This is a genomic window from Mitsuaria sp. RG (assembly GCF_028369275.1).
Taxonomy (GTDB): domain Bacteria; phylum Pseudomonadota; class Gammaproteobacteria; order Pseudomonadales; family Pseudomonadaceae; genus Aquipseudomonas; species Aquipseudomonas peradeniyensis.
On sequence record NZ_JAQMYQ010000003.1, the window covers coordinates 168,898 to 213,464 of the forward strand.

The following is a 44,567-nucleotide window of genomic DNA, read 5'->3' on the forward strand; positions in this document are numbered from 1 at the left end:
GAGGCGCGACTTCATGGAGGGGTACTACATGGCTAGGTGTCATTGAGACATTGCAGCGCGATGAAGGTTCGCATGGCTCGCTTGCCGTGCCGGCCTCTTCGCGGGTAAACCCGCTCCCACAGTGAGATGGGCCGGCCTGTGGGAGCAACTGTCTTGCTCAATTTTTAGAATCTGGCGCGATCCCTGTGGGAGCGGGTTTACCCGCGAAGAGGCCGGCATGGGCAACCCATCCTGTAGCGTTTTCCGTATACTGCCGCTTTCGATCACCTCAGGCAGATTCGCGGAGCGTCCATGTCCGGCAATACCTACGGCAAGCTGTTCACTGTCACCACCGCTGGCGAGAGCCATGGCCCGGCGTTGGTCGCCATTGTCGACGGCTGCCCGCCAGGCCTGGAAATCTCCCTCGCCGACCTGCAGCACGACCTCGATCGGCGCAAGCCCGGCACCAGCCGGCACACCACCCAGCGCCAGGAGCCGGATGAAGTGGAGATCCTCTCCGGCGTGTTCGAAGGGCGTACCACCGGCTGCTCGATCGGCCTCTTGATCCGCAACACCGACCAGAAGTCCAAGGACTATTCGGCGATCAAGGACCTGTTCCGCCCGGCCCACGCCGACTACACCTACCACCACAAGTACGGCATCCGCGACTACCGCGGCGGTGGCCGCAGCTCGGCGCGCGAGACCGCCATGCGCGTGGCGGCCGGCGCCATCGCCAAGAAGTACCTGGCCACCCAGGGCATCCGCGTGCGCGGCTACATGAGCCAGCTCGGCCCGATCGAGATCCCGTTCAAGACCTGGGACTCGGTCGAGCACAACGCCTTCTTCAGCCCCGACCCGGACAAGGTGCCGGAGCTCGAGGCCTACATGGACCAGCTGCGCCGCGACCAGGACTCGGTGGGGGCGAAGATCACCGTGGTCGCCGAAGGCGTGATGCCGGGCCTGGGCGAGCCGATCTTCGACCGCCTCGACGCCGAGCTTGCCCATGCGCTGATGAGCATCAACGCGGTCAAGGGCGTGGAAATCGGCGCCGGCTTTGCCAGCGTCGCCCAGCGTGGCACCGAGCACCGTGACGAACTGACCCCCGAGGGCTTCCTCAGCAACAATGCCGGCGGCATCCTCGGCGGTATCTCCTCGGGCCAGCCGATCGTCGCTCACCTGGCGCTCAAGCCGACCTCGAGCATCACCACCCCGGGCCGTTCGATCGACGTCGACGGCAACCCGGTCGAGGTGATCACCAAGGGCCGTCACGACCCGTGCGTCGGCATCCGCGCCACGCCGATCGCCGAGGCGATGATGGCCATCGCCTTGATGGACCACCTGCTGCGCCACCGGGCGCAGAATGCCGACGTGAAAGTGGGCACCCCGGTACTGGGCCAGCTCTGACTTAGCCAGGGTCGGCCTCTTCGCGGGTAAACCCGCTCCCACAGGGATCTCCAATGCTGCGAGATCCCTGTGGAAGCGGGTTTACCCGCGAAGAGGCCGGTGCAGGCTCACACAAGGCCCATCCCATGCCCCCGATCCCTTACTGGCGCCTCTCCAGCTTCTACCTCTTCTACTTCGCCCTGCTCGGCTCCACCGCGCCGTTCCTGGCCCTGTACTTCGACCACCTGGGCTTCTCCCCGGCACGCATCGGCGAGCTGGTGGCCATCCCCATGCTGATGCGCTGCGTCGCACCCAACCTGTGGGGCTGGCTGGGCGACCGCAGTGGCCAGCGCCTGCTGATCGTGCGTCTGGGCGCGCTGTCGACCCTGGCGACCTTTTCGCTGATCTTCTTCGGCAACAGCTATGCCTGGCTGGCGATGGTCATGGCCCTGCACGCGTTCTTCTGGCACGCGGTGCTGCCGCAGTTCGAGGTGATCACCCTGGCCCACCTGCATGGCCAGACCGCGCGCTACAGCCAGGTGCGACTGTGGGGCTCGATCGGCTTCATCCTCGCCGTGGTCGGTCTTGGGCGCCTGTTCGAATGGCTGAGCCTGGACATCTACCCGGTGGCACTGGTGGCGATCATGGCCGGGATCGTCGCCGCCAGCCTCTGGGTGCCCAACGCGCAACCGGTGGAACAGGCCGAGCGGCGCGGGGCAGGGGGCTTTCTCGCGCAGGTGCGGGCGCCCGGCGTGCTGGCCTTCTATGTGTGCGTGGCCCTCATGCAGCTCAGCCACGGGCCGTACTACACCTTCCTCACCCTGCACCTGGAGCACCTGGGCTACAGCCGTGGTGCCATCGGTCTGCTGTGGGCGCTGGGGGTGGTGGCCGAGGTGCTGGTGTTCATGGGCATGAGCCGGATTTTCGCCCGTTTTTCCGTGCGCAAGGTGCTGCTGGCGAGTTTCCTGCTGGCCGCCGTGCGCTGGCTGTTGCTGGGCAACCTGGCCGATATCCCGGCGGCGCTGGTGTTCGCCCAGGTGCTGCACGCGGCCACGTTCGGCTGTTTCCACGCCGCGGCCATTGCCTTTGTCGGGGCCAGTTTCGGCGCCCGTCAGCAGGGCCAGGGCCAGGCGCTGTACGCGGCGCTCTCGGGCACCGGCGGCGCGCTGGGCGCCTTGTACTCGGGTTACAGCTGGAAACTGCTGGGCCCGCACTTCACCTTTGGTATGGCCAGCGTCGCGGCACTCGCGGCAGCCGTTATCATAGCCTTCCGACTCAAAGACAGCAGGAACCACCCCTGATGAGCATCCTCAGCGTATTCGACCCGTCCAGCCCGGAACTGCCGCACAAGGTGCTGACCCACCACGACGACATTGCCGCGACCCTGGCTGAGCAGGGCGTGCGCTTCGGCCGCTGGCAGTCCGGTGCGCGCCTGCGTCCGGGCAGCAGCCAGGATGAGGTGGTCGCGGCGTGCCGTGGGCCGCTCGACCAGCTGATGACCGCCCATGGCAGCGTGGTGTTCGGCGTGCTCAGCCGCGATGGCGTCGACCCAAGCCAGGTCGACCTGCGCGACGAGCATGTGCATGAGGGCGAGGAAGTGTTCGCGCTGATCAGCGGGCGCGGGCAGGTCAGCCTGCGTTTGGGAGACGCGGTGTACGCCGTGTTGTGCGAGAAGGACGATGTGCTGGTGGTGCCCGCCGGTATACGGCGCTGGCTGGACCTGGGCGACACCCCGTTCTGCCTGGCCCTGCGCCTGTTCGCCAGCGAGCAGGCGGTGCAGCCGCGGTTCACCGGTGATGGAACAGCCCGGCAATTTGCCGGGCTCGACGAACTCTGAAAGGGTCGGGTCGCGCAATCAGCGGTAGGTCGGCAGTGCGAAGCGTTGCTGGCTCTGCAGCATCGAGATCACCGGCAGCTCGCTCGGCTGCCCGGCCAGGTCGCGGCGGATGGCGCTGATCGCCCAGGACAGTTGCTCGGCGCTGTGCAGCTGCGCATAGGTCAGCACGCGGCGGGTGACGATGCCGTCGCTGGCGCGCAGGGTCAGCAGGACACCGCCGTCCGGACGCGGCTGGGTGGTGACCTGGTAGGCGGCGAAGACCGAGGCGAATTTTTCCTGGATGAGGTCCATATCAACTCCTGACTGTTGTACTGGCAGACTTGAGTTGATGATTGCAGCGACCGTGCCAGCCTTTGCTCAAGTAAAAAACCTTTAAAATCAATTACTTAAATTTGTTTTTATAAGGTTGCGCATTGCAATCTGCACGCCCGTGCATTTTGCACAGTGCATTTTGCACGGTCATAGCCTGGCTCTCTGCCGCCGATAGAATCTGAACCTTGGACCGCTCGCCGCTGCCTGATGGACACTTGGGCCATTGCCAGATGCCAGGAGGTTCCCGATGTCCGATCACCAGCCCGCCACCATGACCGCCGAAGAAACCGCGGCCTTCGCCGAGGAGGTCTTCGAGCGCGCCCGCCGCGGCGACGCGAACATGCTCGGTCGCCTGCTCGACGGTGGCCTGCCCGCCGACCTGCGCAACCACAAGGGCGACACCTTGCTGATGCTGGCCAGTTACCACGGCCACCACGACGCCGTGCGAGTGCTGCTGGCCCATGGCGCCGACGCACTGATCGCCAATGACAACGGCCAGTTGCCCATGGCCGGCGCCGCTTTCAAGGGCGACCTGGCGATGATCCGCCTGCTGCTCGAGCACGGCGTGCCGGTGGATGCCGCCGCCGCGGACGGCCGCACCGCGCTGATGCTGGCGGCGATGTTCAACCGCCTGGAGATCATCGACTACCTGCTGGCCCAGGGGGCCGATCCGGCACGGCGTGACGCGGCCGGCGCCACCGCGCTGGCGGCCGCGCGGACCATGGGCGCGGTGGATGCCGCCGCACGCCTGGAGGCGAAGGCCGGCTAACCCTTCGGGGGCGTTTGCGGCTATCCTTGGCGCCTTTCACGCCAACCCGCAGGGCCCCCCATGAAAGACCAGTTGCTCGAACTCATCCGCCTCATCGGCGCCGGCTGCATGCGCGATGAGGAGATCGAGCGCATCGCCGCCGAGGCCGCCCAGGCCTACGCCGACCCCGCCGCCTTCCTCGCCGCCAACCCGGACATCAACTACGACGACAGCTTCCCGTTCCCGCTGGGCGAATGGGTGGTGGTCGGCAGCCTGCCCGATACCGTGCTGTTCCAGGCCGACAGCTACCAGGACCTGTTCCAGCAGATCAGCGACTCGTTCGACAAGAGCGTGCCGTTCACCCTCAAGTCCAAGCAGCTGGCGCGCACCGAGGCGCTGACCGCGCTCAACCGCATCCAGGTGCAGATGGGCGCGCTGAACAAGGAAGCCGGGGGCTACGTGCTGCTGAACTTCAGCCAGCTGCTCGATGACGAGCTGCAGATGGTGATGGTGGGGCAGAATGACCTGGCCCGTGTGCTGGAGTTGGGCGAGGCCGTAGGCATCAAGGTGGAGCCGGCGCTGGAGGCGCTGAAGGTGGCGGTGCACGTCTAAGCAACGATTCCCCCTGTAGGAGCGGCCTTGTGCCGCGAAAGGGCTGCGAAGCAGCCCCGGGATTTCAGCGTCAATACAATGATCGCGGGGCCGCTTTGCGGCCCTTTCGCGGCACAAGGCCGCTCCTACAGGGATTGCGCATTGGCCTTTCAGCCCAACGCGGTATCAAGAAACATCATCACCGCGAACCCGCCCATCAGCCCCAGCGTCGCCGCGGTCTGGTGCCCATTGCGATGGGTCTCCGGAATCACCTCGTGGGATACCACGAAGATCATCGCTCCCGCCGCCAGGCCCATGCTGATCGGGTAGGCCAGGGCGAAGCCGGTGGAAATGCCCAGGCCGATCACCGCGCCCAGCGGCTCCATCAGGCCCGAACCGATCGCCACCATCATCGCCTTGAAGTTCGACAGCCCCGTGGCGCGCAGGGCCAGGGCCACGGCCAGGCCTTCGGGGATGTCCTGGATGGCGATGGCGCTGGTCAGCGGCAGGCCGATGTTCATGTCGCCGTTGGCGAAGCTCACACCGATGGCCATGCCCTCGGGCAGGTTGTGCAGGGTGATGGCCAGCACGAACAGCCACACCCGGCTGACCCGCTCGGCCTGCGGGCCACAAGGGCCGGTGCTTTCATGCTCGTGCGGGGTGAAGCGGTCCAGGCCGAGCATCAGTAGCACCCCGAGGCCCATGCCCAGGACCACGGTGAAGGCCGCCGCCGGGCCGTTGCCGGTGATTTCGCGGGCGGCGTCCAGGCCCGGCAGGATCAGCGAGAACGAACTGGCGGCGAGCATCATGCCGGCGGCAAAGCCCAGCATCACATCCTGGGTGCGGGCGTTGACGTCGCGCAGGATCACCGCGAGCACCGCGCCCAGGGCGGTGGCGCCGAAGCCCGACAGCCCACCGAGCAGGGCCAGGTGCAGGTTGTCGGCGTGGTCACCGTTGACCGCGTTCCACAGGCTCGCCAGCAACAGCGCGGCGACGGCCAGCAGGCTCAGGGCCAGGCCGGCGCTGAGCCAGGGCGTGGCCAGGGCCTGTTGCCGCCAGGCGCTGAACATTGAGTCGGGGACGGCACTTTGGGTGTGGGCAGGGGGCATGCGAACCTCGGAGCAGTGAATGACAGCAGTCTATCCACTGACCCGTACGCCCGGCCAAGGATTCCCTTCTATCGAGGCCATAGCCAGCTATGCTCTGGGGCACACACACCGTGCGGGAGCGGCGCCATGGGGTCCACCTTCAACAGCCTGGTCGGTCTGATCATCCTGGCCCTGGATATCTGGGCCATTCTCAATGTGCTCAAGAGCGGCGCCGAGGTCGGCAGCAAGGTGCTGTGGATCCTGCTGATCCTGCTGCTGCCGGTGCTGGGGCTGATCATCTGGGCAATCGCCGGGCCGCGGGGCAATGTGCGGATCTGACTATGGGGACATGGCACCGGCTTTGCCTGTTGATTCAGTTGAGTCAACCGGAACGGCGTGGGAGCGGGCTTGCCCCGCGATGCGGTGTTGGGCACCGGCTTCGCCGGTGATCGCGGGGCAAGCCCGCTCCTACAGGTTATGTAAGCGATAGTTGCTCTCGACAAAATTTTCACACTCGATTTTTGAAAATCCGCGCCGCACAATGCGGCCTTGGTCTCACCTCGCCCTCGAGGGTCCGACCACCAGGCTGTTGGCGACTTCGCCTTCCCGCAAACCGCAATCCTAGGACCTCTCCATTCATGGCTAACACGGACGCCTTGAAGCAACAGGGCGTGCGAGGCTCGTTCTCGCCGACCCTGAAATCCCACCTGGCCTACACGTTGCTCAGTGGCCTGGTGATCATGCTGATGCTCAGCCTGGTGCGCCTGGCGCTGCTGGTCTACAACAGCGACATGATCGGCGACACGCCGAACTCGACCGTCGCCGAGGGCTTCCTCAACGGCCTGCGCTTCGACCTGCGGGTGGTGGTGTACATCAGCATCCCGTTGCTGCTGGCGCTGCTCAGCCCCTGGCTGATGGCCCGCCGTGGCTTCTTCCGCTTCTGGCTGACCATTGCCTCGAGCGTGGTGATGTTCCTCGGCCTGATGGAGATGGACTTCTACCGCGAGTTCCACCAGCGCCTGAATGGCCTGGTGTTCCAGTACATCAAGGAAGACCCCAAGACCGTCATGAGCATGCTCTGGTACGGTTTCCCGGTGGTCCGCTACCTGCTGGCCTGGCTGGTCGGCACCTGGCTGCTGAGCCTGCTGTTCAAGGGCATCGATCGCCTGACCCGTGGCGAGCAAAGCCTCCAGCCTGCCGGCAGCCGCAAGTTCGCGCCGTGGTATGGCCGCCTGGCCGTGTTCATGGTCGTGCTGCTGGTGGCTGTGGTCGCCGCCCGCGGCACCCTGCGCCAGGGCCCGCCGATGCGCTGGGGCGATGCCTTCACCACCGACTCGAACTTCGTCAACCAGCTGGGCCTGAACGGCACGCTGACCCTGATCGACGCCGCCAAGAGCCGCTTCGGCGAGGACCGCGCCAACATCTGGAAGCCGGTACTCGAGCAGCCGCTGGCCACCCAGACCGTGCGCGAGCAGCTGCTGACCGCCAACGACACCCTGGTCGATGCCGACGAGGCCGCGATCCGTCGCGACTTCGTGCCGCCCGTGGCGAACACGCTGCCGGTCAAGAACGTGGTGGTCATCCTCATGGAAAGCTTCGCCGGCCACTCGGTGGGCGCCCTGGGCAGTCCGAACAACATCACCCCGTACTTCGACAAGCTGGCCAAGGAAGGTCTGCTGTTCGACCGCTTCTTCTCCAACGGCACCCACACCCACCAGGGCATGTTCGCCACCATGGCCTGCTTCCCCAACCTGCCGGGCTTCGAGTACCTGATGCAGACCCCGGAAGGCGGCCACAAGCTGTCCGGCCTGCCGGCGCTGCTCAGTGCCCGCGACTATGACGATGTCTACGTCTACAACGGTGACTTCGCCTGGGACAACCAATCCGGGTTCTTCGGCAACCAGGGCATGACCACCTTCATCGGCCGCAACGACTTCGTCGACCCGGTGTTCTCCGACCCGACCTGGGGCGTGTCCGACCAGGACATGTTCAATCGCGGCAACGAAGAGCTGGCCAAGCACGACGGCAAGAAGCCGATCTACGCGCTGCTGCAGACCCTCTCCAACCACACGCCGTATGCCTTGCCCAAGGACCTGCCGGTGGAGAAGGTCACCGGCCAAGGGCGCCTGGACGAGCACCTGACCGCCATGCGCTATTCCGACTGGGCGCTGGGCCAGTTCTTCGAGAAGGCCCGCAAGGAGCCGTACTTCAAGGACACCCTGTTCGTCATCGTCGGCGACCATGGCTTCGGCAACCACCAGCAGGTCACCGAGCTGGACCTGGGCCGCTTCAACGTGCCGCTGTTGCTGATTGCCCCGGGCATCCAGGAGAAGTTCGGCGCGGTCAACCACACCGTGGGTACCCAGGTGGACATCGTGCCGACCATCATGGGCCGCCTGGGTGGCCAGGCCCGCCACCAGTGCTGGGGCCGCGACCTGCTCAACCTGCCTGAGGGCGACCAGGGCGTGGGCATGATCAAACCGTCGGGCAGCGAGCAGATCGTCGGCCTGGTGCAGGGCGATCGCATCCTCATCGAGTCCAAGGACATGACCCCGCGGATGTACCGTTACCAGCTGGGCCGTGAGTTCAAGGCCGAACTGATCGAAAGCCCCGACCAGCCGGAAATGCTCAAGAAGCTCGAGGCCTATATCCAGACCGCGACCAAGAGCCTGCTGGACAACACCGCCGGTGTCGTCCACGGCACGCCGAAGTAAGGCCGCCGCCTGCCCCATGAAGCCCGCCCTGAACCGGCGGGCTTTTTTCATGCGGTTTCATGTATGCGGCTGAACATTCATCCCTGCACCATGGTCAAGTGAGTACGCCGTTCCATTCACCGTTGCGCCAGCGAGGGCTGATCGATGAAAGCATGGGAAGTCAGCTTTGCAGACCAGAAAGGCGAGCCGCAAACGCTGTTGCTCAATGCCGAGCAGCGCCCCAGCGAGGAAGATGCCGCACGCGCCATCCGTTCGCGCCTGTTCCCGCTCATGGACGAACTGGACCTCAACGACTTCCAGGACCGCAGCTTTTCCCCCACGGCGCGCTGGCTCAAGGAACAGAGCGGCGTGACCATCACCACCATTCGCGAAGCGCCCTGAACCGGGTGTCTCTGGCGTAGCGCTGTCTCAGGCGCTACGCTCAAGTCAGGCGCCGGCCTTCTCTGCGGGCCGCCGCCGTTTTCATCGCGTCTTGCAATCCGCTCGTATTGTCAGGCATTCCTTGTGTGCCAGGCAGGTGCGTTGTGCACGGAAAGTCTATCCATTGCTTTGCAGGAGGACGTTTCATGAGCAGCCAGAACGACGACATCAGCAGCAGTGTCCTGCGCCAGATGAAAGCTGGCGGTTTCGATTTCACCCGCATCCATCCCATCGAGTTCTACGCCGTGTTTCCCAGCGAGGCAGGTGCCCGCCGGGCGGCGGGGCAGTTTCGTGGCGAATCGCTCAACGCCCAGGTAAGCGAACGCGACGACGGCGCCTGGCACCTGGAGTTGAGCAAGGTGATGTACGCCACCCATGGCGGTATCGGCGCCTTCGAACAGGCCTTTGAACAGGTCGTCTCGCCCTACGGCGGTGAAGTCGAGGGTTGGGGCGTCAAGCAGGAAAGGCCGATCGCCTAGGCCCGCAAGGGCATCAGTGCGCTTTGCGCCCCGCCATATGCTTCAGGTACGCCAGCACGGCATCGAGCGCCGGCTCATCCAGCACCTGGGTGGAAAACCCGGGCATCTTCGCCTGCGGCCACTGCCGCAGGCTCTGCGGGTCACGAATGTACTGGCGCAGGTAGGCCGGTTGAAAGTACTCGGTGGGGTTGTGCGGCAGGTTCAGGTCCGGGCCCAGGTGCGCGTCGCCGGCGCCATTGAGGCGATGACAGGCCAGGCAGTTCTGCTGGAACAGGGCAAAACCCTGGCGCACCGGGTCGTTCTCGGCCACGGCCGGGTCGGGCAGCAGGGCGGGGAAGCGCGTCTCGACCGGGGGCAGGCGGCGGATGCTGGCGATCTGATACGGCCATTGTTCCGGGCGAATACCGCTGGCCTGGGGTTGGGTCCATACCAGGTAGAACGGCCCGGCGCCTGGCTTGCCCTTGCTCAGCGCGGGCCAAGGGTGGCTGGGGTCTTCGATGGCCAGCCAGGCCTGCGCGGGGCCCGCCTGCAACAGCGGCCCGGCGGGCATCTCGGCGGCGAAGCCATCGAGGGCCACGGCCTGCAGGTGATCGCTCGGGTTCACGCCCTGCAGCAGCACCGCCAGGGGCACGGCGCGATAATGCAAGGTGCGCTTGTAGGCCACGTCCTGTTCGATGGTGATGTTTCGCGCCTGCGGATGGGCAAGTAGCTGTTCACTGCTCCAGCGCCGGCTGTCGCCGCCCAGTTCGAGGTTCAACTGCGCCGCCGACAATGTCGGGGCGAGCAGTAGGCAGAGCAGGGCAAGACACAGGCGCATGGACGATCTCCAACCATCAAGGTCGGCAGATTACCCACGCGTGCTCGGAAAAGGCCACCGCCGCGTTCAGCCGAACAGCCGGGTGAGGTTCGGCAGGATCAGCAACAGCGTCGTGGCGAAGAGTATGAGGCCGGCTTGGCGTACCTTGGATTGTCTGAACATGGCGGACCGCCTTCTTGTTGTTATTCCTGAATAACCCTTGGCTTCCTTGTCTAGCGTCGGGTCGATCGCAGCGGCGTGATGGCACGCCGTTCCTGCTTGCCGCGTATATCTGGATATACAACCAACAGTAGGGCCCGCGTCATCCCTGTTTCAGAACCCTTTGTTCTAACAATTTTCATGTCGATTCCTCATGGCATTAAGGCCACTGGCCACCCCGCTGGCACGCTCAGGCTAGACGAGTGCGCGGCAGGGGTTACCAAGGGTTACAGGGCCTACCGTTCGTCCGGACATCCTACTTGCTTGTACGGCCCTTTCGCGTCAGTCTCTACAGCAAATCCCACCCACATGTCGTTCAGGACTACCCCTATGTCGTTACGCATCTGCATCCTTGAAACCGATGTCCTGCGAGCGGAGTTGATCGCGCAGTACCAGGGCTACGGCAGGATGTTCGAGCAGCTGTTCTCGCGCCAGCCGATCGCGGCCGAATTCGATGTGTACAACGTGATGAACGGCGACTATCCCCCGGACGGCGAACGCTTCGATGCGTACCTGGTGACCGGCAGCAAGGCCGACTCGTTCGGCGACGATCCGTGGATCCAGACGCTCAAGGCCTACCTGCTCAAGCTCTACGAACGTGGCGAGAAGCTGTTGGGCGTGTGTTTCGGTCACCAGCTGCTGGCACTGACCCTCGGTGGCAAGGCCGAGCGCGCCGACAAAGGCTGGGGCGTGGGCGTTCACCGCTACAGCCTGGCGGCCCATGCGCCGTGGATGGACCCGCAGGTGTCCGAGCTGACCTTGTTGATCAGCCACCAGGACCAGGTCACCGAGCTGCCCGAAGGGGCCACGGTGATCGCCTCCAGTGACTTCTGCCCGAACGCCGCCTACCACATCCGTGACCAGGTGCTGTGCTTCCAGGGACACCCGGAGTTCGTCCATGACTACTCCCGGGCATTGCTCGACGCGCGACAGGCGTCGCTGGGTAATGAAGTCTATGAGAAGGCGGTGGCCAGCCTGGCCACCGAGCACCAGGGGGATCTGGTGGGCGAGTGGATGCTGCGTTTCGTCCAGCAGCCCGGCAGCCGCGCGATCTGAGATCCGCATCGACCTCAATCGCGGGTTCGCCCGCGATTGGCGTTACAGCCAGCCCGAACGCTTGAAGCTGTAATACAGCCCCGAACAGCCCAGGGCGATCACCCCCAGCACGCCGAAGTAACCGTAGCGCCATGCCAGCTCCGGCATGTTCTCGAAGTTCATCCCGTAGATTCCGGCGACCGCCGTGGGAAACGCCAGGATCGCCGCCCAGGCGGCGAACTTGCGCTGGGTGATGCTTTGCCGTGACGACTCCAGCAGCATGCCGATCTCGATGGTCTGGCTGGCGATGTCGCGGATCCCGGCCAGGTCTTCCATCTGCCGCGTGACATGGATTTGCACGTCGCGAAAGTACGGGCGCATGTTCTTGTCGATGAACGGGAAGCTCAGGCGCTGCAGTTCCTCGCTGATCTCCACCATCGGCGCCACGTAGCGGCGCAGGCGCAGGATGTCGCGGCGCAGGCTGTGCAGGCGCTGGATGTCCTCTTCCTTGAGCGAATTGCTCAGCACGCTCTGTTCCAGCTCCTCGATCTCGCCGTGGATCGCCTCGCTCACCGGCTGGTAGTTCTCGGTGACGAAATCCAGCAGGGCGTAGAGCACGAAGTCCTCGCCGTGCTCGAGCAGCAGCGGACGCGCCTCGCAGCGCTGGCGCACCAGGGCATAGGACTTCGAGTGACCGTTGCGGCAGGTGATGATGTAGCCGTTGCCGGCGAAGATATGGGTCTCGATGAACTCGAGCTTTCCCTCGTGGCGCACCGGCGAGTAGGTGACGATGAACAGCGCGTCGCCGAAGGTCTCAAGCTTGGGCCGGCTGTGTTTCTCCAGGGCGTCCTCGATGGCCAGCTCGTGCAGGCCGAACTGGCGCTGCAGGTTGGCCAGTTCCTCGGCGTTGGGCTCTTCCAGGCCGATCCAGACAAAGTGCCCGGGCTTGCGCGCCCATTCGGCGCCCTCGTCGAGGCTGATGTTGGTGACCTTCCTGCCGGCGCTGTACACCGCCGATGCGACGACTCGACCCATGGTTGTCCGCTTATCCGATTGAACACGCTACACAGCTTGGGCTGTGTCGCGGCACGGGGCAAGTCCGCACGCCGATCAGGGCGCGGTGAGCTCGCTTTCCATATGGTCGATGCAATGCTGCATCTGGCTGCGGCATTGCTCGATCAGCGCGGGCAGGTCCTGCTGGGTCAGGCCTGCGGTGGCGATGGGGGCCAGCGAGCGAATGACCACGGTGCGCTGGCGCCAGCTGTTCAGGCCCAGGCGCTGGGTGTAGCGGCTGACGCACACCGGCACGATGGGTACGCCGGCCTCGATGGCCATGTGGAAAGCGCCCTTCTTGAACGCCAGCAACTGCTCGCCGGGGTTGCGCGTGCCTTCGGGGAAGATCCAGATCGAGGTGTCGTCGCGCAGGGTCCGGGTGGTGGTCTGCATGGCCTTGCGCGCCTGGTAGGCGTTCTTGCGGTCGATCAGCACATTGCCGCCCAGCCAGAACAGCTGGCCGAACAGCGGGACCCAGCCCAGGCTCTTCTTGCCGATGGCCACGGTGCGGCGGGGCACCACCTGGCCGATGATGAACAGGTCGTAGTTGGATTGGTGGTTGGCGATGATCACGCAGCCGGGGGGCTGGTCCCACAGCGGGCCGACCTCGGCCTTGACCTTGATGCGCATGAGCCAGGCGGCCGGCACGCTGTACAGGCGGGCGAACAGGCGGCTGTTATCGGGGTTGAACGGACGCAGCAGGCCGATCACCAGACCGACGACACCCACGAGCAGGAAGTGCAGCGCCAACAGGAGCATGCGAAGCATATAAAGCATGGTACGACTCACACCGGACAGTCGCGGCGCAGTGTACGGATGTGCACTGTCAGGGGCAAACACTCGACAAATGTCAGGCAGGCCCTTGTAGGAGCGGGCTTGTCCCGCGAACACAAGCGACGCGGTGCGTGCCACCGGCTTCGCCGGTGTTCGCGGGACAAGCCCGCTCCTACAGAGAAGTAGACTCGGCAATCAGCCCAGGTGGTTCTGATCCGCCAGGATCGCCTCGTCCAGCGCCTCCAGCAGCGCCTTGCGCACTTTGAGCTTGGTGTTCTTGTGCGCCAGCATGTTCAGTTTCTTCATTTCGCGGGCCGCGGTCAGGGCGGTTTCCAGCAACTGCTCGGCAGGCACCACCTTGTCGAGGAAGCCGGCTTCACGGGCGCCCTGCGGATCGAATACCTCGGCATTGTTCACCGAGCGCTGGAAGGCCGCACGGCCCAGGCGGTCACGGGCCAGTTCGATACCGGCATGGTGCATGGTCATGCCGATCTGCACTTCGTTCAGGCAGATCTTGTAGGGGCCTTCGACCCCGATGCGGTAATCACCCGACAGCAGCAGGAAGGCGCCCTTGGCCACGGCATTGCCGGGGCAGGCGACGATCACCGGGAAGGGGTGCGACAGCAGGCGACGGGCCAGGGTGGAGCCGGCGGTGACCAGGCCGACGGCCTCCTTGGGGCCGGCGGTCATCACCTTGAGGTCGTAGCCGCCAGAGAGAATGCCCGGCTGGCCGGTGATGATCACCACCGCGCGCTCCTCGACGGCGCGGTCGAGCGCGGCATTAAAGGCTTTAATGACATCCGGGGAGATGGCGTTGACCTTGCCGTTGTTCAGGGTCAGGGTGGCGATGCCGTCTTCGGCGTGGTAGGTAATCAGCTCGCTCATGGCAGAGTCCTTTGGAGGGCGTGGCGGTGACGTTACCCAGCGGCACCGGCCAGGTAAAGCGCCAAGACTGACTGGTCAGTCAGCGGCGGGAGCTTGTGCCTTGTGCCATCGGGGCAGGGGCGCGGGGAGTGGGAAAAGCGCTGGGCACAATGGCAGCATTGCCCTGATTGCCCCGGTATTTCGGTCGATTGGCTTAAGCGCATGAAAATTCTGAAAAAAATGCTTGCCAAAGGAAAAGGCTTCTACTAAATTAGCGCGCCTCGACAGGCTGAATAGCTTGAAGAGAAAACGGTGAAGTGTCCGAGTGGTCGAAGGAGCACGCCTGGAAAGTGTGTATACGAGAAATCGTATCAAGGGTTCAAATCCCTTCTTCACCGCCACATTCTACGAGAAGCCCCCGAATCGAAAGGTTCGGGGGCTTTTTGTTTGTCTCGCGTTTTTGTTGAAGCCCTGATCGCGGGGCAAGCCCGCTCCCTTTGGCGTGGGAGCGGGCTTGCCCCGCGATGGCGCTGTCAGAAACTGACGGAAGCCGACAGCCGTGCCGTGCGCGGCGCCCCCTGGAACAGGTAGTTGTCGCCCAGGTAGTCGCCCACGTCGCGCCAGTAGCGCTTGTCGAAGACGTTGTCCACGGTCAGGCGCAGCACGGTGTCGTAGCCGCCGATGGTCGTGCGGTAGCGGCTGCCGACATCGAACACGGTATAGCCGCCGACTTCGGCGTCGCTCGTGTGGCTGGCGTACTTGCTGGCGCTGTAGCGGGCGCCGCCGAGCAGGGCCAGGCCGGGCACGGGCAGGGCGTAGTCGGCCTGCAGCGCCGCGCGCAGGCGCGGGACGTTGATTGCCTGGTGACCTTCGTAGGCGTCGGTGTCGCTGTTCTGCACGCGGGCGCGGATCGCTGCGGCGCTGGCCTGGATCTGCAGGTTGGAGGTCACCCAGCCGCTGGCGCCGAGTTCGAGACCGGTATTTTTCTGCTGGCCCGACTGCACGTAGGTCGGCGCTGGGGTTCCGTCGGGGCGGGCATATTGATAGGCCTGGCGGATCTGGAACAGCGCCGCGCTGAAGCTCATACCCTGCCAATCGCGCTTGATGCCGACTTCGAGCTGGCGCGACAGGGTCGGAGCGAGGATCTCGGCGGCGTTGCTGGCGAACCAGGGCGCAGTGCCGCCTGCGGAAAGGCCTTTCGAGTAACTGGCGTAGAGCGTGGTATCGGACTGCGGCTTGTAGATCAGTGCCGCATTGGGCAGCAACTGGTACTGCTGGGTATGCCGTCCGGCGACACCATTCTCGTTCCAGGTCTTCTCGTCCAACCGGACCTCCCGGGCACCGATCACCGTCTGCCAGTGCTCGTTGAAGGTGATGCGGTCGCTGAAGAACAGGCCGTACTGGCGGCTGTCGAGGCGGCGCTCGCTGGCGCCGATCGGTTTGCCGGAAGGTGCGTAGGCTGGCGCATTGGTGTTGATATTGCCGCTGCCGATCCATTCGTTGTAGTACGGGCGCTGATCGAGCGTGCGGCGTTGCGCGCTGGTACCCACGGTCAGCTCATGGCTCACGCCCAGGGCGTCGAAGCGTCCATCGAGTGTGGCCTGTGCCTCGTCGATCCGCCGGGTGTCGTCGGGACTGCGGAAATCGTAGATGTCGTAGTCGCCGTTGCTGCCGAAGAAGGCACCTTCGCTCGAACCCCAGGCAAAGGCACTGTAGTCGTCGATCACCACCTTGCTGCGCGAAGCGCTCAAGGTGCCGTTCCAGTTGTCGTTGAACTGATACTTGAAGCGCCCGCCCAGGTTCAGCGAGTCGTTCTGCACCGGCTTGGCCCAGGACTGCCAGGCCAGGTGATCCTTGGGGTCGACGTTGTGGGGCAACTGCTTGCCGCCGAGCAGTTGGTAACCTGGTACCGAATATTGCTCACGGTGCTGGTATTCGGCGTCCAGCTCCAGCACGGCATTCGGGTTGATCTGCCAGTCGAGCGCCAGGGAGGCAAAGTCCCGCTTGCCGTCGGCGTGGTCGACATAGGAGCGGATGTCCTCGTGGGCCAGGTTGACCCGCAGGCCGAACTGGCGCTCGGCGCCGAACCAGCCGCCCAGGTCGGTGGCCAGGTAGCGTTCGCCCTGCTCGTTGCTCGAAACCGTGACCGAGCGTACGTCCTCGGCACGCTTGGTCACATAGTTGACCAGCCCACCGGGCTCCGACACGCCGCTCTGCAGCCCCGACAGCCCCTTGAGCAGCTCCACCTGCTGCTTGTTCTCCAGCGCCACGTTCTGCTCGCCGGCGATGGTCTGGCCGTTGATCCGGTAGCTGCTGGCGGCATTGAGCTCGAAGCCGCGCACGTTGAAGTTCTCGTAGTAGCCGATCGGCGCGTAGCTTTCGCCCACCGAGGCATCGCTTTGCAGTACCTCGCTCAGCTTGCGCACCTGGCGGTCGTCCAGCAGCTGGCGGCTGAACACGCTGACCGAGGCCGGGGTGTCGAGCAGCGGCGCGCTGTGCAGGCCGCCGACCTGGGCTTCGCGTGCCTGGTAGCCGCTGTTGTCCTGAACCTCGGAGATGCGCACCGGGGCCAGGGTCACGCTGTCCTCGGCCAGGCCCTGGCCAGTGTGCAGGGCAAGGCCCAGGCCGAGCAGGCCAAGGGGCAGGCGGGGGCGAAGCGGGGTCATGCAAGGCTCCTTGAAAAGTGGACGCGCCGTTATCGCTCGGCAGCTGTCGGGCAGGCAAAAGGGCGCCATGGTAGCAGGCTGCCAGGGGAGGGATTCGAGGTTTCAGGGGAAACGTTCGTATGGCTGATGCAAGCCCGCTCTCATGGAACAAAACATAATTCTTTGATTTGACTGGGGCAGCGTGGGAGCGGGCTTGCCCCGCGATGCGGCGTTTGGCACCGGCTTCGCCGGTGATCGCGGGGCAAGTCGCATCGGCGCACCGCCGCTCCCACGCTGGAACCTTGTTCCCTGCGCGACAGCGCAGCCCGGAAGGCTGTGTGATCTCCTACAGATGCATCTGCCCCTGTTGGAGCCGGCTTGCCGGTAATCGGGCTTGTAATGTCAGAACGAACGAAGCGGCCGTTGATTCAGGCCGCCGCCGGCCGCTGGTGCCGGCGCCAGTTGTCGTCGATCTTCGACCAGGTCTTGCCGTCGGTGATGGCCAGCAGCTTGCGGCCATCCTTGAAGGTGGCGAGGAAGGTGACTTCCTCCTCCTTGCCGCCCAGCAGCAGGCCAGCCAGCAGGCCGACCGGGCCGGCCACCAGGGCGCCGGCCACGCCCCAGCCCAGGGCGCCACCGAGGCTGCGGGTCGATTCGAGGTTGGCCAGCTTCAGGTCCTTGATCCGCGCCAGCGAAATGCGCTCGCCGGGCGAGGGGCTGCGCGGGGTCTTGAGAGTGAGCGCTCCATTGCGATACTCGCCTTCACCTTGCAAGAAATCGCCGGATTGCACCGTGAGTCTTGTCATTGCGTCGTCCTGTCAGGAAGGGGTCGTTGACCAACGCCTACTGAGCGCTTGCCACGCCGGCAAGTCAACGAGCAGGCGACGGAGGGTCGTGTGGCGGGTTGTCGCGCAGTAAAGCGCATAGACGAGCGAGCGGTGGCGCTCAACAAGTGAAAGTCGCATTTTCGAAAGTAAACTTCGAACCGTTGTCTATAACTGTCATGGGGCATGACTGTAACTAATGCTTATCGCTGGCGCCGTTGATCCATCGCAGTTTGCGCAAATTAGTACGGCGCAGTTTAATTTTCGAAAACGAAAAAATGACGTCAAAAAACGCTGGACATCAAGTTTCAATGTGTGTCAGTTTTTTTGCGCCTCATAAAGGCGAGTGACAGGAAGTTCTCGCCCGGTGGGAGAACCCTGTCGGACATCAACTGCTTTTTTGTACACAAGGAAGTAATCTGCATGTCGAAAGTCAAAGAAAACGCCATTGTTTCCGCCGTTTCCGCACTGCAACCGAAGGGCCCAAGTTCTTCCTTCGGCCTGATCGACAGCTTTGCCCACCAGTACGACCGCGGCGGCGCGAACATCAATGGCAAGAAGTCCTTCACGGCCGACCAGGCCGCCGATCACATCCTGCGTGACGGCGCTTCCTGGAAAGACCTGAACAAGGACGGCACGATCAGCCTCACCTACACCTTCCTGACCAAGGCACCGGCGGACTTCTACAGCCGCGGACTGGGCACCTTCAGCCAGTTCAGCGACCTGCAGAAGCAACAAGCCAAGCTGTCCATGCAGTCCTGGGCGGACGTGGCCAAGGTCACCTTCACCGAGGCGGCATCGGGTGGCGATGGCCACATGACCTACGGCAACTTCAGCGCCAGCAACGGCGGCGCGGCATTCGCCTACCTGCCGTTCGACGGCCCGGGCTCGCACAAGGGTGAATCCTGGTACCTGATCAACAGCGGCTACCAGGTCAACATCAACCCGGGCACCGGCAACTACGGTCGTCAGACCCTGACCCACGAGATCGGTCACGTACTGGGCCTGTCCCACCCTGGCGACTACAACGCCGGCGAGGGCAACCCGACCTACCGTGATGCCGACTACGCCCAGGACACCCGTGGCTACAGCATCATGAGCTACTGGAGCGAGAGCAACAACGGCCAGAACTTCATCAAGGGTGGCGGTCAGTACTACGCCTCGGCCCCGCTGATGGACGACATCCTGGCGATCCAGAAGCTCTACGGCGCCAACTACGCCACCCGTGCCAACGACACCACCTACGGCTTCAACTCCACCGCTGATCGCGACTTCTACTCGGCCACCTCGGCCTCGTCGAAGCTGGTGTTCTCGGTGTGGGACGGTGGCGGCAACGACACCTTCGACTTCTCCGGGTTCACCCAGAACCAGAAGATCAACCTCAACGAAGCGTCGTTCTCCGACGTCGGCGGCATGGTCGGCAACGTCTCCATCGCCAAGGGCGTGACCATTGAAAACGCCTTCGGTGGCTCGGGCAACGACCTGCTGATCGGCAACGCGCTGGCCAACGTGCTCAAGGGTGGTGCCGGCAACGACATCATCTACGGCGGCGGCGGTGCCGACCAACTGTGGGGCGGCAGCGGCTCGGACACCTTCGTGTTCGCGGCTGTCAGCGACTCGACCAAGGCGGCGCCGGATCGCATCATGGACTTCACCTCGGGCGTGGACAAGATCGACCTGTCGGCCATCTCCGCGTTCGCCGTGAACAAGCTGCCGCTGCAGTTCGTCAACGCCTTTACCGGTCATGCCGGCGAGGCGCTGCTGACCTACGACCAGGCCACCAACCTGGGCAGCCTGTCCATCGACTTCACCGGAAACAGCTCGGCTGACTTCCTGGTGACCACCGTTGGCCAGGCCGCTGTCACCGACATCGTGGTCTGATGCAACAGGGGGCGGCGCTCGCGCGTCGCCCCTTTTGCCGGTGAGGCGAACCAATGAAAGCAAACCTGAAAACGATCGCGCTGGCCGCGATCCCCATGGTGTCGATGACCGAGGTAGTCATGGCGAGCAGCCTGTTACTCCCCAACGCCGCGCAACTGGCCGGCCGTTGGCAGCTTTACCCCGAACAGCAGCAGACGCAGGCCTGCGACCTGCGTCTTGGCGCCACGGAAGGCGAAATCGAAGGTGACCTGGAGTGCGCCAAGGGGCTGATAGGCCTGCGCCCCGGCAGCTGGCTGGTGACCCCCGACACCCTGGCCCTGGTGGGCGGTGACGGCAGCAGCGTGGTGCATTTCAGCCGCGAAGGTGCCCAGCGCTACGCCTGGACCACCCCGGACGGCAAGCAACTGGTGCTCGAGCGCCTCGACAAATAATTCCCACCTGGAACTAAAAAGTTCCAGGCGAGCCAGGGCGAAACATGAAACTACCGAGCCAAAAGCCCGGGGCGCCTTTGTGGGCGGCACTCGGCGAACATAAGTCAACCTTGATCAGCGTGGGCTGTTTCACGGCATTGATCAACTTGCTCATGCTGGTGCCGTCGATTTATATGCTTCAAGTGTACGACCGTGTACTGAGTTCGCAGAGCACCACAACTTTGTGGGTGTTGACGCTGATGGTGGTCGGCTTCTTCGTTTATATAGGCGGGCTTGAAGCAGTCCGCAGTTTCATTGTCATCCGCGTGGGCAACCAGTTGGAGAAAAGTTTCAACTTGAAGGTCTACCGCGCCGCCTTCGAGCGCAACTTGCGCCAGCGCGACGGCGCCGCCGGGCAGGCCCTGGGCGATCTGACCCAGCTGCGCCAGTTCATCACCGGCCCCGCGCTGTTCGCCTTCTTCGATGCGCCCTGGTTCCCCATCTACCTGGCGGTGATCTTCGCCTTCAACGTCTGGCTGGGGGTGATGGCCACGGTCGGCGCGCTATTGCTGATCGCCCTGGCGATCCTCAACGAACGCCTCACCCATGCCACCCTGGCCGAGGCCAGTGGCTTCCAGCAGCAGTCGACGCAACTGGCCGGCAGCCAGCTGCAAAGCGCCGAGAGCATCCAGGCCATGGGCATGCTCGGTGCCCTGCGCCAGCGCTGGTACACCCTGCACGGGCGCTTCCTCGACCTGCAGAACAAGGCCAGCGACACCTCGGCGGTGATCACTGCCACCAGCAAGGGCCTGCGCCTGTGCCTGCAATCGCTGGTGCTGGGGCTGGGCGCACTGTTGGTGATCGAGGGGCAGATGACCCCGGGCATGATGATCGCCGGCTCCATCCTGATGGGCCGGGTACTCGCCCCGATCGACCAGCTGATCGCGGTATGGAAGCAGTGGAGCGGCGCGCAGCTGGCCTACCAGCGCCTGGATGTCCTGCTGCGCGAGCACCCCGAGCCGCCGACGCCGATGCCGCTGCCGGTGCCTACCGGACAACTGGCGGTGGAGCAGGTCAGCGCCGGCCCGCCCGGGCGCAACCTGGCCACCCTGCAGCAGGTGAACTTCGCCCTGGCACCGGGTGAACTGCTCGGCGTGCTGGGCGCTTCGGGCTCGGGCAAGTCGACCCTGGCCAAGGTGCTGGTCGGCGTGTGGCCGACGATGAGCGGCCATGTGCGCCTCGACGGCGCCGAGCTCAGTCAGTGGGATCGCGATGCCCTGGGCCCGCACATCGGCTACCTGCCGCAGAACATCGAGCTGCTGCGCGGCAGCATCGCCGAGAACATTGCCCGCTTCGGCGAGCTGGACGGCATCAAGGTGGTCGAGGCGGCCCGCCTGGCCGGCGTGCATGATTTGATCCTGCGCCTGCCCCAGGGCTACGACACGCGCCTGGGCGAGGAGGGCGTCGACCTCTCCGGCGGGCAGAAGCAGCGCATCGCCCTGGCCCGCGCCCTGTACGGCGATGCCCGGCTGATCGTGCTCGACGAACCCAACTCCAACCTCGACAGCCACGGCGAGGCCGCGCTGGCCAACGCCATCGTCCAGCTCAAGGCTCAGGGCCGCACCGTGGTGCTGGTGACCCACCGCAGCGCGGCGCTTGCCCAGGCCGACAAGCTGCTGGTGATGAACGAAGGGCGCATGCAGGGCTTCGGCCCGGCCCGCGACATTCTCCACGCCATGGGCCAGGCCCCGGCGCAACGCCCGCTGCAAGCCGGAGGTGGCGCATGAGCCAGCACACCCGTGATGCACGTTTCCATGTTCGCCTGGGTTGGTTGCTGACCCTGGTCGGTTTTGGCGGTTTCATGGCCTGGGCCAGCCTCGCCCCACTTGACCAGGGCGTGCCGGTGCAGGGCACCGTGGTGGTATCGGGCAAGCGCAAGGCGGTGCAGTCGATGGCCGCCGGGGTGGTCAGCCGCATTCTGGTCAGCGAAGGCCAGCAGGTACGCCAGGGCGAGCCGCTGTTCCGCCTCGACCGCACCCAGGTGCAGGCCGATGTCGACGCGCTGCAGGCCCAGTACCGCATGACCCGCGCCGCCCTGGCGCGCTGGCAGAGCGAGCGCGACAACCTGGGGCAGGTGCAGTTTCCCGCAGAGCTGCTGGAAGATTCCGACGCCCGCCTGGCACTGATTGTCGAAGGCCAGCGCCAGCTGTTCGACAGCCGCCGCCAGGCCCAGGCTCGCGAGCAGGGCGCCCTGGCCGCCAGCATCGACGGCTCCCAGGCCCAGCTGACCGGCATGCGCCGCGCGCGCAGCGACCTGCAGGCCCAGGCCGATTCGCTGCGCGAGCAGCTCGACAGCCTGCGTCCGCTGGCCGGCGATGGCTACATCCCGCGCAACCGCGTGCTCGAGTACCAGCGCCAGTTGTCGCAGGTGCAGCGCGACCTGGCGCAGAACGCCGGCGAGAGCGCGCGCCTGGAGCAGGTGATCGTCGAGTCCCGGCTCAACCTGCAACAGCGCCGCGAGGAGTACCAGAAGGAGGTGCGCACGCAACTGGCCGACGCTCAGGTCAAGGCCGCGACCCTGGAACAGCAGCTCAACTCCGCGCACTTCGAGTTGCAGCACAGCGAGATCCTGGCGCCGGCCGACGGCGTGGCGGTCAACCTCGGCGTACATACCGAAGGCGCCGTGGTGCGAGCTGGCGACACCCTGCTGGAAATCGTGCCCCAGGGCACCGCGCTGGAAGTGGAAGGGCGCCTGCCGGTGAACCTGGTGGACAAGGTGGCGCCGCAACTGCCGGTGGACATCCTGTTCACCGCCTTCAACCAGAACCGCACGCCACGGGTGACCGGGGAGGTGGCGCTGGTGTCGGCCGACCAGCTGATCGACGAGCGCAGCGGCCAGCCGTACTACGTGCTGCGCAGCACCGTCAGCGAAGAAGCGCTGGCGCGTCTCGAGGGGTTGGCAATCCGTCCGGGCATGCCTGCCGAGCTGTTCGTGCGTACCGGTGAGCGCTCGCTGCTCAACTACCTGTTCAAACCCCTGCTCGACCGTGCAGGTACCGCCTTGACCGAACAATAAGGACCGCCCAGTGAAGAAGTTCCCACTGACCGGGCTGCTGCTGGCTTGCGCCTGGCTGCCGACCATCGCCCTGGCCGGCATGGGGCCGTTCCAGGTGTACGAGCAGGCCCTGCGCCGCGACCCGACCTACCTCGCCGCCTTCAAGGCCCGCGAGGCTGGTCAGGAATACCGGGCCATCGGCCGCGCTGGCCTGCTGCCGAACATCTCGTACAGCTACAACAAGGGGCGCAACGATTCCGAGGTGCGCTACCTGGGGGATTCGCGGCGGCAAAAGGAAGACCGCAACTACAACAGCATGGGTTCGACCTTCATCCTCCAGCAGCCGCTGTTCGACTACGAGGCGTATTCGAGCTACCGCAAGGGTGTGGCCCAGGCGTTGTTCGCCGACGAAAGCTTCCGTGACCAGAGCCAGCAGTTGCTGGTGCGGGTGATGACCAACTACACCCAGGCGTTGTTCGCCCAGGACCAGATTGCCATCAGCGTGGCCAGCAAGCAGGCCTACCGCCAGCAGTTCCAGCAGAACCAGCGTCTGTTCGACGCCGGTGAAGGCACCCGCACCGACATCCTCGAAGCCCAGGCCCGCTACGAGCTGGCCGACGCCGAGGAGATCAAGGCGCGCAACGAGCAGGATGCCGCGCTGCGCGAGCTGGGCGCGTTGATCGGCGAGCCGGCGGTGCGGGTCGAGGACCTGGCGCCGCTGCGCCTGGGCTTCGCCCTGCCGGTGGTCGACCCCAGCGGCTACGAGGCGTGGCAGGAGCGGGCCCTGGCCAACAACCCACAACTGGCCTCGTCACGCCAGGCGCTGGAAGTGGCGCGTTACGAAGTCGAGCGCAACCGTGCCGGGCACCTGCCCAAGGTCACCGCGTTCGCCACCTCGCGGCGCCAGGAGTCGGACAGCGGTAACACCTACAACCAGCGCTACGACACCAACACCGTGGGTATCGAAGTCAGCGTGCCGATCTTCGCCGGGGGCGGCGTGCTGGCCTCGACCCGCCAGGCCAGCCGGCACCTGGAGCAGGCCGAGTACGAGCTTGATGGCAACACCCGCAGCGCGCTGATCGAGCTGCGCAGGCAGTACAACGCTTGCGAGTCCGGCGCCAGCCGCCTGCGCGCCTACGAACGGGCGCTGGTGGCGGCCGAAGCGCTGGTGGTCTCCACGCGCAAGAGCGTGCAGGGCGGCGAACGGGTCAACCTGGACGTGCTCAACGCCGAGCAGCAGTTGGCCACTACCCGCCGCGACCTGGCCCAGGCGCGCTACGACTACCTGCTGGCTTGGATCAAACTGCATTACCAGGCCGGGGTGTTGAGCGAGACGCAGCTGGCGCGGGTGGATGAAGCGTTCATCGAGGGCAAGTCAGGCTGACCAGACCATGCGCAAATCCCTGTAGGAGCGGCCTCGTGCCGCGAAAGGGGTGCGAAGCGCCCCCAGGATTCGAGCATCAAGCTGATACTGCCGGGGGCGCTACGCGGCCCTTTCGCGGCACGAGGCCGCTCCTACAGGGGGGACATCCCGGCGCTCAGGCGTTTCCCCCGCTTGCGCTCAGCCAACCCCCACACCACCAGCGCCAGCGCGCCGATCACCAGCCCGGCCACCACGATCCCGTCCCAGCCATGCACCTCGAACAGCTGCGTCCCCAGCAACGACCCCAGCGCCCCACCAATGAAGTAACAGGTGATATACCCGGCATTGAGCCGCGTACGCGCCTCCGGCCGCAGCACGATCACCGCGTTCTGGTTGCTCACGTGCACCAGCTGCACTGCCAGGTCGAGCAGCAGCACCCCCACCAGCAACGCCACCAGCGAGCTCTGCGCGAACCCCAGCGGTACCCACGACAGCAGCAGCGCCACCAGCCCCACGGTGGTGCCCAGCGGCCCCTTGCCTCGATCAGCCAGGCGCCCGGCCCAGTTGGCTGCCAGCGCACCGACCGCCCCGGCCAGGCCAAACAGGCCGATCACCGCGTCGGAATAGTGATAGGGCGCATTGCTCAGCAGGAACGCCAGCGGCGTCCAGAACAGCGCGAACAGGCTGAACGCCAGCAACCCCAGCAGCGAGCGCAGACGCAGTACCGGCTCCTCGGCGAACAGGCGAAACACCGAGCCGATCAGCGCCGGGTACTTGAGCCCTGCGTGGCTGTGGTGCCGCGGCAGGCTGCGGTAAAGAGCGAGGGCGCTGATTGCCATCAGCACCGCCGCCAGCACGTAGATGCTGCGCCAGCCACCCAGCTCGGCCATGAAGCCGGCGGCGGTGCGCGCCAGCAGGATGCCCAGCAACAGCCCGCTCATCAGCGTGCCCACGGCGCGGCCGCGTTGCTCCGGGGCGCTCAGGGCGGCGGCCATGGGCACCAATACCTGGGCCACCACCGAGAACAGCCCGGTCAGCGCGGTGCCGAACAGCAGCCACGGCAGGCTTGGCGCGCAGGCGCTGATCAGCAGCCCGGCGGTGGCGATCAGCACCATGGTGACGATCAGCCGGCGCTGCTCGAACAGGTCACCCAGCGGCGCCAGCAACAGCAGCCCGGCGCCGTAGCTGAGCTGGGCGGCGATGACAATGGTGCCGGCGCTGGCGGTGCTCAGGCCGAACTGTTGGGCGATGCTGTGCAGCAGCGGTTGCGCGTAGTAGTTGCTGGCCACGGCCAGGCCGGTTGCGGTGGCCATCAGCAGGATCAGGGCGCGGCCGAGAGTCGGGGTGTTCATGGGTTGTCTCGTTGCAGGCAAGGTTGTGTGGCGACAAGTATCAGGAAGTGTCTTGCATGACGCCAATGTATAGTTTTCAACTTATCCATCTTGAAAGCAGATAGATTGATGAACCTCAAGCAGCTCGAATACGCCCTGGCCGTGGCCGACACCGGCAGTTTCACCCGCGCCGCCGAGCGCTGCCATGTGGTGCAGTCGGCCCTCAGCCACCAGGTGGCGCGGCTGGAGGCACAGTTGGGGGTGAGCCTGTTCGAGCGCAGTTCGCGGCGCGTGCGCCTGACTCCGGCCGGCGAGGCCTTCGTGCTCAGCGCCCGGCCGGCGGTGGCGGCGGCGCGGCGGGTGGCCGAGGATGTCGCCGCCGCCTGCGGACAGGTGCGTGGACGCCTGTCGATCGGCGAGATCAGCTCGCTCACAGCGCTCGACCTGGTCGATCTGCTGGCGGTGTTCCATGAGCGTTATCCGGATGTGGACGTGCGCTGGTTGACCGCCAAGAGCGAGTTGCTGATGGCGGACGTCTGCGAACGGCGCCTGGACGTGGGTTTCATCGGCCTGTGGCAGGGCGAGGCGCTGCATGGCGTGCAGCATCGCCTGCTGGCGCGGGAGGAACTGGTGGCGGTGTTGCCGCCCGGCCATCGGCTGGCGGGCAGGGCGCGGCTGGCCCTGGCCGATCTGGCCGACGAGGTGCTGGTGGACTTTCCCGAGGGCACCGGGGCGCGCCGGCAGACCGATGAGGCGTTCCAGGCGGCGGGGTTGCAGCATCGGGTGCAGTTCGAGATTGGCCATATTCGCCTGGTGGAAAAGTTCGTCCAGCGCGCGATGGCGCTGGGGTTGGTGCCCGAGCGTGTCGCCCGGGGTTTTCAGGGGGTGGCCATGGTGCCGCTGGTGGATGCGCCGGTGCGGCATTTGTATGCGGTCTGGTCGCCGAGCCCCACGCCCGCGGCGCGGGCGTTCCTCGACGTCATGGAACAGAGCCTCCCGCCGACCTGATGCTCCCCTGTAGGAGCGGCCTTGCGCCGCGAAAGGGCTGCAAGGCAGCCCCAGGATCTCAGTGTCGACGCATGGATCGCAGGGGCCGCTGCGCGGCCCTTTCGCGGCACAAGGCCGCTCCTACAGGGGAATGGCACCTCAGGCCGCAAACCCACCATCGGCCAGCAGGCTCGCCCCGGTGATGTACCCTGCTTCAGGCCCCGCCAGGTAGGCAACAAAGCTGGCGATTTCATCCGCCTGCCCGTAGCGCCCGATGGCCATCAACGGAATCAGGCTCTCGGCGAACTCGCCGCTGGCCGGGTTCATGTCGGTGTCCACCGGCCCCGGCTGCACATTGTTGACGGTGATCCCCTGCGGCCCCAGGTCCCGGGCCAGGCCCTTGGTCAGGCCGACCAGCGCCGACTTGCTCATGGCATAGGGTGCGCCGCCGGCGAACGGCATGCGCTCGGCGTTGGTACTGCCGATGTTGATGATCCGTCCACCCTTGCCCATGTGCTTCACCGCTGCCTGGGTGGCCACGAACACGCTGCGCACGTTGATCGCCAGCAGGCGGTCGAAGTCGGCCAGGTCGAATTCGGCCACTGGCGCCACCGCCAGCACGCCGGCGTTGTTGACCAGGATATCGAGACCGCCGAAGGCCTTGGCGGTGTCGGCCACGGCCTGTTGCACGGCCTGGATGTCGGCGCTGTCGGCGCGCAGGGCCAGGGCCTGGCCGCCGGCGTTGTTGATTTCACCCGCCAGGGCTTCGGCGCTGGCGTTGGAACTGACATAGGTGAAGGCGACCTTGGCGCCGTCGCGGGCCAGGCGGCGGACGATGGCCGCGCCGATACCGCGGGAACCGCCCTGGACCAGGGCCACCTTGCCGGTGAGGGGAAGTGCTTGGGACATGCTGATCTCCTGCAGTGAAGCAAGGCCGGATGCCTTGGGATGGACGCAGTATCGGCGCTCGATTACCTGTTGATAAGATGGCAATCGAGTTACTCAGAATAAACCAGGAGTTGATAATGGCCGTGATGGAATCCTTCAGCAGCCTGGAATGCTTCATCCGCAGCGCCGAAGTCGGCAGCTTTGCCGAGGCGGCCAGGCGCCTGTCGCTCACCCCGGCGGCGGTCGGCAAGAACGTCGCCCAGCTGGAGGCGCGGCTCGGTGTGCGGTTGTTCCTGCGCAGCACGCGCAAGTTGACCCTGACCGAGGCCGGTCAGCGCTTTCTGGCCGAAGTGAGCGAGAGCTTTCGCACCATCCAGTACGCGGTGGCCAATCTCGCCAACTGCGAAGGGCATCCCTCGGGCGTGTTGCGGGTCAGCATGGGCACGGTATTCGGGCGCCTGTACGTGTTGCCGCTGCTGGGCGAGTTCCTGGCCCGTTTTCCGGCGGTGACGGCGGACTGGCACTTCGACAATCGCCAGGTCGACCTGATCGGCCAGGGCTTCGACGCCGCCATCGGTGGCGGCTTCGAACTGCCGCCGGGGGTGGTGGCGCGCAAGCTGACCCCGGCACACCGAGTGCTGGTCGCTTCGCCGGGCTACCTGCAACAGCACGGACCACTGAGCCGCCCGGAGCAGTTGCAGGCGTGCGCCGGCATCCTTATCCGCTCGCCGCAGACCGGCCGGGTGCGCAGTTGGCCGCTGACCAGTCGCTGGCAGGAGCAACAGCCGCTGCAACTGCCCCAGCGCCTGACCATGAGCGATTCAGACGCCGCCTGCGCGGTGGCCGAGCAAGGCCTGGGCATCGCCCTGGTCAGCCTGCCGTTCGCCTTGCCCTATCTGACTGCCGGGCGTCTGAGCCGGGTGTTGCCGGACTGGTACGTGGACGATGGACATATCAGCCTGTACTACGCCGAGCGCAAGCTGTTGCCGGGTAAGACCCGGGCCTTCATCGATTTCGTGGTGGAGCAGTTCGCCGAGCAGGGGCTGGCGGGGCGGTTCGATGCGTTGCAGCGCCATTGATGGCCTTTCGCGGGGCAAGCCCGCTCCCACGACGGCACTGCATCGAGCTCAGGAGTCACGGTCTTGCATGATGACTCAGGCTCCTGTGGGCTGCGTGGGAGCGGGCTTGCCCCGCGATGGCGCTCTATCAGGTGATATCGATGATGAACTGCACCTGCGCCACCCCAGCCACCACCAGGCCCACTTCGTCATCCACCCGCTTGCCGAGCAGTTGCTGCCCCAGCGGCGCGCGTGGCGTGATCACCGTCACCAGCCCATCCCCCTCGCCAACCTTCAGCCCGGCTCCTTCCGGCCCGAGGAACAGCCGGCGCCGCTGGCCCGCTTCATCTTCCAGGGTCACCAGGCAACCGATCTGGATCCCCCGCGCCGGGTCGTAATCGCGCAGCACCCACTGCTGGTAGGTGTGCAACGCCTGGCGGATCTCGGCCGTGCGCCGCGCCTGCCCGGTGGCCAGGTACGACGCCTCAAGCCCCAGGGTGTCGTACTTGTTCTCGGCGATGTTCTCTTCGGCGGTGGCGGCCTCGTAGGCGGTCTGGGCGGCACGGCGCAGCACCTCCATGTCGAGCTCGAGGGTGGCGATGATGCATTGCAGCAGGCAGGCCTTGTCCATGGTCAGTAGCAGAACTCCAGCACGTTGGCCTGGCTCTTGTCGGTCGGCGCGGTGCGGTTCTGCTGCAGCCAGAACTGGCATTTGGGGCTGTTGAGGTTGCGCGGATTGCCCTGGGCGGCCTCGGCGGCCTGTTGCAGTTCCTGCTTGTGCAGGATCTCCTTGTAGTGCTCGAACATCTGCGCCTGGGCGTCGGCCGGTTGTGCTGGCGCGGCGGCAGGCGCAGGCTGGACCACGGCGGGGACGGCGGCCTCGACCAGTGGCTGCACCTGTGCCGGCCACAGGCGCAGGGCCAGCCACAGGCTCAAGGCGATGGCCACGGCGCCGAGCCACAGACCCAGGGCGACGCACAGCACCAGTTGCACGGGTCTGAGGGTGATCTTCAATTCGCGGGGGCGGGGCATGGCGGCCTCCTGGCAGGCGGTTCGAGGGACCATTCTCGCATGGCGCGACAGGTTTTTTCAGCGCCGCGCTTTTGCTGACGGGTAAATATCCGCAAAATCCGCGGTCTTTTTTCGCAGGTAACGGAACGTGGCGATGAAAACCACCTGGGACATCTTCTGCACGGTCGTCGACAACTATGGCGACATCGGCGTCACCTGGCGCCTGGCGCGCCAGCTGGCGGCCGAGCACGACCTGGCGGTGCGCCTGTGGGTGGACGACCTGCAGGCTTTCGCGCGCCTGTGTCCGGACGCCGACAGCCAGGCCGGGCAGCAGTGGCGGCAAGGGGTCGAGGTACGCCACTGGCCTGTCACGTGGCAAGGGGCGGAGCCAGCCCAGGTGGTGGTAGGCGCCTTTGCTTGCCAACTGCCGGACGGCTACGTCGAGGCCATGGCCCGTCAGCCCACGCCGCCTTTGTGGCTGAACCTGGACTACCTCAGTGCCGAAGACTGGGTGGAGGGCTGCCATGGCTTGCCCTCGCCCCAGGCCAATGGGCTGCGCAAGTTCTTCTTCTTCCCGGGCTTCACCGAGAACACCGGTGGGTTGCTGCGTGAAGCCACCTTGCTACCGCGTTGCCAGGCGTTCCGCCAGGAGCCTGACGAGCGGGCGGATTTCCTTGCGGGCCTGGGTGTGCAGCCTCGGGAAGGGGCCCGGCTGATCTCGCTGTTCGCCTACGAGAACCCGCAGCTGGGCAACTGGCTCGATGTGCTGGCCGCCGATGTGCATCCCACCCATCTGCTGGTACCGCAGGGGCGCATCCTGGGTGACCTCGGCAACTGGCTGGGCGTGGCTGACCTGCCCGTGGGCGCGCTGCATCGGCGCGGAGCCTTGACCGTGCAGGTCCTGCCTTTCGTCAGCCAGGAGGACTACGACCGGCTGCTGTGGAGCTGCGATTTCAACGCCGTGCGCGGCGAAGACTCGTTCGTGCGCGCGCAATGGGCTGGCGTGCCGATGCTCTGGCACATCTACATCCAGGAAGAGAACGCCCACTGGGAAAAGCTCGAGGCATTCCTCGCCCTTTATCGCCAAGGCCTGTCGGCCGCCGCCGGCCAGGCGCTGACCGAACTGTGGCGTGCCTGGAACATGGATCGCCCGATGGGCCAGGCCTGGCAGGCGCTGCAGCCGCACTGGGACGAAGTGCGCGAACATGCCCGCCAGTGGCAGGCCGCGCAGGCCGCTCGGCCGGACCTTGCTACGAGGCTGGTACAGTTTTACCGAAATTCGCTATGATACGCGGCCTCGATTTTTATAAATCCATCCAGATTCGGATACTTCGTAATGAAAACTGGTAAAGAACTGAAACCCGGTACCGTACTGCGGATCGACAACGACCCGTGGCTGGTTCAGAAAGCTGAGTTCACCAAGTCGGGCCGTAACAGCGCGATCATGAAGACCAAGCTGAAGAACCTGCTGACCGGCTACAAGACCGAAACCGTATACGGTGCGGACGACAAGCTGGACGACGTGATCCTGGATCGCAAAGAAGCGACCCTGTCGTTCATCAGCGGTGACTCGTACACCTTCATGGACACCACCGACTACACCATGTACGAACTGAACGCCGAAGACATCGACGCCGTTCTGCCGTACATCGAAGAAGGCATGGAAGACATCTGCGAAGCCGTGTTCTTCGAAGGCCGTCTGGTCTCGGTAGAACTGCCGACCACCATCAGCCGCCAGGTCGTCTACACCGAGAACGCCGCGCGTGGCGACACCTCGGGCAAGGTCATGAAGCCTGCCAAGCTGAAGAACGGTACCGAGATCTCGGTTGCCGACTTCATCCAGATCGACGAGTGGATCGACATCGACACTCGCGACAACAGCTTCAAGGGCCGTTCCAAGAAGTAATCCTTCTTGCGATAAGCACAAAAAAACCCGGCCTTGGCCGGGTTTTTTATGGCGGGTTGTCTGGCCCCTGTAGGAGCGGCCTTGCGCCGCGAAAGGGGCGCGAAGCGCCCCCGACCATGGATCAGGCAAACCTAAGAAGCAGCCCTCGTGCATTCCGGGACCGCTCTGCGGTCCTTTCGCGGCACGAGGCCGCTCCTACACATCGATCGTGTATCACACCGTCACATGCAACCGCACATCCACATTGCCGCGGGTGGCGTTGGAGTAAGGGCAGACCTTGTGCGCCTTCTCCACCAGCCCTTCGGCGTCGGCCTGGGCCAGGCCCGGCAGGTTGATGTGCAGGTCGATGTCCAGGCCGAAGCCGCCCGGGATCTGGCCGATACCGACCTTGGCGGTGATCGACGTATCCGCCGGCAGGGCCTTTTTCTCCTGGCCGGCGACGAACTTCAGCGCGCCGATGAAGCAGGCCGAGTAGCCGGCGGCGAACATCTGCTCGGGGTTGGTGCCGTCACCGCCCGCGCCACCCAGCTCCTTGGGGGTGCTCAGCTTGACTTCCAGCTTGCCGTCGCTGGAGCGGGATTTGCCATCACGACCACCGGTGGAAGTGGCTTCTGCGATGTACAGCGGAGTGACCTTTTGCATCTTGAGCCTCGCTTGGGTGCTGTGCGCCGTCGGCGCTGAGTGGGTATGGGATTAACTTAGCGCGCAATTATTTAGCGCGCAAGTTAAATATTCGACCATTCATCCGAACAGCCATCTCACAGCTTAGACGTCAGAGGTTTTCTTGCAGCTGCGCACGCAGGGCGAGCAGGTCGGCCTGCAGCTTGCGCAGTTGCTCGGCGCTATGGCCGCTGGCCTGCAGAATGCACTGTGGCACGCGCTGGGCCTCGACCTGCAGGGCGCGGCCTTTGTCGGTCAGTTGCACCAGCACCACCCGTTCATCCTCGCGGCTGCGGCTGCGCTTGAGCAGGCCTTCGCTCTCAAGGCGCTTGAGCAGCGGCGTCAGCGAACCGGGGTCGGTGAGCAGGCGCTGGCTGATCTCGCCCACGGTCAGGCCGTCCTGTTCCCACAGGACCAGCATGGCCAGGTACTGCGGGTAGGTCAGGCCCAGCGCCTGCAGCAGGGGCTTGTAGACCTTGGTCATCAGCAACGAGGTCGAGTGCAGGGCGAAGCAGACCTGGTTGTCCAGCAGCAGCGCGTTGCAGGGGGCTTGGGTGTCGGCGTTCATGCAGGTCCTTGGAATCGGTAAGGGTTAAAATCTAGCACGCCAAAGCTTGGTGCGCTCATTGCCAGCGCAGCTCGCTTCTCAGCGCCAGGTCCCAGGGCGGCACCGGGCTGAAACGGCTCTTGAGAAATTCGAGCAGCAAGCGGCTGCGAGAGTTCGTTTCATGTTCCAGGCGCAGGGCATAGATGCCGCTGGTCTCAGGTTGCGGCAGGCCGTTGTCGCAGAACAGCGGGACCAGTTCGCCGCGCAGCAGGTAGTCGCTGATCAGCCAGGTCGGCAGGTGGGCGATGCCCAGGCCGGCCAGGGCGCCGAACAGCAGGGTCTCGGCGTTGTTGGCGGCCATGCGCATGCGCGCCGGACGGTACAGGCGGGTCTGGCCGTCGACCGCGAAACGCCAGGCGAACGGCGGGGCCAGCCCGTCCCAGTCGAGGCCGTCGTGCCCGGGCAGTTCGCTGGGGCAGGCCGGCACCCCGCGGCTGGCCAGGTACGCAGGGCTGGCACAGGCGATGCGCACCATGTAGGCCAGGGGCGTGGCCACCAGGCGGGTATCGGCCAGGGGGCCGGCGCGCAGCACCAGGTCCACTTCGCCCAGGTGGCTGCCATGCAGGTCGACGAAGCTGTCGATCAGACGCAACTGCACGTCGAGCCCGGGGTAGGCCACCAGGAAGTCAGCGATGGCCGGGGCCAGGTGACGACGGCCGAAGGCGGCCGGTGCGTCGATGCGGATCAAGCCTTCCGGGGCGTTGCTCAACGACACCGCCTCGGCGCGCGCCAGGCGCAGCTCTTCGATGATGCGCCGGGCCCGTTCGGCGAAGGCGTTGCCGGCCGGCGTCGGGCGCACGGCGTGGGTGCTGCGCGAAAACAGGCGGCTGCCCACCGCGCTTTCCAGGTTGTCGATGCGCCGCGCCACGGCGGAGGGCGTCAACGGGTGGCGCCGGGCGGCGGCGGAGAAACTGCCGGTTTCCAGCACGTCGAGGAACAGGCTGAGTTGTTCGGTAAGGATGTCGGGGCTCATGGCGGCTCGGTGCTTGTGCGAAATACGCAAAGCCATTGTGCGCTGCTGTGCGTTTCCCCGCCAGCCGCGACTGGCTAGCATGCCCTCATTCTCTGAAAGCAGGCGGAAGAGGCGCTGATGATCGAGTGGGTGATGTATATCGTGCTGGGTGCCGCGCTCGGCACCCTGGGTGGGCTGTTCGGCATCGGCGGCGGGTTGATCGCCATTCCGGCGCTGGGCGTGCTGTTCGGCCTTGACCAACAGCTGGCCCAGGGCACCGCCCTGGTGATGGTGGTGCCCAACGTGTTGCTGGCGCTGTGGCGCTATCACCAGCGTAACCGCATCGAGCTGCGCCACGCGGTGCCGTTGTCGCTGTGCAGCTTTGTGTTCGCCTGGCTGGGGTCGATCTGGGCGGTGGGCATCGATGCCCAGTCGATGCGCCTGTACTTCGTCGGTTTCCTGGTGGCGCTGGCGATCTGGAACGTGGCGCGGATGTTTCTGCCGGTCAGGCCGCCGAGCAACCAACTGCGTTATCCGTGGCCCTGGCTGGGCGTGCTGGGCAGCTTCGCCGGGACCATGGGCGGGCTGTTCGGCGTGGGCGGGGCGGTGGTGGCCACACCGATCTTGACCTCGGTGTTCGGCACCACCCAAGTGGTGGCCCAGGGGTTATCGCTGGCGTTGGCTGCGCCTAGCACCATGGTGACCTTGCTGACCTATGGGCTGCACCAGAGTGTCGACTGGAGCATCGGGGTTCCGCTGGCTGTGGGTGGGTTGCTGAGCATCAGCTGGGGGGTGAAGCTGGCCCATGCGTTGCCGGAGAGGGTGTTACGCACGCTGTTCTGCGGGTTTTTGGTGGTGTGTGCGGTGATGCTTGGGTTCGAGCTCTAGATAGCCGGGGCCGCGTTGCGGCCCATCGCGGGACAAGCCCGCTCCTACAGGGGGCGGGCGGGATGCTTATTTGAACCCTTCGACGATGTACTCGGCCATGCAGTCGGTGATCGGCGAATGCTGCTGGTCGTTGCGCAGCAGCATCACATTGGCCATGTGCAACTGCGGCAGGCCGTCGTCCGCGCCGAGGATGCGCAGGTCGCCGCCGATCAGGCTCTGTAGCTGCGCGGTCACCGCCAGGCCGGCATGCACGATGGCGAAGATCGCCGCCAGGCTCGGGCTGGTGTAGGCGATGCGGTATTCGATGCCCTGGCGCTCCAGGGCGTTGCAGGTCCAGGCGCGGCAGAAACAGTCGGTGTTGAACAGCGCCAGCGGCATCGGCCGCTGCTCGTGGGGGCAGAAGCCCTTGGCCGCGGCCCACACCAGGCGTTCCTGGCGCAGCAGCTGGCCGACCTCGTTGCCCGGCTCGCGGGTGACGATGGTCAGGTCCAGGTCCTGGCGCAGCATCAGCTGCTTGGACGAGTCGCAGTGCACCTCGACATGGATCAACGGGTACGCCTGGGCGAAGCGGGTGAGGATGCCCGGCAGGTAGCGCATGGCGTAGTCGTCCGGGGTGCCGATGCGCACCACGCCAACCATGTGCGGCATGCGCAGGGTGTTGAACACCTCGCCGTGCAGCTTGAGGATGCGCCGGGCATAGCCCAGCAGGACCTGGCCCTCGGCGGTGAGGCGCACCTGGCGGCCGTCGCGCTCGAACAGCTGGCGCTGCAGGATGTCCTCTTCCAGGCGCTTCATCTGCATGCTCACCGCCGACTGGGTGCGGTTGACCACCTCGCCGGCGCGGGTGAAGCCGCCTTGCTCGGCGATGGCGACGAAGGTGCGCAGCACGTCCGCGTCGAGACTCTGATACTGGGACATGGCATCAATCTCCGAGATGCATGACATCAGAAACATTCGTTGGATTGATCTTAGGCCTGGGCAGAGACTGGAGCCATCCACAAGGAGGGCGTCAAGATGAAAGGTCATTTCAACGTTGCTCACCAGCCTGGGTCTACCCTCGGCCACCTGCTGCACGATGCCGGCGGGCGGCTGCTGCGCTGGTACGAGCTGCACCGCCAACGCGACGAACTGGCGCGCCTGAGCGATGCCACGCTGCACGACCTGGGGTTGTCGCGGGCGGATATCCAGCAGGAGGCCGACCGGCATTTCTGGGAGGATCCGTTGCGTAAATAGGCCGTGAAGGCTTTGCTAGCCTCTTCGCGGGTAAACCCGCTCCCACAGGTTCGCTGTTGTTCCCTGGTCAACGCTAACCCTGTGGGAGCGGGTTTACCCGCGAATGCTATGGTGCAGACACAGAATGAGTTGCAGAGCCACTGTGAGGTACCTCCATTGCCCCTCGAACTGTCTATCCACCAGGCCCGCCGTCTGGCCCTGTCCGCCCAGGGCTTCGGCAAGTCGCCCGGCAGCCCGCCGACCCTTGGCAGTCTCACGCGCATGTTCCAGCGCCTGGGCGTGGTGCAGATCGACTCGGTCAATGCCCTGGTGCGCTCCCACTACCTGCCGCTGTTTTCGCGCCTGGGCGACTACCCGCACGACCTGCTTGACCAGCTCGCCTGGGGCCAGCGCCGCCAGCGCCGATTGTTCGAGTATTGGGGCCATGAAGCATCGCTGCTGCCGCTGGCGCTGTACCCGCTGATGCGCTGGCGCATGGCCCACGCCGCCGACGGCAAGGGCATCTACCGGCAACTGGCCGCGTTCGGCCGCGAGCGGCGCGAGGTGATCGAGCGGGTGCTGGCGGCGGTGCGCGACCAGGGCGCGCTGGGCGCGGGCAGCCTGTCCACCCGCGAAGAGCGCGCCGGCCCCTGGTGGGACTGGAGCGAAGAGAAGCACGCGCTGGAATGGCTGTTCGCCGCCGGCGAGGTCACCGTGGCCGGGCGTCGCGGTTTCGAGCGTCTGTACGACCTGCCCGAGCGGGTGCTGCCGGCGGCCATCCTCGATCAGGCCCGGCCCAGCGAGGCCGAAGCGCACCAGGGCTTGCTGCTGCATGCCGCCGGCGCCCTGGGCGTGGCCACCGAACAGGACCTGCGCGACTACTTTCGCCTCTCGCCGCAGCAGAGCAAGGCCGCCCTGGCCGTATTGGTCGAGGCCGGGCACCTGCAGGCCTGCACCGTGCAGGGCTGGAAACAACCGGCCTATGTCGCGGGGGTGCCACGGATTCCCAGGCGCATCGAAGCCAGCGCCTTGCTCTCGCCGTTCGATTCGCTGGTCTGGGCGCGCGAGCGTACCGAGCGCCTGTTCGATTTCCGCTACCGCCTGGAGATCTACACGCCGGCGCATAAGCGGGTGTACGGCTACTACGTGCTGCCATTCCTGCACGACGGGCGCATCGCCGCCCGCCTGGACCTGCGTGCCGAGCGCGCCCACGGGCGCCTGGCGGTGCATGCGGTGCACGAAGAGGCGTTGGGGCTGGACGAGGCGGGCTACCAGGCGCTGGCGCTCAGCCTGCGGCAGCTGGCCAACTGGCTGGGCCTGGCGCAGGTGCAGCTCAACTGCCCCCGCGCCGAGGGCAGCCGGCTGCGTCAGGCATTGCTCAGCGGCGTACCTGCTTGAGGGTTTCGGCGATCAGGAACGCCAGCTCCAGCGACTGATCGGCGTTCATCCGCGGGTCGCAGTGGGTGTGGTAGCGGTCTGACAGGGCATCTTCGGTGATCGGCCGGGCGCCGCCGATGCACTCGGTGACGTTCTGCCCGGTCATCTCGATATGAATGCCGCCAGCGTGGCTGCCCTCGGCCTGGTGCACCTGGAAGAACTGCTTGACCTCATCGAGGATCTGCGCGAAATCGCGGGTCTTGTAGCCGCTGCTGGCCTTGATGGTGTTGCCGTGCATCGGGTCGGAGCTCCACAGCACCTGGCGCCCTTCGCGCTGCACGGTGCGGATCAGCCCCGGCAGGTGGTCGCCGACCTTGCCGGCGCCCATGCGCACGATCAGGTTCAGGCGGCCCGGGTCGTTGTCCGGGTTGAGCACATCGATCAGGCGGATCAGCTCCTCGGGGTTCATGCTCGGGCCGACCTTGACCCCGATCGGGTTGTGCACGCCGCGCAGGAACTCGACATGGGCGCCGTCGAGCTGGCGGGTGCGGTCGCCGATCCACAGCATGTGCGCCGAGCAGTCGTAGTAGTCGCCGGTCAGGCTGTCGCTGCGCACGAAGGCTTCCTCGTAGTTGAGCAGCAACGCTTCGTGGGCGGTGAAGAAGCTGGTCTCGCGCAGTTGCGGCGCGGTGTCCAGGCCGCAGGCGCGCATGAAGGCCAGGGTCTCGTCGATGCGGTTGGCCAACTGGTGGTACTTGTCGGCCAGCGCCGAGTTGGCGATGAAGTCCAGGTTCCACTTGTGCACCTGGTGCAGGTCGGCGAAGCCGCCCTGGGCGAAGGCGCGCAGCAGGTTGAGGCTGGCGGTGGCCTGGTGGTAGGCCTGCAGCAGGCGCTCGGGGTCGGGAACGCGGCTCTTTTCGTCGAAACCGATGCCGTTGACGATGTCGCCACGGTAGGCGGGCAGGGTGATGTCGCCGATGGTCTCGTCATTGGCCGAGCGCGGCTTGGCGAACTGGCCGGCCATGCGCCCGACCTTGACCACCGGGCAGCCGGCGGCGAAGGTCATGACAATGGCCATCTGCAGCAGCACCTTGAAGGTGTCGCGGATCTTCGCCGCGGAGAATTCGGCGAAGCTCTCGGCGCAGTCGCCGCCCTGCAGCAGGAACGCCCGGCCCTGGGTCACTTCGGCGAACTGCCGGCGCAGCTCGCGTGCCTCGCCGGCAAACACCAGTGGCGGGTAGCTGGCCAGGGTCTGCTCCACCTTCAGCAGGTGCGCGGCGTCGGGGTAGATCGGTTGCTGCTGGATCGGCAGGGCGCGCCAGCTGTCAGGGGTCCATTGTCGGGTCATCGCAAGCTCTATCCATAAGTGTCGTTAAGGCCTGCCAGCCATGGTACGCCCGGGTGTGCTTGTTGCACCACCGGCATTGGCGGACAATGCACGTTTTGCGCGGGCAGGTGGTAAGGATGGCGACGGAGCGGGAAGAGCGGCTGCTGGCACGGGTCGAGGACGCCTTTGGCGTCATCAGCGTGTACGAGGTGGATGACTATCGCTTCCTCGAGTTCGGCGACGCCATCGAGCAGAGCTGCACCTTCACCGCCGACCCAAGCTGGCTGGAGTACGACTACACCCGCGCCATGCTGGTCGGCGCGCTGTGCCACGGGCAGCCGGAGAGCGCGCTGTTCCTCGGCCTTGGCGCCGGCACCCTGACCCAGGCGTGCCTGAAGTTCCTGCCGCTGGAGGATGTCGAGGCCATCGAGCTGCGCCCCGACGTGCCGCGCCTGGCCATGGAGTACATGGGCCTGGACGACGACCCGCGGCTGTATGTGCGGGTGGGCGACGCCCTCGAGCTTTTGCCCAGCGCGGAGAAGGCCGACCTGCTGTTCGTCGACCTTTATACCGACTATGGTCCCGGTGTCGGCCACCTGGCCTGGGGCTTCCTGGAGAACTGCCAGAAGCAGCTGAACCCCGATGGCTGGCTGGTGATCAACCAGTGGGCCGGGGACGACGGCAAGCCGCTGGGCGCAGCCTTGTTGCGTGGTTTGTACCACCGCCATTACTGGGAGTTGCCGGTGAAGGAGGGCAACGTGATCGTGCTGGTGCCGGCGGACCTGGAGCAGACGCTGGATATCGATGCCGTGCGGGCCCGGGCTGCAGCCTTGGCGCCGCGCCTGGGCTATTCGCTGGAATACCTGATCAAGGAAATCCGCCCGGCGACCTGATCCGAGTGTGCGCCCCCTGTAGGAGCGGCCTTGTGCCGCGAAAGGGCCGCACAGCGGCCCCGGCGATCTTGAGGTAGGCACACATCCTGGGGCCGCATTGCGGCCCATTCGCGGCACAAGGCCGCTCCTACAGGGAAACGATTCAGCCTGGATCCAATATGGCCCTTGATCTTCGAAATATTTCTCACAATTCACGGCTATTTCGGGTATAGTACGCGCCGGTCTTTTAGCGGACCTCAAAATCAGGTGGTGCAAATCCTCCGAATCCAGCTTCGGCTGCGCGTCCGCTAGGCGGACCTTCCCAAGACGTTCCTATTTCAATCGTTTTCGCAAATCCCCGCCGCCAAAGCTGCCTGGGTGACCGACTGGTCTTTCAAGGCATGTGCAGCTTTGGAGCATGGGTCTTTGCGGATGCACCTAGAGGCAGACCCATGACCCAGGAAACCGGCGGATTCGCCGCTCTCGAACTCAATCCGAACATCGTTGCTGCCGTCCTGGCCACCGGCTATGAAGAGCCGTCGGCCATCCAGCAACAGTCGATCCCGATCATCCTCGCCGGTCACGACATGATCGGCCAGGCGCAGACTGGCACCGGCAAGACCGCTGCCTTCGCCCTGCCGATCCTCAACAAGATCGACGTGAGCAAGCGCGAACCGCAAGCCCTGATCCTGGCGCCAACCCGTGAGTTGGCGCTGCAAGTAGCCACCGCTTTCGAAACCTACGCCAAGCAGATGCCGGGCGTTAACGTGGTGGCCGTGTACGGTGGTGCCCCGATGGGCCCACAGCTGCGTGCCATTCGCAATGGCGCACAGATCGTCGTCGCCACCCCGGGCCGCCTGTGCGACCACCTGCGCCGCGACGAGAAAGTCCTGTCCACCGTCCAGTACCTGGTACTCGACGAAGCCGACGAGATGCTCAAGCTGGGCTTCATGGATGACCTCGAAGTGATCTTCGACGCCATCCCTGCCACCCGCCAGACCGTGCTGTTCTCCGCCACCCTGCCGGCCTCGATCCGTGCCATCGCCGAGCGCCACCTGCGCGAGCCGAAGCACGTCAAGATCCAGAGCAAGACCCAGACCGTGACCGCGATCGAGCAGGCCCACCTGATGGTCCACGCCGACCAGAAGATCCCGGCCGTGCTGCGCCTGCTGGAAGTGGAAGAGTTCGACGCGCTGATCGCCTTCGTGCGTACCAAGCAGGCCACCCTGGACCTGGCCGCCGCCCTGGAAGCCAAAGGCTACAAGGCTGCCGCGCTGAACGGCGACATCGCCCAGAACCAGCGTGAGCGCGTGATCGACTCGCTCAAGGACGGTCGCCTGGACATCGTCGTCGCCACCGACGTCGCTGCCCGTGGTCTGGACGTACCGCGCATCACCCACGTGTTCAACGTCGACATGCCGTACGATCCGGAGTCCTACGTGCACCGTATCGGCCGTACCGGCCGTGCCGGTCGCGATGGCCGCGCGCTGCTGCTGGTCACCCCGCGTGAGCGCCGCATGCTGCAGGTGATCGAGCGTGTCACCGGTCAGAAAGTCGCCGAAGCCCGCCTGCCTAACCCGCAAGCCGTGCTGGATGCGCGCATCAAGAAGCTGACCAAGAGCCTGGCGCCGCTGGTGGCCGAATCCGAGGCCAGCCACGGCGAGCTGTTCGACCGCCTGACCGCCGACCTGGGTTGCAGTGCCCGTGCCCTGGCCTCGGCCCTGCTGCGCAAGGCCACCAACGGTCAGGCGCTGGACCTGGCTTCGGTGGAGCGCGAGCAGCCGCTGGTACCGACCTACAGCCCGCGTGAGCGCACTGAGCGTACCGAGCGTGGCGAGCGTCCGGACCGTGGTGACCGCGAGCGCCGCGCGCCGATGCCGCTGGCCGAAGGCCGCGTGCGTTGCCGTACCGCCCTGGGTGCCCGTGACGGCATCGCCGCCAAGAACCTGCTGGGCGCGATCCTCAACGAGGGTGGCCTGGCGCGTGACGCCATCGGTCGTATCCAGGTGCGTGACAGCTTCAGCCTGGTCGAGCTGCCGGAAGACGGTCTCGAGCGCCTGCTGACCAAGCTCAAGGACACCCGCGTGGCCGGCAAGCAGCTGAAGCTGCGCCGTTACCGCGAAGACTGATCCTGGCGCTGCAATAAAAAATCCCCGGCCTTTTGGTCGGGGATTTTTTTTTGCCTGTCCCGGCCTCTTCGCGGGTAAACCCGCTCCCACAGGTATCGCGCTGTACCTGTGGGAGCGGGTTTACCCGCGAAGAGGCCCGTCAGTCGAACCGATAGATATCCATCCCCAGCGCCCCCAGCGTAAACCCCTGGTGCACGACCCCACACCGCCCACCAGCCCCCATGGCGAAGAACAACGGCAAAAGATGCTCATCACTGGGATGGTTACGCAGCGCAAACGGCGCCTGCCGTCGATAATCCACCAGCGCCGCCTCATCCCCAGCGTTCAACCGCTCCACCACCCAGTCACGAAACGCCAGCGCCCAGGGCTCGACCGCGTCCGGCCCGGCATGCCAGTCCAGCTCGCCCAGGTTGTGGGTGATGCTGCCCGAGCCGACCAGCAGGATGCCTTCCTCGCGCAGTGCCGACAGCGCCCGGCCAACCTTCAGTTGCAGATCAGGGCCGGCCTGGCTGGGCAGCGACACCTGAACCACCGGAATATCCGCCTCGGGATACATCAGTGAAAGCGGCACCCAGGCACCATGGTCGAAGGGCCGCTGCGAGTCCAGCTGCGCGCCCAGGCGCTCGGCGATCCGCTGGGCCAGTTCCGGCGCGCCGGGCGCGGGGTATTGCACGGCATACAGCGCCGGCGGAAAACCATGGAAGTCATGCCAGGTCTGCGGCTGAGCGTTGCCCATCACCAGCAGCTCGCGGCTTTCCCAGTGCGCCGACACCACCACGATCGCCTTCGGCCGGGGCAGGGCACGGGCCAGCGCGGCCAGGGCCGGGCCACTGGCACCGGGTTGCAGGGCGAGCATGGGCGATCCGTGGGAGATAAACAGGCTGGGCAGCATGGCGGGGTCCTGGCAGGTAAGATGCTGCCATCTTCGATCAGCCTTCGATCGAGATCCAATATAAGTTTTCACAGGCTTTTATCGAAAAACCGGGAGGAATCATGGAGCCAGCGTTCTGGCACAAGCGGTGGGCGGACAACCAGATCGGCTTTCACCAATCCCAGGTGAACCCGTACCTGCAGGCGCACTGGCCGACCTTGGGGCTGGCCCCGGGCGCGCGAGTGTTGGTGCCGCTGTGTGGCAAGAGCCTGGACCTGCTCTGGCTGGCCGCCCAGGGTTATCGGGTGCTGGGGGTGGAGCTGTCGCGCAGGGCGGTGGCGGACTTCTTCACCGAACATGGCCTGGTGGCGCAGATTGTCCGGCACGGTGCCTTCGAGGTGTGGCGCAGCGACGAGGTGGAGCTGTGGTGCGGGGATGTGTTTGCCCTGCGTGCCGAGGATCTGGCGGACTGCGCGGGGGTATATGACCGGGCGGCGCTGATCGCCTTGCCGCTGGCGATGCGCGAGCGCTACATGGCGTTGTTGGGTGAGCAGTTGCCGGCGGCCTGTCGCGGGCTGTTGGTGACCCTGGATTACGACCAGGGATTGATCGACGGGCCGCCGTTTTCGGTGCCGGACGCCGAAGTGCGGGCAGGGTTTTCCGGGTGGTGGGTCGAGGAGGTCGAGGCGCGGGAGATTCTCGACGAGAGTCCGAAGTTTCTCAAAGCTGGTGTCGAAAGTTTGGTTGAGCGAGTCTACAGCGTTCGGCGTTGAAGCCATCGCGGGGCAAGCCCGCTCCCACGCCAGCCCGTTTGGTGCAGGCGTGGGAGCGGGCTTGCCCCGCGATGTGGTCGGTACTGGCAATGAAAAAGGGCGACCGAAGTCGCCCTTTCTTGTTGCTGCCTGGATCAACCGCGACGGCGCAGCGCGTCGATGCGGTCTTCCAGCGGCGGGTGGCTCATCAGCAGGCCGGCCAGGCCATGCTTGAGGCCGCCATTGATGCCGAAGGCCTTCATGGTGTCGGGCATGTGCACCGGCAGGCCTTGTTCGGAGCGCAGGCGCTGCAGCGCGCCGATCATCGCGCCGGTACCGGCCAGGTGGGCGCCGGCTTCGTCGGCGCGGAACTCGCGGCGACGCGAGTACCACATGACGATGATGCTGGCGAGGATGCCCAGGACCAGCTCGGCGACGATGGTCGCGATGAAGTAGGCAATGCCGTGGCCTTCTTCGTTCTTGAAGATCACCCGGTCGACGAAGTTGCCGATGATGCGGGCGAAGAACATCACGAAGGTGTTCACCACGCCCTGCACCAGCGCCATGGTGACCATGTCGCCATTGGCCACGTGGCCGATCTCGTGGGCCAGCACCGCACGCACCTCATCGGGCGAGAAGCGCTCCAGCAGGCCCTGGGAGACGGCGACCAGCGCGTCGTTGCGGTTCCAGCCGGTGGCGAAGGCGTTGGCCTCGTAGGCCGGGAAGATACCCACCTCGGGCATCTTGATGCCGGCCTCGCGGGACAGTTCCTCGACGGTCTGCAGCAGCCACTGTTCGTGACGGGTGCGGGGCTGGGTGATGATCTGGGTGCCGGTGGTCATCTTCGCCATCCACTTGGAGATGAACAGGGAGACGAGCGAGCCAGCGAAACCGAACACGGCGCAGAAGACCAGCAGCTGGCCGAGGTTGAGGTCAACCCCGTTGGCCGCCATGAACCCGTTGAAGCCGAACAGGCTCAGGGTAATGCTTGCAACCAGCACCACCGCGAGGTTGGTGGCTACAAACAACAGAATGCGCATCATGGTTGTTACGTTCTCCTGACGGATAAGTTCGTTGCGTACTGCGGGGTATATAAGGGGGAGGGCGCGGCTATTCAACCGGGCGACTATTTCAAACTGTGTACGCGAGGAGTATGGCAGAGGATGCCGGGCGTACCGTGGGATAGAGCGTTGCAGGATGTAAGAGGGATCGGGTCAACCCCTTCGCGGGGGGGGGGGGGGGGGGGGGGGGGGGGGGGGGGGGGGGGGG

45 protein-coding genes and 1 tRNA gene (1 of these 46 running past the window's edge) are annotated in these 44,567 nt (G+C 65.6%); 26 read left to right on the top strand and 20 right to left on the bottom strand.

The features are described from left to right. Positions 1–15, bottom strand: the 5' portion of a protein-coding gene (locus tag POF53_RS03260; RefSeq protein ID WP_234562876.1) for an alpha/beta hydrolase. 945 nt of this gene lie to the left of the window's left edge; only the first 15 of its 960 coding nucleotides appear in the window; it begins with the start codon at positions 13–15; the stop codon falls past the left edge of the window. Positions 16–291: 276 nt separating this feature from the next. Between POF53_RS03260 and aroC the strand changes: the two genes are divergently transcribed. The 3 genes from aroC (at position 292) to POF53_RS03275 (ending at position 3,199) form a co-directional block, all read left to right on the top strand. Continuing rightward, positions 292–1,383 (top strand): chorismate synthase, encoded by a 1,092-nt coding sequence (gene aroC, locus POF53_RS03265; protein WP_203647600.1) that lies wholly within the window; start codon positions 292–294, stop codon positions 1,381–1,383. Between the two features lie 125 nt (positions 1,384–1,508). Beyond that, positions 1,509–2,663 (top strand): MFS transporter, encoded by a 1,155-nt coding sequence (locus POF53_RS03270; RefSeq protein ID WP_232856410.1) that lies wholly within the window; start codon positions 1,509–1,511, stop codon positions 2,661–2,663. Further along, complete coding sequence (locus tag POF53_RS03275; protein WP_498966349.1) at positions 2,663–3,199, top strand: hypothetical protein; 537 nt, start codon at positions 2,663–2,665, stop codon at positions 3,197–3,199. The genes POF53_RS03270 and POF53_RS03275 overlap by 1 nt, the downstream gene beginning before the upstream one ends. A gap of 18 nt (positions 3,200–3,217) precedes the next feature. Here POF53_RS03275 and POF53_RS03280 read toward each other — a convergent pair whose 3' ends face one another. Then, positions 3,218–3,490, bottom strand: a complete 273-nt coding sequence (locus POF53_RS03280) for a DUF3509 domain-containing protein (protein WP_203647597.1) — start codon at positions 3,488–3,490, stop codon at positions 3,218–3,220. 268 nt (positions 3,491–3,758) lie between these two features. On the opposite strand from POF53_RS03280, the gene POF53_RS03285 reads away from it, so the two are divergent. Together POF53_RS03285 and POF53_RS03290 are read left to right on the top strand one after the other, a co-directional pair. Next, positions 3,759–4,280: an ankyrin repeat domain-containing protein gene (locus POF53_RS03285; protein ID WP_232856407.1), complete on the top strand. Its 522-nt coding sequence runs from the start codon at positions 3,759–3,761 to the stop codon at positions 4,278–4,280. 60 nt (positions 4,281–4,340) lie between these two features. Then, complete coding sequence (locus tag POF53_RS03290) at positions 4,341–4,871, top strand: hypothetical protein (RefSeq protein ID WP_232856406.1); 531 nt, start codon at positions 4,341–4,343, stop codon at positions 4,869–4,871. A 149-nt stretch (positions 4,872–5,020) separates the two neighbouring features. Here the strand turns inward: POF53_RS03290 and POF53_RS03295 are convergent, their stop codons facing one another. Beyond that, positions 5,021–5,920, bottom strand: coding sequence for a ZIP family metal transporter (locus tag POF53_RS03295; protein WP_498966352.1), 900 nt, complete (start codon positions 5,918–5,920; stop codon positions 5,021–5,023). 165 nt (positions 5,921–6,085) lie between these two features. On the opposite strand from POF53_RS03295, the gene POF53_RS03300 reads away from it, so the two are divergent. From POF53_RS03300 to POF53_RS03315, 4 genes are all read left to right on the top strand, one after another. Continuing rightward, the gene (locus POF53_RS03300) at positions 6,086–6,277 is read left to right on the top strand and encodes a PLDc N-terminal domain-containing protein (RefSeq protein ID WP_203647593.1); all 192 of its coding nucleotides are present in this window, start codon (positions 6,086–6,088) and stop codon (positions 6,275–6,277) included. Positions 6,278–6,576: 299 nt separating this feature from the next. Then, positions 6,577–8,652, top strand: coding sequence for an LTA synthase family protein (locus POF53_RS03305; RefSeq protein WP_232856405.1), 2,076 nt, complete (start codon positions 6,577–6,579; stop codon positions 8,650–8,652). Between the two features lie 144 nt (positions 8,653–8,796). Further along, positions 8,797–9,033: a hypothetical protein gene (locus POF53_RS03310; RefSeq protein WP_110736624.1), complete on the top strand. Its 237-nt coding sequence runs from the start codon at positions 8,797–8,799 to the stop codon at positions 9,031–9,033. A gap of 185 nt (positions 9,034–9,218) precedes the next feature. After that, complete coding sequence (locus POF53_RS03315; protein ID WP_186712832.1) at positions 9,219–9,551, top strand: ribonuclease E inhibitor RraB; 333 nt, start codon at positions 9,219–9,221, stop codon at positions 9,549–9,551. A 13-nt stretch (positions 9,552–9,564) separates the two neighbouring features. Here POF53_RS03315 and POF53_RS03320 read toward each other — a convergent pair whose 3' ends face one another. Continuing rightward, positions 9,565–10,368: a c-type cytochrome gene (locus POF53_RS03320; RefSeq protein WP_203647591.1), complete on the bottom strand. Its 804-nt coding sequence runs from the start codon at positions 10,366–10,368 to the stop codon at positions 9,565–9,567. 528 nt (positions 10,369–10,896) lie between these two features. On the opposite strand from POF53_RS03320, the gene POF53_RS03325 reads away from it, so the two are divergent. Further along, positions 10,897–11,622 carry an amidotransferase gene (locus tag POF53_RS03325; RefSeq protein ID WP_232856404.1) on the top strand — a complete coding sequence of 242 codons (726 nt, stop codon included), beginning with the start codon at positions 10,897–10,899 and terminating at the stop codon, positions 11,620–11,622. Positions 11,623–11,664: 42 nt separating this feature from the next. Here POF53_RS03325 and POF53_RS03330 read toward each other — a convergent pair whose 3' ends face one another. From POF53_RS03330 to POF53_RS03340, 3 genes are all read right to left on the bottom strand, one after another. Continuing rightward, a complete protein-coding gene (locus POF53_RS03330; protein ID WP_050704649.1) occupies positions 11,665–12,636 on the bottom strand; it encodes a magnesium and cobalt transport protein CorA in 972 nt (323 codons plus the stop codon). A gap of 75 nt (positions 12,637–12,711) precedes the next feature. After that, entirely contained in the window at positions 12,712–13,431 is a 720-nt protein-coding gene (locus POF53_RS03335) for a lysophospholipid acyltransferase family protein (RefSeq protein ID WP_203647590.1), read from the bottom strand. Between the two features lie 192 nt (positions 13,432–13,623). Beyond that, on the bottom strand, positions 13,624–14,313 hold the full coding sequence (locus POF53_RS03340) for a crotonase/enoyl-CoA hydratase family protein (RefSeq protein WP_475861115.1): 690 nt from the start codon (positions 14,311–14,313) through the stop codon (positions 13,624–13,626). A gap of 290 nt (positions 14,314–14,603) precedes the next feature. Here POF53_RS03340 and POF53_RS03345 point away from each other — a divergent pair. Then, positions 14,604–14,693, top strand: a tRNA-Ser gene (locus POF53_RS03345). Between the two features lie 132 nt (positions 14,694–14,825). Here the strand turns inward: POF53_RS03345 and POF53_RS03350 are convergent. Together POF53_RS03350 and POF53_RS03355 are read right to left on the bottom strand one after the other, a co-directional pair. Beyond that, positions 14,826–16,958 (bottom strand): TonB-dependent siderophore receptor, encoded by a 2,133-nt coding sequence (locus tag POF53_RS03350; protein WP_498966358.1) that lies wholly within the window; start codon positions 16,956–16,958, stop codon positions 14,826–14,828. A gap of 407 nt (positions 16,959–17,365) precedes the next feature. Continuing rightward, positions 17,366–17,743, bottom strand: coding sequence for a hypothetical protein (locus POF53_RS03355; protein WP_186712839.1), 378 nt, complete (start codon positions 17,741–17,743; stop codon positions 17,366–17,368). A gap of 441 nt (positions 17,744–18,184) precedes the next feature. Here POF53_RS03355 and POF53_RS03360 point away from each other — a divergent pair, with 441 nt between their 5' ends. From POF53_RS03360 to POF53_RS03380, 5 genes are read left to right on the top strand one after another with little or no spacing between them, the layout of a single operon-like run. Beyond that, positions 18,185–19,642 (top strand): serralysin family metalloprotease, encoded by a 1,458-nt coding sequence (locus POF53_RS03360; RefSeq protein WP_203647587.1) that lies wholly within the window; start codon positions 18,185–18,187, stop codon positions 19,640–19,642. A 53-nt stretch (positions 19,643–19,695) separates the two neighbouring features. Further along, positions 19,696–20,073: an AprI/Inh family metalloprotease inhibitor gene (locus POF53_RS03365; protein WP_232856403.1), complete on the top strand. Its 378-nt coding sequence runs from the start codon at positions 19,696–19,698 to the stop codon at positions 20,071–20,073. Positions 20,074–20,117: 44 nt separating this feature from the next. After that, positions 20,118–21,839, top strand: a complete 1,722-nt coding sequence (locus POF53_RS03370; protein ID WP_232856402.1) for a type I secretion system permease/ATPase — start codon at positions 20,118–20,120, stop codon at positions 21,837–21,839. Further along, a complete protein-coding gene (locus POF53_RS03375; RefSeq protein ID WP_203647584.1) occupies positions 21,836–23,128 on the top strand; it encodes an HlyD family type I secretion periplasmic adaptor subunit in 1,293 nt (430 codons plus the stop codon). The genes POF53_RS03370 and POF53_RS03375 overlap by 4 nt, the downstream gene beginning before the upstream one ends. 10 nt (positions 23,129–23,138) lie before the next feature. After that, a complete protein-coding gene (locus POF53_RS03380) occupies positions 23,139–24,491 on the top strand; it encodes a TolC family outer membrane protein (protein WP_203647583.1) in 1,353 nt (450 codons plus the stop codon). Between the two features lie 131 nt (positions 24,492–24,622). Here POF53_RS03380 and POF53_RS03385 read toward each other — a convergent pair whose 3' ends face one another. Continuing rightward, complete coding sequence (locus POF53_RS03385) at positions 24,623–25,822, bottom strand: MFS transporter (protein ID WP_267813800.1); 1,200 nt, start codon at positions 25,820–25,822, stop codon at positions 24,623–24,625. 108 nt (positions 25,823–25,930) lie between these two features. Here POF53_RS03385 and POF53_RS03390 point away from each other — a divergent pair, with 108 nt between their 5' ends. Then, complete coding sequence (locus POF53_RS03390) at positions 25,931–26,809, top strand: LysR family transcriptional regulator (protein ID WP_203647582.1); 879 nt, start codon at positions 25,931–25,933, stop codon at positions 26,807–26,809. A 138-nt stretch (positions 26,810–26,947) separates the two neighbouring features. Here the strand turns inward: POF53_RS03390 and POF53_RS03395 are convergent, their stop codons facing one another. Further along, positions 26,948–27,697, bottom strand: coding sequence for a 3-oxoacyl-ACP reductase family protein (locus POF53_RS03395; RefSeq protein ID WP_254463844.1), 750 nt, complete (start codon positions 27,695–27,697; stop codon positions 26,948–26,950). Between the two features lie 125 nt (positions 27,698–27,822). Between POF53_RS03395 and POF53_RS03400 the strand changes: the two genes are divergently transcribed. Next, positions 27,823–28,755, top strand: coding sequence for a LysR family transcriptional regulator (locus POF53_RS03400; protein WP_234562536.1), 933 nt, complete (start codon positions 27,823–27,825; stop codon positions 28,753–28,755). Positions 28,756–28,882: 127 nt separating this feature from the next. Here POF53_RS03400 and POF53_RS03405 read toward each other — a convergent pair whose 3' ends face one another. Beyond that, the gene (locus POF53_RS03405) at positions 28,883–29,365 is read right to left on the bottom strand and encodes a GreA/GreB family elongation factor (protein ID WP_234562526.1); all 483 of its coding nucleotides are present in this window, start codon (positions 29,363–29,365) and stop codon (positions 28,883–28,885) included. A 2-nt stretch (positions 29,366–29,367) separates the two neighbouring features. Then, the gene (locus POF53_RS03410) at positions 29,368–29,766 is read right to left on the bottom strand and encodes a hypothetical protein (RefSeq protein ID WP_234562527.1); all 399 of its coding nucleotides are present in this window, start codon (positions 29,764–29,766) and stop codon (positions 29,368–29,370) included. 133 nt (positions 29,767–29,899) lie between these two features. On the opposite strand from POF53_RS03410, the gene earP reads away from it, so the two are divergent. Next, a complete protein-coding gene (gene earP, locus POF53_RS03415) occupies positions 29,900–31,033 on the top strand; it encodes an elongation factor P maturation arginine rhamnosyltransferase EarP (protein WP_498966367.1) in 1,134 nt (377 codons plus the stop codon). Positions 31,034–31,081: 48 nt separating this feature from the next. Next, complete coding sequence (gene efp, locus POF53_RS03420; protein WP_060483780.1) at positions 31,082–31,651, top strand: elongation factor P; 570 nt, start codon at positions 31,082–31,084, stop codon at positions 31,649–31,651. Positions 31,652–31,864: 213 nt separating this feature from the next. On the opposite strand, the gene POF53_RS03425 is transcribed toward efp, so the two are convergent. The 3 genes from POF53_RS03425 to POF53_RS03435 all read right to left on the bottom strand — a co-directional run bounded on the left by POF53_RS03425 (position 31,865) and on the right by POF53_RS03435 (position 33,891). Then, a complete protein-coding gene (locus POF53_RS03425) occupies positions 31,865–32,293 on the bottom strand; it encodes an organic hydroperoxide resistance protein (RefSeq protein ID WP_498966369.1) in 429 nt (142 codons plus the stop codon). A gap of 130 nt (positions 32,294–32,423) precedes the next feature. Continuing rightward, on the bottom strand, positions 32,424–32,879 hold the full coding sequence (locus tag POF53_RS03430) for a MarR family winged helix-turn-helix transcriptional regulator (RefSeq protein ID WP_203647579.1): 456 nt from the start codon (positions 32,877–32,879) through the stop codon (positions 32,424–32,426). Positions 32,880–32,934: 55 nt separating this feature from the next. Continuing rightward, a complete protein-coding gene (locus tag POF53_RS03435; protein ID WP_232856398.1) occupies positions 32,935–33,891 on the bottom strand; it encodes a LysR family transcriptional regulator in 957 nt (318 codons plus the stop codon). 117 nt (positions 33,892–34,008) lie between these two features. Here POF53_RS03435 and POF53_RS03440 point away from each other — a divergent pair, with 117 nt between their 5' ends. Then, positions 34,009–34,758, top strand: a complete 750-nt coding sequence (locus tag POF53_RS03440) for a sulfite exporter TauE/SafE family protein (protein ID WP_203647577.1) — start codon at positions 34,009–34,011, stop codon at positions 34,756–34,758. A 66-nt stretch (positions 34,759–34,824) separates the two neighbouring features. On the opposite strand, the gene POF53_RS03445 is transcribed toward POF53_RS03440, so the two are convergent. Next, positions 34,825–35,676 carry a LysR substrate-binding domain-containing protein gene (locus POF53_RS03445; protein WP_028691732.1) on the bottom strand — a complete coding sequence of 284 codons (852 nt, stop codon included), beginning with the start codon at positions 35,674–35,676 and terminating at the stop codon, positions 34,825–34,827. 96 nt (positions 35,677–35,772) lie between these two features. On the opposite strand from POF53_RS03445, the gene POF53_RS03450 reads away from it, so the two are divergent. Both POF53_RS03450 and POF53_RS03455 read left to right on the top strand, forming a co-directional pair. After that, a complete protein-coding gene (locus tag POF53_RS03450) occupies positions 35,773–35,991 on the top strand; it encodes a DUF1127 domain-containing protein (protein WP_028691731.1) in 219 nt (72 codons plus the stop codon). Positions 35,992–36,147: 156 nt separating this feature from the next. Then, on the top strand, positions 36,148–37,368 hold the full coding sequence (locus POF53_RS03455) for a winged helix-turn-helix domain-containing protein (protein ID WP_244670921.1): 1,221 nt from the start codon (positions 36,148–36,150) through the stop codon (positions 37,366–37,368). On the opposite strand, the gene POF53_RS03460 is transcribed toward POF53_RS03455, so the two are convergent. Beyond that, a complete protein-coding gene (locus tag POF53_RS03460; protein ID WP_028691729.1) occupies positions 37,349–38,695 on the bottom strand; it encodes a class II 3-deoxy-7-phosphoheptulonate synthase in 1,347 nt (448 codons plus the stop codon). The two genes, POF53_RS03455 and POF53_RS03460, sit on opposite strands and share 20 nt — an antisense overlap. Positions 38,696–38,811: 116 nt before the next feature. Between POF53_RS03460 and POF53_RS03465 the strand changes: the two genes are divergently transcribed. After that, positions 38,812–39,567: a spermidine synthase gene (locus POF53_RS03465; RefSeq protein ID WP_475861131.1), complete on the top strand. Its 756-nt coding sequence runs from the start codon at positions 38,812–38,814 to the stop codon at positions 39,565–39,567. 431 nt (positions 39,568–39,998) lie between these two features. Then, the gene (locus POF53_RS03470) at positions 39,999–41,675 is read left to right on the top strand and encodes a DEAD/DEAH box helicase (protein WP_203647573.1); all 1,677 of its coding nucleotides are present in this window, start codon (positions 39,999–40,001) and stop codon (positions 41,673–41,675) included. Between the two features lie 139 nt (positions 41,676–41,814). Here the strand turns inward: POF53_RS03470 and POF53_RS03475 are convergent, their stop codons facing one another. Further along, on the bottom strand, positions 41,815–42,567 hold the full coding sequence (locus POF53_RS03475) for a DODA-type extradiol aromatic ring-opening family dioxygenase (RefSeq protein WP_232856395.1): 753 nt from the start codon (positions 42,565–42,567) through the stop codon (positions 41,815–41,817). Positions 42,568–42,668: 101 nt separating this feature from the next. On the opposite strand from POF53_RS03475, the gene POF53_RS03480 reads away from it, so the two are divergent. After that, on the top strand, positions 42,669–43,319 hold the full coding sequence (locus tag POF53_RS03480) for a thiopurine S-methyltransferase (protein ID WP_498966376.1): 651 nt from the start codon (positions 42,669–42,671) through the stop codon (positions 43,317–43,319). Positions 43,320–43,453: 134 nt separating this feature from the next. Here the strand turns inward: POF53_RS03480 and htpX are convergent, their stop codons facing one another. After that, entirely contained in the window at positions 43,454–44,341 is an 888-nt protein-coding gene (gene htpX / locus POF53_RS03485) for a protease HtpX (RefSeq protein WP_038705666.1), read from the bottom strand. Positions 44,342–44,567 lie beyond the last annotated feature (226 nt).

Bases quoted from the DNA above. Each gene is read 5' to 3' on its own strand.
- aroC (WP_203647600.1), top strand. From the start codon at position 292: ATGTCCGGCAATACCTACGGCAAGCTGTTCACTGTCACCACCGCTGGC.
- POF53_RS03270 (WP_232856410.1), top strand. From the start codon at position 1,509: ATGCCCCCGATCCCTTACTGGCGCCTCTCCAGCTTCTACCTCTTCTAC.
- POF53_RS03275 (WP_498966349.1), top strand. From the start codon at position 2,663: ATGAGCATCCTCAGCGTATTCGACCCGTCCAGCCCGGAACTGCCGCAC.
- POF53_RS03280 (WP_203647597.1), bottom strand. From the start codon at position 3,490: ATGGACCTCATCCAGGAAAAATTCGCCTCGGTCTTCGCCGCCTACCAG.
- POF53_RS03285 (WP_232856407.1), top strand. From the start codon at position 3,759: ATGTCCGATCACCAGCCCGCCACCATGACCGCCGAAGAAACCGCGGCC.
- POF53_RS03290 (WP_232856406.1), top strand. From the start codon at position 4,341: ATGAAAGACCAGTTGCTCGAACTCATCCGCCTCATCGGCGCCGGCTGC.
- POF53_RS03295 (WP_498966352.1), bottom strand. From the start codon at position 5,920: ATGTTCAGCGCCTGGCGGCAACAGGCCCTGGCCACGCCCTGGCTCAGC.
- POF53_RS03300 (WP_203647593.1), top strand. From the start codon at position 6,086: ATGGGGTCCACCTTCAACAGCCTGGTCGGTCTGATCATCCTGGCCCTG.
- POF53_RS03305 (WP_232856405.1), top strand. From the start codon at position 6,577: ATGGCTAACACGGACGCCTTGAAGCAACAGGGCGTGCGAGGCTCGTTC.
- POF53_RS03310 (WP_110736624.1), top strand. From the start codon at position 8,797: ATGAAAGCATGGGAAGTCAGCTTTGCAGACCAGAAAGGCGAGCCGCAA.
- POF53_RS03315 (WP_186712832.1), top strand. From the start codon at position 9,219: ATGAGCAGCCAGAACGACGACATCAGCAGCAGTGTCCTGCGCCAGATG.
- POF53_RS03320 (WP_203647591.1), bottom strand. From the start codon at position 10,368: ATGCGCCTGTGTCTTGCCCTGCTCTGCCTACTGCTCGCCCCGACATTG.
- POF53_RS03325 (WP_232856404.1), top strand. From the start codon at position 10,897: ATGTCGTTACGCATCTGCATCCTTGAAACCGATGTCCTGCGAGCGGAG.
- POF53_RS03330 (WP_050704649.1), bottom strand. From the start codon at position 12,636: ATGGGTCGAGTCGTCGCATCGGCGGTGTACAGCGCCGGCAGGAAGGTC.
- POF53_RS03335 (WP_203647590.1), bottom strand. From the start codon at position 13,431: ATGCTTTATATGCTTCGCATGCTCCTGTTGGCGCTGCACTTCCTGCTC.
- POF53_RS03340 (WP_475861115.1), bottom strand. From the start codon at position 14,313: ATGAGCGAGCTGATTACCTACCACGCCGAAGACGGCATCGCCACCCTG.
- POF53_RS03350 (WP_498966358.1), bottom strand. From the start codon at position 16,958: ATGACCCCGCTTCGCCCCCGCCTGCCCCTTGGCCTGCTCGGCCTGGGC.
- POF53_RS03355 (WP_186712839.1), bottom strand. From the start codon at position 17,743: ATGACAAGACTCACGGTGCAATCCGGCGATTTCTTGCAAGGTGAAGGC.
- POF53_RS03360 (WP_203647587.1), top strand. From the start codon at position 18,185: ATGTCGAAAGTCAAAGAAAACGCCATTGTTTCCGCCGTTTCCGCACTG.
- POF53_RS03365 (WP_232856403.1), top strand. From the start codon at position 19,696: ATGAAAGCAAACCTGAAAACGATCGCGCTGGCCGCGATCCCCATGGTG.
- POF53_RS03370 (WP_232856402.1), top strand. From the start codon at position 20,118: ATGAAACTACCGAGCCAAAAGCCCGGGGCGCCTTTGTGGGCGGCACTC.
- POF53_RS03375 (WP_203647584.1), top strand. From the start codon at position 21,836: ATGAGCCAGCACACCCGTGATGCACGTTTCCATGTTCGCCTGGGTTGG.
- POF53_RS03385 (WP_267813800.1), bottom strand. From the start codon at position 25,822: ATGAACACCCCGACTCTCGGCCGCGCCCTGATCCTGCTGATGGCCACC.
- POF53_RS03390 (WP_203647582.1), top strand. From the start codon at position 25,931: ATGAACCTCAAGCAGCTCGAATACGCCCTGGCCGTGGCCGACACCGGC.
- POF53_RS03395 (WP_254463844.1), bottom strand. From the start codon at position 27,697: ATGTCCCAAGCACTTCCCCTCACCGGCAAGGTGGCCCTGGTCCAGGGC.
- POF53_RS03400 (WP_234562536.1), top strand. From the start codon at position 27,823: ATGGAATCCTTCAGCAGCCTGGAATGCTTCATCCGCAGCGCCGAAGTC.
- POF53_RS03405 (WP_234562526.1), bottom strand. From the start codon at position 29,365: ATGGACAAGGCCTGCCTGCTGCAATGCATCATCGCCACCCTCGAGCTC.
- POF53_RS03410 (WP_234562527.1), bottom strand. From the start codon at position 29,766: ATGCCCCGCCCCCGCGAATTGAAGATCACCCTCAGACCCGTGCAACTG.
- earP (WP_498966367.1), top strand. From the start codon at position 29,900: ATGAAAACCACCTGGGACATCTTCTGCACGGTCGTCGACAACTATGGC.
- efp (WP_060483780.1), top strand. From the start codon at position 31,082: ATGAAAACTGGTAAAGAACTGAAACCCGGTACCGTACTGCGGATCGAC.
- POF53_RS03425 (WP_498966369.1), bottom strand. From the start codon at position 32,293: ATGCAAAAGGTCACTCCGCTGTACATCGCAGAAGCCACTTCCACCGGT.
- POF53_RS03430 (WP_203647579.1), bottom strand. From the start codon at position 32,879: ATGAACGCCGACACCCAAGCCCCCTGCAACGCGCTGCTGCTGGACAAC.
- POF53_RS03435 (WP_232856398.1), bottom strand. From the start codon at position 33,891: ATGAGCCCCGACATCCTTACCGAACAACTCAGCCTGTTCCTCGACGTG.
- POF53_RS03440 (WP_203647577.1), top strand. From the start codon at position 34,009: ATGATCGAGTGGGTGATGTATATCGTGCTGGGTGCCGCGCTCGGCACC.
- POF53_RS03445 (WP_028691732.1), bottom strand. From the start codon at position 35,676: ATGTCCCAGTATCAGAGTCTCGACGCGGACGTGCTGCGCACCTTCGTC.
- POF53_RS03450 (WP_028691731.1), top strand. From the start codon at position 35,773: ATGAAAGGTCATTTCAACGTTGCTCACCAGCCTGGGTCTACCCTCGGC.
- POF53_RS03460 (WP_028691729.1), bottom strand. From the start codon at position 38,695: ATGACCCGACAATGGACCCCTGACAGCTGGCGCGCCCTGCCGATCCAG.
- POF53_RS03465 (WP_475861131.1), top strand. From the start codon at position 38,812: ATGGCGACGGAGCGGGAAGAGCGGCTGCTGGCACGGGTCGAGGACGCC.
- POF53_RS03470 (WP_203647573.1), top strand. From the start codon at position 39,999: ATGACCCAGGAAACCGGCGGATTCGCCGCTCTCGAACTCAATCCGAAC.
- POF53_RS03475 (WP_232856395.1), bottom strand. From the start codon at position 42,567: ATGCTGCCCAGCCTGTTTATCTCCCACGGATCGCCCATGCTCGCCCTG.
- POF53_RS03480 (WP_498966376.1), top strand. From the start codon at position 42,669: ATGGAGCCAGCGTTCTGGCACAAGCGGTGGGCGGACAACCAGATCGGC.
- htpX (WP_038705666.1), bottom strand. From the start codon at position 44,341: ATGATGCGCATTCTGTTGTTTGTAGCCACCAACCTCGCGGTGGTGCTG.